Here is a 57,671-nt window from a genome sequence, read left to right as displayed (position 1 = left end):
CGTCATCTTTCGCCACCACCGGCAATGGTGCGCCTTCGTTTTCTTCATCACGCTCTTTACTGCCCAACAGGGTCCGCCACCCGGCCTCTGCCAGAAAACGGGCTTTGGCAATAAACTTGCCCCCAGCGATATCCAGCTCAATCACGCACTTGCGGAACATGGCGTCCGGGCAGAATTGCATCAAATATTGACGCGCAACCAACCCATAAACGTTCATTTCATCCTGACTGAGATTTACTTTACTGGCACGAGCGGTAGGAATAATGGCATGGTGGGCATCCACCTTCTTGTCGTCCCAACAACGGTTACGGCGATCGCTGTCGATCACCGGCTGTGGGTAAAGATCGGGTTGATGAACGCTGATGGCATTTAAGACCGAATGACGTCCGGCGAAATGCTCTTCCGGGAGATAACGACAATCGGAACGTGGGTAGGTGATCAACTTATGGGTTTCATACAAACGCTGACACACATCCAGCACCTGCTGGGCGCTCAGGTTAAAGCGCTTGGAGGCTTCAATCTGTAAGGTCGACAGAGAAAATGGCAACGGCGCAGTATCTGATTCCCGTTTATCATTATAGGACGTAACCAGCGCCGGCTGGCCTTCAATACGTTTGAGCACGTGCTCTGCCAATGGCCGGTGCAGCAAGCGCCCCTCTTCATCCTGATAAGGCTCACAGGATTCACTGGGTTGCCAAAGAGCGACAAAGCGCTCCTCTTTTGGCGTCACTATGTGCGCTTTAACTTCGAAGAAGTCTTTCGACACAAAGTTTTCAATCTCTTCATCACGCCGTACCACTAGCCCCAGCACCGGCGTTTGCACGCGGCCAACAGACAACACGCCATCATAACCGGCATTGCGTCCCAGAATAGTGTAGGCACGGGTCATATTGATGCCATACAGCCAATCAGCACGCGAGCGAGCCAATGCGGAAACGCATAGAGGGATAAAGTCGCGGTTATCACGCAGCCGTTCAATCGCGCGCTCTACCGCTTGCGGGTTGAGATCGTTAATCAGGCAACGGCGGACACTTTGACGTTTTTCCGGCGTCAGTGACAAATAGTCCAGCACTTCGTCCACCAGCAATTGGCCCTCGCGATCGGGGTCACCAGCATGCACGACTTCATCGGCGTCCTGTAACAGCTTTTTAATGGCATTAAGCTGTTTGCTCACCGAAGGCCGTGGCTGCAATTGCCACTTCTCAGGAATAATCGGCAGATCCGCCAGCGACCAACGCGCATAACGGCTGTCATAGGCATCCGGTTGCGCTTGTTCTAATAAATGGCCCACGCACCAGGTGACCACATCGTTGTTACCGCAAGCGATAAATCCATCGCCACGGCGATGTGGCTTAGGAAGAACGTCGGCAATGGCGCGCGCCAAACTCGGTTTTTCGGCAATAAACAGTCGCATTATTCACCGTTATTCTGGCTGTACGTCATCAGGAAATCTCTTACTTCAGCATAATTCCCGCGGAACACAATTCGTTGGGATTTTTTTTCCAATTGATAGTGATACATCGGATCGTAGTAGTGCTGCAACAGAGACACCAGCCACTCCTGATGCCCGTCACTATTCCCGCTGGCATGCTGGCACTGTAATGCCCATTCCAGGCGCTGTGTCAGCAGTTGGAAACGTTCCATTCCCAAGCGGCGGCGAATGGCAAACAGACCGTGATGCAGATACTCACCGTATTTCTGCCAACCCAGCTCTGGGCCATAAGCCTGTTCAAATTCGAGGCGCATACGGTCAATGTATTCGTGCTGCAACCGTGCCAATCGCACGTCAAAGGGATCGTCTATCACCGCCACTGGGGCTTGCTGCATGCGATTGAAGATGGGTAATGGCACATTATTGCTGCCAATAATACGCCCTTCATCTTCCAGCACCCAACGGCGGCAGCCACCATGCTGTTTTTTCAGCAACAACACAGCCAGACGATTCTCAAAATCAATCTGAGCGCTTTGATCCACGAGCGTTCGGCCAAAAGATGAACCGCGGTGATGAGCAGCCCCTTCCAGATCGACCCCATCGGCCAGTTCATTGATTAACTGCGTTTTACCGCTGCCGGTATTGCCGCCGATTAACACCATCGGTAATTCGGCGCTCTGTTCCAACGTGGTGAGCAAGAAATGCCGCAATGCTTTGTAGCCACCGATAATGCGTGGGTAGTCAACACCGACCTCACGCAGCCACTGCTGCACCAACTGTGAACGCAAACCGCCCCGGAAACAGTAAATATATCCTTCTGGCCGTTGAGCGCATTGTGCTACCCATGCTGCTGTCCGTTGCTCACGTAGCCTGCCGTTAACCAGGCGGTAGCCCAATGCAATTGCAGCCTGCTGCCCCTGCTGCTTGTAACAGGTGCCAACCGCCTGCCGTTCTTCATCGTTCATTAGCGGCAGATTGATTGCATTGGCGAACGCGCCCTGCTGAAACTCAACGGGCGCGCGCACATCTATCAGCGGGATATCGTGTAAAAAAATACGGCGATAGTCTTGGGTATCCACCCGCACTGGCGTTACGGACACTACACGACCTCTATCAACGGCTTAGCCGGCACTGCCGCATGCAGTTCACCAATTGCCTGGAGTTGAATGCCATGACGTTCGGCAATGGCCAACACCTGCTGTTCTGCCTCGGGCAGCACAGCCAATAACAAACCACCAGAGGTTTGCGGATCGCACAGTAGCTGTCGTTGCAAATCGGTCATTTCACCGACCAGATGGCCGTAACTGTCAAAGTTACGCCCCGTGCCCCCCGGCACGCACCCTTCGGCAATATAATGCTCGATATCCGGCAACTTCGGCACGTGATCAAACCATACCGTCGCCTGCAGGCCAGAGCCCTGGCAAACCTCGCTCAGGTGGCCCAGCAGGCCGAAACCGGTGACATCCGTCATCGCCGTCACACCCTCAACGTCGGCAAAATCCGCGCCGGGTTTGTTCAACTGGCACATCACTTCGGTTGCCAAACCTGCATGTTCAGGACGCAGTTTGCTTTTCTTCTCGGCCGTGGTCAGCACGCCAATGCCCAGCGGCTTGGTCAGGAATAGTTTGGATCCCGCTTGAGCGGCACTGTTTTTTTTCACCCGTTCAGTATTCACTATACCGGTGACCGCCAGGCCAAAAATGGGCTCAGGGGCATCAATAGAATGGCCGCCAGCCAGCGCAATACCCGCCTGTTGGCAAGCATAACGCCCACCGTCGATCACCTGTTGTGCCACTTCCGGCGGCAGCGTAGCAATCGGCCAGCCAAGAATAGCAATCGCCATGATGGGTTTACCGCCCATAGCATAGACGTCGCTGATCGCATTCGTCGCGGCGATACGGCCAAAATCAAACGGGCTATCGACGATTGGCATAAAAAAGTCGGTGGTGCTGATAATGCCGACACCGTTACCAATGTCATACACCGCTGCATCGTCACGAGTTTCATTGCCAACCAACAAACTCGGATCGACAAATTTCTCCCGCTCACTGTGCAGAATAGTTTCGAGAACTTTCGGTGAGATTTTACAACCACAGCCAGCGCCATGGCTGTACTGGGTTAAACGGATCGCTGGCGATGACATATACCACTCCCTTCGGTTAACGGCATTCAAGATATCATAGGGTAGCGCTTGCCGACGGGATTGGTAAGAGCAGGTTGTCGATAACCGAACAGCCTGCTCAGAAACAACACAGAATGGCGGGATTTAGTGCATTTTTTCCGCAGTCCGTACGGGGCTCAGAAATAGCTGACGAACGGGGTGCTGTCTGGGGCGACCACTTTGGTGGACGCTTTTAGCTGAGGAGTGCCTAAATACAGGAAACCGACAATTTCGTCCTGTTCGCGGCAACCAAAGGCGTCACGAACCAAAGGATGTTCAGTCCAGGCACCGGTGCGCCAGATCCCGTTAAAACCTTGGGCCAATGCGGCCATTTGCATAGCCTGGACCGCACAACCGGCGGAGACAACCTGCTCCCAACGCGGAACCTTGGTTTCTTCGGTACAATGCGCTACCACGGTAATGATCAGAGGAGCGCGGAACGGCGCCTTAGTCGCTTTCTCTATGGCCGCATCATCCATTTCATCCTGTTTTGCAGCAGCTTGTAACAATTGGCTAAAGCGCTCCAGCCCCTGGTCTTCGATCATCACAAAACGCCAGGGTTGCAAAGCACCGTGGTCAGGCGCCCGCAGGCCCGCGTTGATGATATTCTGACGAACCTCACCGGCAGGCGCAGGGGCCGCAAGGCGCGACGCAGAACGGCGATTCAGTAAAAGATCCAGTGCATCCATCGTAAACTCCTGATAACAATTTTCATTACGATCACGTTAACATAGCTAAACGGCGAGTGACAGTCTCGGCATTCCCCTCTGTGACCCACGATTTAAAGCTGACATTTCCTCGCCCGCTCATTAGGATAGCGGAACATTCTCGACTCTTGTTGGAGAGCACATGCGCACATTGTGGCAAATCATTGCCGGCGTTTTTAGGTGGACATGGCGTCTGCTGAACTTTATCAGGGAACTTATCCTCAATCTGTTCCTGGTGTTACTGATCTTGGTGGGGGTGGGCATTTATTTGTCGTTCCAAAGCTCAACCACGTCAACAGTCCCTACTCGCGGGGCATTACTGGTGGATCTGAGCGGCGTGGTCGTTGACCAACCCTCAATGAACAATAAAGTGCGCCAATGGGGCCGCGAACTGCTGGGCGCCTCAAGCAACCGCCTGCAGGAAAACTCCCTGTTTGACGTGGTTGATAGCATCCGTAAAGCCAAAGACGATAAAAACATTACCGGCATGGTATTGCAGTTGAATGACTTTGCCGGCGCCGATCAGCCTTCGCTGCAGTACATTGGCAAAGCGCTGCGTGAGTTCCGTGACAGCGGCAAACCGATCTTTGCCATCGGTGACAGCTATAACCAGACACAATATTATCTGGCCAGCTACGCCAACAAAGTTTACCTGTCGCCGCAGGGTGCGGTCGATCTGCACGGTTTTGCAACCAACAACCTTTACTACAAGTCGTTGCTGGAAAAACTCAAGGTCACAACCAACATCTTCCGCGTTGGGACGTATAAATCCGCCGTTGAGCCTTTGATCCGTGATGACATGTCACCGGCAGCTCGAGAAGCTGACAGCCGGTGGATTGGTGGCCTATGGCAAAACTATCTGGAGACAGTAGCGGCTAACCGTCAGATCACGGCGCAACAGCTGTTCCCAGGCGCTGCGGGCGTATTAAGTGGATTGCAGGCTGCCGGGGGGGACACCGCCAAGTATGCGCTGGACAACAAACTGGTTGATGAACTGGCATCACGAACCGTCATCGAAAATCAACTGATCAAGACCTTCGGTTGGGACAAACAGGCGAATGATTTCAACGCCACCAGCATCTATGACTATCAGCCGAAGCCTACGCCAGATCAGGGCGGCAAAATTGCCGTGATCTTTGCCAATGGCGCAATCATGGATGGCCCACAAACCCCGGGCTCCGTTGGGGGCGATACCACCGCCGCAGAACTGCGTCAGGCACGACTGGATCCGGCAATCAAAGCCGTGATTTTCCGCGTCAATAGCCCAGGTGGCAGTGTCAGTGCGTCTGAAGTTATTCGTTCCGAATTGGCTGCTGTGCGTGCCGCTGGCAAACCTGTCGTGGTCTCCATGGGCGGCATGGCAGCCTCAGGCGGCTATTGGGTCTCTACACCGGCGGACTACATCATCGCCAGTCCGAGCACCCTCACCGGCTCCATTGGCATCTTCGGGGTGATTAACACCTACGAGCAGACGTTGGACAGTATCGGCGTACATACCGACGGCGTGGCAACCTCCCCGCTGGCCGATCTGGCCGTCACCAAGGCGCTGCCGCCTGAGTTCTCGCAGATGATGCAATTGAACATCGAAAAAGGTTATCAAAACTTTATCGATCTGGTCGCCAAGTCCCGCAAAATGACACCGCAGCAGGTTGATCAGATTGCTCAGGGTCACGTGTGGCTGGGCAGCGATGCCAAGGCCAATGGCCTGGTCGATCAGTTGGGCGACTTCGACGACGCAGTGAAGAAAGCCGCCGAGTTGGCGCAATTGAAACAGTGGCAGCTTAACTGGTTTGTTGATACCCCAAGCCTGACCGATATGGTCCTCAGCCAGTTTGGTGTGTCTATTCACGCCATGCTGCCGGCGGCTATCCAGTCAATGCTACCCGCCCCGCTGGCGTCAGTCGCCATGGCGGTCAAAGAACAACCAGGTTTGTTCAATAATCTGAACGATCCGCAAAATCGCTATGCTATCTGTTTGACCTGCGGAGAAGTCCGCTAACAAATTAATCCTCAGCCCGGCACCCGCTGGGCTTTTTTTCTGCGCTTATCCCCCTATAATTCAGCCCATCTAATTTCTGTTAAAACCAAGACTATGCAAAAGAAATCGATTTACGTCGCCTACACCGGTGGCACCATCGGCATGCAACGTTCTGAACATGGCTACATCCCGGTTTCCGGCCACCTACAGCGCCAACTGGCCCTGATGCCAGAATTCCACCGGCCTGAAATGCCGGACTTCACCATTCATGAATACGCGCCGCTGATAGACTCCTCCGATATGACGCCTGAAGACTGGCAGCATATCGCCGATGACATCAAAATGAATTACGACCGTTATGATGGCTTCGTCATCCTGCACGGCACCGACACCATGGCCTTCACCGCATCGGCCCTGTCGTTCATGTTGGAAAACCTGGCCAAGCCGGTGATTGTGACCGGCTCCCAAATCCCGCTGGCGGAACTGCGTTCAGATGGCCAAACCAATCTTTTGAACGCGCTTTATCTGGCGGCTAACCACCCGGTAAATGAAGTCAGCTTGTTCTTCAACAACAAGCTCTTTCGGGGCAACCGCACGACCAAAGCACATGCAGACGGTTTCGATGCCTTTGCCTCGCCCAACCTGCCGCCATTATTGGAAGCCGGTATCCATATTCGTCGCCAAAACGGCATCGATAGCCCGGCCTGCAACGGTGACCTCAAAGTACACGACATCACACCCCAGCCGATCGGCGTAGTGACGATTTACCCAGGGATTTCCGGCGCCGTAGTGCGCAACTTCCTGCTGCAACCGGTGAAGGCATTGATACTTCGCTCTTACGGCGTGGGTAACGCACCACAAAAAGCAGAGTTGGTTGATGAGCTGCGCGATGCGTCTGAACGCGGCATCGTGGTAGTGAATCTGACGCAGTGCATCTCCGGGCGGGTAAACATGGAAGGTTATGCCACCGGTAATGCCTTGGCCCATGCCGGGGTCATCAGTGGATTCGACATGACCGTTGAGGCCGCCTTGACCAAACTGCATTATCTGCTGAGCCAACCACTAACACCGGAACAAATCCGCAGCCAGATGCAGCAGGATCTGCGTGGTGAGCTGAGCATTAGTGGTTAACCATTCCGCACCACGGAGTAGAAATGAAAACAGCCCTGTTGCTTATTGATTTGCAAAACGACTTTTGTCCCGGTGGCGCACTGGCGGTGACAGAAGGCGATGCCGTGCTCGCGGTCGCCAATCAGGCCATGACGGCCTGTAGCGCACGCGGTGAGCCGGTAGTCGCCAGCCAGGATTGGCACCCCGCCAATCATCGTAGCTTCGCGGTCAACGCCAATGCAGAGGTGGGAACCCTGGGTGAGCTTGACGGTTTACCTCAGGTCTGGTGGCCGGTGCACTGCGTGCAGCAAAGCCAGGGTGCCGAGTTTCACCCACAGCTAGAGCAACAGCGCATCAACGCCGTGTTCCGTAAAGGCCAAAGTACAGATATCGACAGCTACAGTGCTTTTTTCGACAACGGCCACCGTTCACACACTGAACTGGACGCGTGGTTGAAAGCACAGAATGTCACTCACCTTGCCATCATGGGATTAGCAACTGACTACTGTGTGAAATTTAGCGTACTGGATGCATTAGCGCTGGGGTATCAAACATCGGTAATTATCGACGGTTGCCGCGGTGTCAATTTGCAGCCAGACGACAGCCAGAAAGCCCTTCAGGCCATGCAACAGGCTGGCGCTCAAATCGTGACACTGTCACAGTTTATTGCACAATGATATAAACGGGCGTGAAACACGCCCATCTCCACTCCGCTAGAAACCTCGACACCGCTCACATTCCAACCATTCTCATGTGATTACATCTTGTTCGTATCCAGCGCATTTGCTGTTATGACCACTGATGCATTGCATCAATGAGTTATACGCATCCGGGGCCCTTTGAGCCCGGCTTTATGTTACCGCCTCAGGCGGTTTCGGTCGGCCTTGTCGACCAAAGGAGATTACATGGCTTTAACCCGTAAACTGCTGCCTTTACTGGTAGCGGTACAGCTTGGTATGGCTGGAACCAGCATGGCTCACGCGGCCTCTTATCTGTCCGTTGGTTATTTCAACGGTGGGGGTGACGTTACCGCCGGCCCTGGCGGCGATATCAATAAGCTGGACGTCACACAAATCACCCACCTCAATTACTCTTTCGGCCTGATCTATAACGACGAGAAGCAGGAAACCCATCCGGCACTAAAAGACCCTGCTCGTCTGCACCAAATTTATCTGTCACCCAAGGTGATGGCCGATCTGCAATTGCTGCCCGTTCTGCGTAAGCAAAACCCTGAACTGAAAGTGCTGCTGTCCGTTGGTGGCTGGGGCGCTCGCGGGTTCTCCGGTGCCGCAGCAACACCTGAAAGCCGCGCCGTTTTTATCCGTTCGGTGCAACAGGTCATTAAACAGTACCAACTGGACGGCATCGATCTCGACTGGGAATACCCGGTTAACGGTGCCTGGGGACTGGTCGAAAGCCAGCCGGCGGATCGCGCTAATTTTACCCTGTTGTTAGGGGAGCTGCGTAAGGCGCTGGATAACGGCAAATTGCTGACCATCGCCGTCGGCGCCAATGTGAAAAGCCCACAGGAGTGGGTCGATGTTAAGGGCATTGCACCCTATCTCGACTATATCAACCTGATGACCTATGACATGGCGTACGGCACTCAATACTTCAACGCCAACCTGTATGATTCCAAACAGTGGCCAACCGTCGCGGCTGCCGATCGTTACAGCGCCAATTTTGTCGTGGATAACTATTTGGCAGCAGGGTTGAAGCCCGCGCAATTAAACCTGGGGATTGGTTTCTATGGCCGGGTGCCAAAACGGGCGACCGAACCGGGTATAGATTGGGACAAACCAGACGCAGCTAAAAACCCTGTCACCCAGCCCTATTTCACTGCACGTGAAACTGCCGTGTTCAAATCCATGGGATTGGACCTCACCAAGGACAGTTACTTTAAATACAACGATATCGTCAGCAAACTGTTAAACGATCCGCAGCGGCGCTTCACCGCCCATTGGGACAGCGACGCTCAGGTACCTTATCTGACGATGAAATCTGCCGAAGGCAAGCCGCTGTTTGCCATTTCGTATGAGAACCCACGCTCGGTTGAGCTCAAAGCGGACTACATCAAAAGCAAAGGACTCGGTGGCGCCATGTTCTGGGAATACGGCGCGGATGACAATAACCGGTTGGCGCATCAATTGGCGGAATCACTGGGGATTAACAACGGGAAACGCTAAATCAACGGGGCGATGGCAGCATCGCCCCGTCGTCAGATTCACTGTGGTTTTAACTTCACCAGCGGTTCAGCAATGAACTGCTGTTTCAGTTCTTGCTTACTCTTCATCACTATCTGGCCATCAGTGCCGATGCTCATATGCTGAGGATCCGTATTGTGCAATGACTGCCACAGCATCACCGCCTGCAGGCTATTTTCTTTTTGTTCCGGGGTCAACGCGACGCCATCCGGCCATTTACCTAACTCAACAGCCAATACCAGGCGTTGATAGATTTCCGGCGTCATGGCGGCAATCAGGTCTTTCACGTCCATCAGAGCATTTCCTCACTCGTGGAAGAATAATTAGCTGAATCGATTTTTCTAACGGAATAATCGTTAGCCTGCCGTTTTTTCGCCGTTCTCGCCGTCAGTAAAGCTCAGCGACGCGGAATTAACGCAAAAACGCTCGCCGGTCGGTTGCGGGCCATCCGGGAAAACATGCCCTAAATGTGCGTCGCAGTGACCACAGCGAATTTCAACACGGTGCATATTGTGCGTATTATCATCAAGATAACGAATAGCATCGTCAGATACTGGCTCATAGAAGCTTGGCCAGCCACAACCGGAGTCATACTTGCTGTCGGAGTAGAACAGCGGTTGGTTACAGCACAGACAATGGTACACGCCCTCGCGTTTGTTGTGCAGTAATTTACCGGAATACGGAGCCTCGGTACCACGCTCTTGCGTCACATAACGTTGGATTTCATTCAGTTCCGTGCCCGGATGGTCAGGGGTTGTCTCTTTAGCCATTTGTGCGATTCTCTGAATGTGGATAATGTCAACGAAAACAATGAGTAATAATAACAAAAAATTAACAACACTGCAGCGATTTTTGGCCTAAACTGTAGGCCATAAAGGCCATGTCACGGCAATATGTGATGCCGATCACACATCTTAAACGGACTGACTTTATACTTGGCGGTTTGACCCCATATAACGGATGAGGCCGAACGCAAACGGAATGTGCAATAAGCACTCAAACCAACGTCTCAGGTTTGATTTGCAGCAAGAATTGACACGATTCCGCTTGACGCTTGGTAAGGTTTTTGTAATTTTACAAGCAACCTTTTATTCACTAACAAATAGCTGGTGGAATATATGACTATCAAAGTAGGTATCAACGGTTTTGGCCGTATCGGTCGCATTGTTTTTCGTGCTGCTCAAGAACGTTCTGACATCGAAATCGTTGCAATCAACGACCTGTTAGACGCAGAGTACATGGCTTACATGCTGAAATATGACTCTACTCACGGCCGCTTCAACGGCACTGTAGAAGTTAAAGACGGCCACCTGGTTGTTAACGGCAAAACCATCCGTTGTACCTCAGAAAGAGATCCGGCTAACCTGAAGTGGAACGAAGTCAACGTTGACGTCGTTGCTGAAGCAACTGGCCTGTTCCTGACTGACGAAACTGCACGTAAACACATCGCTGCAGGCGCTAAGAAAGTTGTTCTGACTGGCCCATCCAAAGACGACACCCCAATGTTCGTTATGGGTGTGAACCACAAATCCTATGCAGGTCAGGAAATCGTTTCTAACGCTTCTTGTACCACCAACTGCCTGGCACCACTGGCTAAAGTTATCAACGACAAGTTCGGCATCGTTGAAGCGCTGATGACCACTGTGCATGCAACTACCGCAACTCAGAAAACTGTTGATGGCCCGTCTCACAAAGACTGGCGCGGCGGCCGCGGCGCATCCCAGAACATCATCCCTTCTTCTACCGGTGCAGCTAAAGCTGTAGGTAAAGTTATCCCAGAACTGAACGGCAAACTGACCGGTATGGCGTTCCGCGTTCCAACTCCGAACGTGTCTGTGGTTGACCTGACTGCTCGTCTGGCAAAACCAGCGTCTTACAAAGAAATCTGTGCTGCTATCAAAGCGGCTTCTGAAGGCGAGCTGAAAGGCGTTCTGGGTTACACCGAAGACGAAGTAGTTTCTACCGATTTCAACGGTGAAACTCTGACTTCCGTATTCGATGCCAAAGCCGGTATCGCACTGAGCGACACCTTCGTGAAACTGGTTTCTTGGTACGACAACGAAACTGGCTATTCCAACAAGGTTCTGGATCTGATCGCTCACATCTCCAAATAATGGATTGATGTTAAGTGATGATGAGGGCGACATTTGTGTCGCCCTTTTTTGTTTCTACGGCGAACAAAAGGCAATCTGATGAACGAAAAGATTTTCACCCTACCCGTTACCGAACAAATTTCACCTTACATCAGCCAACGTCAACTCGACGAACTGCCTGTGGTGGTCGTTTCCCACCCCAAAGTACGCGCAGCAATCTCGTTGCAAGGCGCACATCTGTTGGCCTGGCAACCTAGCGGTGAAAAACCGGCTATTTGGCTGAGCAACAACACGCCGTTTAAAAAAGGCAATGCCATCCGCGGTGGCGTGCCTATTTGCTGGCCCTGGTTTGGCCCGGTGGCAAAACCCTCACACGGCTTCGCCCGCAATCAGCCGTGGAGCCTGACGGCGCATGACGAAGACGAGAACGGCGTCATACTGACATTCACGCTGAAAGACAATGAGCAAACTCGTAGCCTGTGGCCTCATGCCTTTACGCTGATTGCTCGCTTTAAGCTGGGTGAAGAATGCGAGATAGAACTGGAGTCACATGGTGACTATCAGGCAACCGCTGCGCTGCACACGTATTTCCAGATCGGTGATATTGCACAAGTTAACGTTGCCGGTCTCGGTGAGACTTATATCGATAAGGTCGCTGGCGGTTCAGAAGCACGCCAGGTGGGCGATGTGACCTTCGTGGGGCAAACTGACCGGGTTTACACCAAGCCAGATGCATACAGTCTGATTAAGGACGCATCGCTGCGGCGCACCATTGAGGTTCATCATCACCATATGAGTGATGTGATTGCCTGGAATCCAGGGGTGGAATTGTCTTGCAGCATGGCAGATATGCCAAACGACGGTTATAAAACCATGGTTTGCGTGGAAACAGGTCGCGTCAGCAAGCCTCTGGTGGCCGCAGGTGAACAACCGGCACGTTTGGCTGTGACCTTCCGCATCCGTAGCAACGCGTAGTCTTTCTTAGTGCGGTCAATAAGACCGCCTTCCGTTACTGCACCAAGAATGTGCAAAAGGGGCGTAAACGCCCCTTTTTGATGCACATGTTGCACGCTATTTGTGCGCAGCTGGATTAGAAGCTGTATTTCACGCCTGTCATCAACAGCCCGGTGTAAGATTTATCCACCATTGGGCTATCTTTCACTTCGTCAGACAGTTTGACATAGCGACCGACAAAGAAGGCATCCCAATCCTTGTTGATCTTGTAGTTAGCGCTCAGCTCAACATAAGGTGCCCAGCTATCGCTCGGCGTGTAGCTGTCAAGACCACTGCGGCGAGACTCGTCTTCACTCACGCCAAAGTAGTATTTGTTCTGGTTTTTGCTGCTCCACATCACACCCACTCCGGGTACCAAGGTAAAGGCGTCCAGATCAAATTTGTACAGATAGGCCAGATCACCGACGATACCATTGCTGTAATTCAGCGTATCACCTGTCAACGTCGTCCGCAGGATGCCCCACTCGGCAAAATGCGAATAAGCCAGGCCGGCCATCAGCGTGCCGCGACGTTTGTTCAACTGCTTCATGCGATCGTCGTCGCTGTCACCTGGGCGGTAACCCAACGGCGAGTAGTAGCCCATCAGGCTCAGTTGATTTTCCTGATCTTTCCACAGGTAATAACCGGCAGTCAGCGTCCGGAAGTAGAAGTCGTCACCTTCATAATTAATAACGGGTACCGGGTACACGCGGTCCTGATAACCACGATACGGGTCCGGACTAACCAGTGCGGAAGCACCGAGTGACCAAGTTCCTGCCTGAACACTTTGCGCACAAACCATTGCGGAAGCGATAATTGCTAGCGTTTTGAGTTGAAAAATCTTCACTGGTTCTTTTTCCATAAATAACAGAGTTAATTGCGGACATAGTTTATGTGAAAAATTCGTTACGCGCTGAATCTTTACAATGGAAAACGACTAAGATCGAATAACTTAGAACAGAAATATGAATTAATCATGGCAGAACAGTGACGTTTTTTGCCGCAGGCCGCGCCAGACAAGGCATTTGATACGCCTGTAATAACTGAGTCATTGATATGACTTAAAAAAAGCTTTTTATGACGCAGGAAATTTTCCGGTATGCAAACTAAGCTTAAATCAGAAGGTGAATGAATCCTGAGCCAGTGGCAATACAGCGCAACTCGCGATTATAAGCGCACCAAGTTGGCATACGGGTTGCTGTACTCAGGGATAACTTCTTCTTTCGGGGGCCACAAGACTATCACTAGCTCCCTTTAACCTGTGCTAATAACGAAAGGACGGGCATCGCCATGAACATATTTGACCACTATCGCCAGCGCTACGAAGCTGCCAAGGACGAAGAGTTCACACTGCAGGACTTTCTTACCATTTGCCGGCAAGATCGCAGTGCATATGCCAATGCGGCCGAACGTCTGCTGATGGCTATCGGTGAACCAGTTATGGTCGACACCGCGCTTGAGTCGCGCATGTCTCGCCTGTTCTCCAACCGCGTGATCGCACGCTACCCGGCATTCGAAGAGTTCTACGGCATGGAAGAAGCTATCGAACAGATAGTCTCTTATCTGAAGCATGCCGCGCAGGGCCTCGAAGAGAAAAAACAAATTCTTTACCTGTTGGGCCCTGTGGGCGGCGGGAAATCATCGTTGGCGGAACGCCTGAAGGCGCTGATGCAACTCGTACCGATTTACACACTGAGTGCCAACGGAGAACGCAGCCCGGTCAACGATCATCCGCTGTGCCTGTTCAATCCGCAGGAAGATGCCAATATTCTGGAAAAAGAATATAACATTCCTAATCGCTATCTCGGTACCATCATGTCCCCGTGGGCGGCTAAACGCCTGCATGAATTTGGCGGAGACATCACCAAATTCAAAGTGGTGAAAGTGCGCCCTTCCATCCTGGAACAGATCGCCATCGCCAAAACAGAACCGGGTGATGAGAACAACCAGGATATTTCTGCGCTGGTAGGTAAAGTGGATATCCGCAAGCTGGAAAACCACGCGCAGAACGATCCGGATGCCTATGGCTATTCCGGCGCCCTTTGCCGTGCCAACCAAGGGATCATGGAGTTCGTAGAGATGTTCAAGGCACCGATCAAGGTGCTGCACCCTCTGCTGACTGCCACCCAGGAAGGTAACTACAACGGTACCGAGGGGATTTCTGCCCTGCCGTTCAGCGGCATTATTCTGGCCCACTCCAACGAATCCGAATGGGTGACCTTCCGTAACAACAAAAACAACGAGGCATTCCTGGACCGTGTTTATATCGTTAAGGTCCCGTACTGCCTGCGGGTGTCGGAAGAGATAAAAATCTACGACAAACTGCTGGATCACAGCGAACTGACCCATGCCCCATGCGCCCCTGGCACACTGGAAACGCTGGCTCGCTTTACCGTGCTTTCACGCATGAAAGAGCCTGAAAACTCGAGCATCTACTCTAAGATGCGCGTCTATGATGGCGAAAGCCTCAAGGATACCGATCCGAAAGCCAAGTCGTATCAGGAATACCGCGACTATGCAGGGGTTGATGAAGGCATGAACGGCCTGTCCACCCGTTTTGCATTTAAAATCCTCTCAAGGGTGTTCAACTTTGATCACGCTGAGGTCGCTGCTAACCCGGTACACCTGTTCTACGTACTGGAACAGCAGATCGAACGCGAGCAATTCCCACAGGATTTGTCAGAGAAATACCTGGAACACCTGAAAGGCTATCTGATCCCGAAATACGCCGAGTTTATCGGTAAAGAGATCCAAACGGCCTATCTGGAATCCTACTCGGAATACGGCCAGAACATTTTCGACCGCTACGTGACCTATGCAGATTTCTGGATCCAGGATCAGGAGTACCGTGATCCGGATACTGGGCAACTGTTCGATCGCGAGTCCCTGAATGCTGAACTGGAGAAAATCGAAAAACCCGCTGGCATCAGTAATCCGAAAGACTTCCGCAACGAAATAGTCAACTTCGTGCTGCGTGCCCGGGCTAATAATAGCGGTCGTAACCCTAACTGGACCAGCTATGAGAAGCTGCGTACCGTGATCGAGAAGAAAATGTTCTCGAACACCGAAGAGTTACTGCCAGTGATTTCGTTTAACGCTAAAACCTCAACGGATGAGCAGAAGAAACACGACGACTTCGTCGACCGTATGATGGAAAAAGGCTACACCCGCAAACAAGTGCGTCTGTTGTGTGAATGGTATCTGCGGGTCAGGAAGTCTTCATAACGACTATATCCAAAGTCGTTGGCGGTTGTATCGACGGCAACTGAGCCTATCCCCGGGTGCGTACAAAGAGTACGTGGCCTGGGGTAAGCCGGGAAACCAACCAAAATACAGCCTCAAGTATGGCGGATATAATGAGAATTAGCGTCATGGAGATGGCATAGCAAGTTGGCAACGTCGTTTGGGGGATGTATGGCGTATTTTATTGACCGACGGCTTAATGGCAAAAACAAGAGCATGGTTAACCGCCAACGTTTCTTGCGCCGTTACAAGTCGCAAATCAAACAGTCGATTGCCGAAGCCATCAACAAGCGTTCGGTCACCGACGTAAACAGTGGAGAATCCATCTCGATCCCCACTGGTGATATCAACGAACCAATGTTTCATCAGGGTCGCGGTGGCACACGCCATCGCGTTCATCCAGGTAACGATCATTTCGTGCAGAATGACCGTGTCGAACGCCCTCAGGGTGGCGGGGGCGGTGGCAGCGGTCAAGGTAACGCCAGCCAAGACGGTGAAGGCGAGGATGAATTCGTCTTCCAAATTTCCAAGGACGAATATCTTGACCTGCTGTTTGAAGATCTGGCGCTGCCGAATCTGAAAAAGAACCAGTATAAGCAGCTTACAGAATACAAAACCCATCGGGCTGGTTACACCGCCAACGGCGTACCGGCCAATATTAGCGTGGTCCGTTCGCTACAAAATTCGCTGGCGCGACGTACTGCGATGACCGCCGGCAAACGACGCGCGTTACATGCGTTGGAGGACGAACTCACCCAGATGGAAAACACCGAACCGGTGCAACTGCTGGAAGAGGAAAGGCTGCGCAAAGAAATTGCTGAATTACGCAAAAAAATCGAAAGCGTGCCCTTTATTGATACGTTTGATTTGCGTTACAAAAACTATGAGCGCAGACCGGAACCTTCAAGCCAGGCAGTCATGTTCTGCCTGATGGACGTTTCCGGCTCAATGGACCAGGCCACCAAGGACATGGCTAAGCGTTTCTATATCCTGCTCTATTTATTCCTGAGCAGAACCTATAAAAACGTAGATGTCGTCTATATCCGTCACCATACTCAGGCAAAAGAAGTGGATGAACAGGAGTTCTTCTATTCGCAAGAAACCGGTGGGACTATCGTTTCCAGCGCGCTGAAACTGATGAACGAAGTGGTTGAAGAGCGTTACGACCCTGCGCAATGGAACATCTATGCTGCACAGGCGTCAGATGGTGACAACTGGGCCGATGACTCACCGTTGTGTCATGAGTTGTTGGCAAAACAGCTGCTGCCCATGGTGCGTTATTACAGCTACATCGAAATCACGCGTCGCGCCCACCAGACGCTGTGGCGGGAGTATGAAGACTTGCAGGCGAAATTCGAAAACTTTGCCATGCAGCATATCCGCGAACCGGATGATATCTACCCCGTATTCCGCGAACTATTCCACAAGCAGACCGTGTAATTAACATTGTGAATCGCAGCCGGCTAATCTCATTAGCCGGCTGTTTTTTTGCAGGATAAGCACGTTCTTTCAGCACCAACCCTGACGCTTATCTACAGCCCCACTATCCTCTTCTCTGCAACACATTCCGTGATCTCGGCGGGATGAATACGTCGCAATTTTGTTGAGGATATTCTGATACCTGCGTCATTTCGTCTTTTCCCCTTGTCGCTTAAAGTTAGCTGCGGTACTGTCGCCATCTGGACACACACCACACCAAAATCAGAATAGAATCCAGTTTGTCGCTATCATCCCTTAATCCCGCCGCTGTGCGGGATTTTTTTGATATCAGCCTTGGCAAGACAATGAGATAGCACGTCACAAACCCTACTGACAGAAATTGGCAGTGGCAGCCTTTAAGCTTGGTACTCCTGCGTGGGGTAACGCCTCGCTCCACGCCAACAAATGCAGGGAAAGACGCACCAATGAAACGCGCTATCACCGTTATTACTGACAACTTTTCCGATTGGGAAACGGCTTTAATCAACTCAACTTGCCGCGGTTATTATGGTTTTGATATCCGCTTTGCGGCCCCAAATGGTGACCCGGTCATCTCCTCCAGCGGTATGTTTGTGACGCCGCAATTGTCGATCGAAGCCATCCCGTTGGACGACATTGATTTGTTAATCATTTGCGGTGGTACGGCATGGCAGACAAAAGAAGCGCCTGATATCAATGGCCTGGTGGCTGAGGCATACAGCAAGAATATCGTTGTCGCAGGAATTTGCGACGGAACCCGGGTTCTGGCACAGGCGGGCGTGCTTGATAACTGCCGTCATACCTCTAATTCGGCAGAAAACCTGTCGTCAGTACCGGGCTATCGGGGAGGTGCGCACTATCAAGACGTGCCTTATGCCGTGACCGATCAACGTATTGTGACAGCGCCGGGGAGTGCCCCCGTCAGCTTTATGGCAGAAATTTTAGCGACGCTGGGGATCAGAGACCGCAACATTCAGGCTTATCTGGCAATGCACGCGGCTGAACACAGTAAGCCGGTTTAATCCGCTTGCGCAATGACCGCCGCAACGGCCCATAAGTCACTACAGTGAAACGAGCTGCCCAGCATACAGAACTGGCCCTGTAGGCTGTCCAGTGGGGGATCCACCCGCAGGTTCCAGGCTGATGGCGATAGTCATTCCTTTGGACAACTGAATCTGATCCAGAGTCAGCCTGGTCACGTCTCTCGCCGCAACCACACCAAGCGACACCGGTTTTTCCCCGGCGGGTATCGCCCACAGTTGCAGACTGTTTGTCGCAGCAATTTGTTGTGGATTAACTGGGGTGAGTTGCAGATGTTTTACCGCTTTGTCGAGACTGACAATCCACTGCTCGCTACCGCGTTGCTCGCTACTCAGCACCAACGCGGGGGTAAACTCCGGCGGTTGTGCGATAAAACGCGGCACCAGTACCACCGCGGCCAAACCCGCGGCGAGTGCCCAGGCGAGATAATCCCAGCGCCACTGGCGTTGGCGTGACAGCGGTGGCAGGCTAAGTTGGATTTTCTTCCATACCCGTTCCGGCGGCGTTATCGGGATCAACGCGTGATCAAGAGGCGCTAATAACTGCTGCCAACGTGCCACCAATGCGGCCAGCTCTGGCTCGTGGCGAATTCGCTGTTCCAGTTTGAATCTCGCCGGGCCGCGCAGCGTGCCTAACGCATACTCCGCAGCCAGGGCTGAGTCATACTCCCCCCGGTTTTTCATAATCCCACGCAGTCTTTTAGATGGTCGAGAGCTCGGCGGATCCAGCTTTTAACCGTGCCAAGCGGTTGTTGAAGATAAACGGAAACTTCACCGTGCGACATTCCCTGATAATATGCAAGCACGATACTTTGTCGTTGATCGGTGGGCAAATGATCCAAACACGCCGTGAGCTTTTCTCCCTCTTGCGAGCGTTGCAACGCCTCGGCTGGTTCAGCGAAACTGTCACCGTCACCATCAAAATCAACCAGCTCATCCTCGCGTTCTGCCGCCTTTCCGCCCGCACTTCGTAACCAGTCAATAGCGCGGTTGCGCACAATGTGTGTCAACCAGGTCAGTGGAGAACTGAGCAGCGGATCGTAACTGGCTGCTCGATTCCATACGCTGATGAAGCTCTCATGCAGCACGTCTTCTGCCCAAGATTGCCGCCTGAGGATACGCAAGGCAACGGAATACAAACGCGGTGACGTTTGGCGATAGAGTTGTTCAAAAGCCTGGCGATCGCCACGTCCAATGGCTTTCATCATCGCCACATCATGTTCTGGTAAGGGTTCAGTCATGTCCCATCCTGATTAAGGTGCGGGGGCTGTCGCTCAGACCACCCGCACCAAGTATAGACCCAATTTATTTAGGCATCAGGACAGTATCAATAACATCGATCACCCCATTATTCTGGAACACATCATAGGTGCTGATATTCGCAATATTACCCTTTCCATCTTTAAGCTGAATATTGTGTGGCCCATTGTTCATGATCCACAAAGGTTGCCCATTCACCGTTTTCAATTCTGCTGTTCCCTTGCCGTCATGGATTTTTTTCTCCAGTTGTTTCATGTCATACCTGCCTGCTACAACGTGATAGGTCAGCACGCTGGTGAGCAACGCCTTGTTTTCCGGCTTCAGTAAATTATCGACGGTACCCGCCGGTAATTTGGCAAAGGCAGCATTGGTGGGCGCAAAGACAGTAAATGGCCCTTTCCCCTGCAGAGTATCCACTAACCCAGCAGCCTTAACCGCAGCCACCAGGGTTGAATGGTCTTTGGAGTTAACCGCATTTTCGATGATATTTTTACTCGGATACATGGCTGCACCACCGACCATAACCTGATCACCCATCATGGCAGCAGCAGACACACCGCTGAACAAGACTGATGCACATAAAACGCCAGTAATAAGCTTTTTCATGACCATTTCCTCGAAGGTAAGGGAGGTAAAGTTTTGCCTCACATTCTGATATACGTACGAGGAGATGCTTTTGGATGCAGCTGGAGAGAAATTATTTAAGCAGTCAATCTCTATAAATGAAAAACCCCACGGCAGTGGGGCCTTGAAGCAAACAACCTTTACGAAGCCTTCGCTGCTTCATCAATTAAAGCCGCCACTTCCTGAGGGTGCGAAGCGAGAGAGGCATGACTGGCATTCAAGGTAATGACTTTTTTCGCTTTTAACCGCGCTGACATTCGCTGTTGATTCTCTGGCGCAATCATCCGGTCATTACGGGAGATTTGATACCATGATGGTTTGTGCTTCCACGCAGGCTCAGTAATAGCATTACCGAAGGTACTGGCCAACGGCGCCTTTTGCGTCACAGCCATCACCAGAGCTTCATCGGCAGCAAGATCCTGACAGAAGCTTTCGTGAAATTTATCCGCTTTGATCCATAAATAACCGTCACTGTCCGGCATTAGGTTCACTGCCGCAACGGGAGGATGTTCTTGCGTAATTCCACCCGCGCTTTCACCCGCGTCCGGTGCAAACGCGGCGATATACACCAACCCGACGACGTTCGGTAGATTACCCATTTCACTAATAACTGCACCGCCATAAGAATGTCCGACCAAGAGCACCGGGCCGCCCTGCTGTGCGACCATCTTACGCGTGCGTTCAGCATCATCAGCCAACGATGTCAGCGGCAGTTCTACGGCGTGAATGGAGTCATATCCCTTACGCGACAATTCGGTAATGACGTTGCTCCAGTGCGCTGCACCGCCCCAAAATCCATGAACCAGGACAACTGTGGGTTTTGTCTTCATTACTGATTCCCTCTTTAACGTGGAGGCGCTACGTCAAACTCGTTCATTGAGTGCTGTGATCCTCTCAGCATCCTCTGCCCTGAATCAAAACGCCTTATATGCCCTGTTGTATATAGTGCACACCTATCGTTTTCAGCAATAGCTCCGAATAGTTAACTTATGGGGCATCCCTCCTCGCACTCCATTCGGTACGTGTTATTTCCCAGATTTCCGTAAGCATGCGGCCACCCACATAGTCATTTTCTTTTGTTGCGACCACACGCATACCGCTCTGCATAGAAATAGATCGTGACGCCAGGTTATCCTTTGCCTTGGGCACCCTCAACACAGTTTGCTCCAGCACATTGAACCAGTAATCTGTCACGATCTGACTGGCTTCCGTCATCAATCCCTGACGTTGCCATTCTTGGGCAAGCCAGAAACCCCGGTTGCTGCCACCGTCAAGACTCAGGTTAATCACACCGATCAAATGCCGTTCATCCTCTTGGCGCCGGATAGACCAAAACCAGCCAGTCCCTGCCGCCATCGCCGGTAATGCCACATGATTGATAAATTCAAGCGCGGCACCATCAGGGTATGGCCAGGGTATTTGGCATGTCATATGACGTACGATTTCCCATCGTGGAAACAAACGCTGAATATCTCCAGCATCGGCGCGTTCCAATGGGCGTAATACCAATCTACCGCTGACTAATACAGGAATATCCAAGGGAAAGTCTCCAATACTTAGGGCTGGTCTGGCGGCAAAGCACTCCTTCGCTGACATTAAAACTAGGATTTATACCCATTACGATCTAAAATCTCATGTAAAAACAATAAGAAGTAATTTCACCAAAATCGAAAGGGAAGTTTTACATGAAGGAAATGATCTCTATCCTTTTTATCGCAGGCCTTTTGGCCATGCTGTTTTCATGGCTGTTTGTCTATGGCCTCAACATCCATTAGGGTTCCATAAAATAAAAAACCCCGGCATGTACAAACGCCAGGGCTTATTGTGCTACACGACATTCACGGATGCATTTCCATTGAAAACACCGGGAAATTAGACAGTTATTGCTTCGTCTGGATCCAGAATGCGTGGATCAACCCTGGGAAGTAGCCCAATAAGGTTAAGATGATATTGAGGATAAACGCCCCACCGATGCCTTTATCAAGCAATACACCCAGTGGCGGCAGGATGATGGTAAATACGATTCTCCAAAAGCTCATAATTGCACCTCATGTTGTTCTACATGACACCAACATATTACATTATCTTAACATTTTCAAATCATCTCATTACTGAATACTCTGAAAACCCAGCGACACGGACATATATCCACATATTTTGTGGTTATATATAACAAATTGAACAAACAATTAATAAGCATTGATTATGTAGAATTAAGCTCCTAGAATTCACAGCTTAAAAATACATCTGGGATCGGTTTCATGTCGTCGCTGTGGGTTGCAACACAATACTTTTATTTAATTGGCCTGTTAGTCTCTATGATTTTTACCTACCTGGTCAGTCGGGACACGATTAAGATTCGTTTTATCAGTGCATTAACGATTGGTTTGACCTGGCCTCTGAGCTTGCCTGTAGTGTTGATGTTCTCCTTGTTCTAACGCTATAGAAACCGCCCCGCCAAACATCGACGGGGCGATATTACCCTTTCTTTAGAAGTCGTATCCGACCGTTGCCACCAGGGTACGCTCCGCTCCCCAGTAACAATAACCGGTGCCGTAACACGCAGCGACGTACTCTCTGTCCGTCAGGTTATTCACGTTCAATTGCACATAGGCACCTTTCAACGACGGATTAACGCGGTCTAAATTCATTCGTACCGAGGCATCGAGTAGCGTCACGGAAGGAATACGCAGCGTATTTTCATTGTCCGCCCACTGTTTACCGATGTAACGCGCCCCAGCACCCACCTCAACACCGTAAGCCGTCGCGTATTTTCCCCACAGTGACGCCATTTGTTCTGGCACCAAATACGGTGTATTGCCGTCGTTGCCATCAATTGCGTCTTTGAACTTCACTTTGTTATAGGTATAGCCAGCAATCAGATCGAAACGATCGGTGATCTTGCTGCGAGCCTCGAGTTCAACACCTTGAGAATGCACCTTACCGGCAGGCAGATAATAACTTTGCTGTACAACGCGGTTGGCTACATCTTTCTGCGTCAAGTCATAAAGCGCCACGCTGTAGATTGATGAACTGCCTGGCGGCTGGTATTTCAAACCCACCTCATATTGCTCGCTGGTGCTCGGTTTCAACATATGTCCGTTCTGATCGGGCAGCGCCTCCGGCGTCACCGCCGTGCTATAACTGGCATAAGGTGAAAAACCACTATCAAAATGATAAAGCAACGACGCACGTCCGCTGAAGTTATCATCACTACGCGCATCGCTAGTGCCCGTGTTGAGCACCGTATTTTTTGAATCTATGCGGTCAAAACGGCCGGACAGATTCAGATACCAGTTCCGCAGACTGATTTCATCCTGTAGATACACCCCCGTCTGCTCATAGTGACGTCTGGAATCGGTATGCGTAAGATGGGTTAACCCCGCGCCACCGGACACGCCGGTATAGGGATTCAACGTAGAAGCCCCTGCTGACTCATCCCACAGATTGTTACGAAAGCGCTGGTAATCCAGCCCCAGCATCACTTTATGTTCCAGCAACCCGGTAGCAAAATCAGCTTCAAGTTGATTATCGACAGCAAATGCATCCAACGAGGTCGCAGAACCGCTGTAATAGCGGTTCAACAATTGGTGTTCTGGATCCCAGCCAATCTGATATACCTGCTGTAATTCAACATTGGAATGGGTATAGCTGGCATTTTGCCGGAATGACCAAACATCGTTAAAACTGTGTGAGAAAGCGTAGCTGTAGATTTGTTCCCAGCGTTTGAACACATTACGGCTGCTTTCGCCGTCGAAGAACCCTCGGCCCAGTTTGTCTCCTGAGCTTGAGTAAAGGCTCCCATCAGCCGGCACCGCGCTGTGATAGCCGCCAGAAGGATCTTTTTGCAAATAGGCTTTTAACAACAACGAGGTATTTTCGTCCGGCTGCCACAGTAATGACGGTGAAATAGCATAACGTTCTTCGCGCTGGTGGTCATACATGGTTTCACTGCTGCGCGTCATTCCCGTCAAGCGATAAGCCCATTGATCCGATAATGGCCCTGTCACATCAAAGGCACCGCCTTTAGTGCTGTTGTTACCGGCACTGAGATTAACGTGCCCCTGCGTGTCGAACTGCGGCCGCTTGGACGTGAGCGCGACCAACCCACCCGGAATGCTTTGCCCATACATCACCGACGAGGGCCCTTTAATAATATCGATACGCTCCAGGAACCAAGGGTCAACCTGCAAGGCATTGTAAGTGCCGCCGTCACTCAACAAACGTAAACCATCAAGGAAAGTATTATTAACGTCACCACCATGAAAACCACGTAACGCAATGGTGTCATAGCGCGTCGCACCACCGGAAAAATTGGTAAAGACACCCGGTGCATATTTCAACGCATCGTTAACCGTCTGGCTACTCTGATCGGTCATCTGCTTGCGCGTAACCACCGAGACAGACTGCGCCGTCAGGACCAGGGGGGTATCGATTTTAGTGGCTCCCTGGCTGGTAGTGGCCTGGTAGCCTTGTGTTTGTGCCTCTGCCGTGTCTGCGGTTTTTGCCGTGACGACCAACGTATCTTCAGCTAACGACGTCAATGGCAGGAAGATCGCGAATGCACATAAAACACGCGACCTTTTGACAGGAAAAATAATCGACATGCTTGTAATCCCTAGTAAATATCATTAAATCGCACTCTATGAGCCAGCTCGCCCGTTACAACGAGTAATGCGTCCACAGAGGCTTACAAAATGTAAATACTAATGATAATCACTCTCTTTATCCATAATGATTTACACTATACGTTGGCTTTTTATGAACCTCCGAAGTGACTCAGCCCACAGGTGCCCCATAGTCAGAATGGACATATCTTATTGAAAATAAAAAAAGTGCCAGCTCAAGGCTGGCCATAGAATGGGAGTAAATGTGACAGGTACGTACCGGATTGGGTGGCGCATAAGGGATATCCCTTCTCACCCTTTTCAGCCAAAAATGATAACGATTATCATTATATTTTGAAAAGTGCTTAGTATCTACAACTTTTACAGCATTGGGTACTGACCTTCAACGAGGTCTGGTGAACCGGGCATACAAACGCCCTATCGCAAACAGCGTTCCCCAAACCAGAACATTCAACCCACCCCATACGACGAATACGTATATAAAGGTTTGATAAATGGGAATGCCCCGATCGGCGGAGAATGGATTAAAATGCCAAAATCGAATAATGACGAAAGGGTTTAAGTTAAACCACTTAAAAAAGAAAGCGACCAGCATTGGCGGAAGCAAAAAATAAAGACCCAGCGTAAAAATCAACAGATACGCTGCGAAGCGGCTATTTTTATAATCTTTCATATCAATGAATTACCATTAGAATTCAACTATTAACGCCAAAGCTCGTATTGTTCGATACAGACCTGACATACCTTGATTAGTTCCCATTCGGGGCCAAAATAAAGCCTGTTTGGCGTTTCAAATTCATTTAGTTTTTGGGTGCTATAACGCTAGTCAGCTCAGGAGGCTTCAATGATACCGGACTATTGCCCTATACCACCAACCCCCAAAAAACTCAAAGTCATCTATGGCTGGTATATATATACCGTCTATGCACAGTTGATCTTTAATGTTTACCTGGCGGTATATAACGGCTGTGTCAGGCACCCGATTGAAGCGCCGTTGATCTCAGTGTGCCACAGCCTGTTCATCGCATTTATTCTCTATCAGGTGTTGAAAAAACGCACGCATTTCGCTTGGGTTATGTTGGCCTATTACATTCTGATGCGACTGTATTACGCCAATGTACTGCATATTGAATTCAATGCATGGAGCCGTGGGCTGGTATTTATTTTTCTGACGCTGCTGCTTACGGGCACCGTCGCCGTAGGGCAACTGGCAACGCCACCCCTGCGTCAAGATTGGTTGGCACGCCTGGGCTGGCGGCAATGGATAACACTGGCTAGTTTGGCAGGCATATTGACGCCGTTGATTACCATCGATTATTTGGGCTGAGCGCCGGTCATTGTCTTGGGATGTGAGGCTCGGAGATATCTACCAGACGGCACACTTTGGTGTAGTTGTTAGACTTTTCACATATTTTATCAGTGACAAAAACGCCAAGGTAGCTCAATACCAGCAGATAACCGACCATACACAAAATGAAAATAAACGTTCTCACCGATAGAACCAACCCGACAACAGAACCCTGAGTATCATACCTCGGTTACCCTGCCTTAGACTATTTCAAAGTATTCTTTAAATCCGCCGGTCATTTCAGACATACAGGCCTGACGGCGCATCCTCGCCCGGTTTGTAGTAAGATTATGCACGACCTCACTTAGCCGGGAGCCCCAATGCACCATCTCATGTTAGACATTGAAACGCTGGACATAAAGCCAAGCGCGGTGATTCTGGTCGTTGCCGCTGTCTTTTTCGATCCCCAAACCGGCCAACTGGGCGCCGAGTTTGAAAACGCCGTGAGTAGCCAAAAAGATCAACCCGGCAGGACCATCAGCCTGGATACCGTCGCCTGGTGGGCGAAACAATCAGATGGAGCCCGTAAGCTGGCTTTCGGTGGCACTGAGACACTTAAACGAACGCTGACCAACCTGAGCCGGTTTATCCATATGAACAGCACCGACCCGGTAAAAGTCTGGGGTAACGGTAAAGAATTCGACTGCGCCATCCTCGAACATGCCTTTCAGCAGCTTGAAATGCCGTGCCCCTGGAAGTTTTGGGATACGCAAGACGTTCGTACCGTGATCACGCTGGCCGAACTGCTGGGTTTCAATCCCAAGAAGGAACGGGCATTCGAGGGCACGCCTCATCGCGCCTTGGATGACGCCAAACATCAGGCGCGCTACGTGGCAGATACGATCTCAGCACTTTACTATCGTAAAAACTCTGCACTGTAAGCGGAGCAGACAGGCGAAGCGATAACCAGCCTATGTTTTGCCCCTTTCTATTTAACGCCAGAGTCTCTACTCTAGCCCTCTTTGTCACTCGGACGTGCTGTTTTTGTTATGCAAAAATTTCTGTTTCTGCTTCTTAGCCTGGTACTTCTCGGCCCGCTGGGCATCGATCTTTATTTGCCGACTATCCCCGCGATCGCTCTCGGCCTTAACAGCAGCGAAGCGCTGATTCAGTCCACTATTTCGTTGTTCATTCTGGTATTGGGCCTTGGGCAGATTATCGCCGGCCCGTTAGTGGATAACTACGGTCGCAAGCCGGTGGCGTTGGCAGGTATTGTTATTTATATGCTTGGCGCGGCCATGGCGGCGTTGGCAACCACGCCAACGGTGTTTGTTGCCTCGCGACTGCTGCAAGGTGTCGCGGTTTGTTGCACTGCGGTAGTGGCATTCAGCGGTGTGCGTGACCGAATGAACGGTGACGATGCGGCGCGCGCCTTTGGTTTTCTCAACGGCACGCTGAATATTATCCCTGCACTGGCACCGCTGCTCGGCGGTCTGCTAGCTGAAGCCTTTGGCTGGCGCGCACCGTTCTGGTTCCTGGTGTGTTACGCCCTGGCTGTCTTGATACTGATCGCCCTGCGGCTGCCAGAGACTCGCCCGGCGGATACTGTGCGTGTCAAAGGATTACCGGTGCGACAATATGCCCGAATTCTTAGCGACCGCCGCTTTTTGTCCTTCGCCGTAGTTAACTCTGGGGCGATGGGGATGGCGCTGACGTATGTTTCACTAGCGCCTAACGTGTTGATGGGAACCGCCGGCCTAACCCCGTTGCAATTCTCACTGGTGTTTGGCGCTAACGGCTTTTGGATCATGCTGGTGAGTTTTTTCGCCAATCGGATTATTCACAAGGTCGGGCGGCCAGTATGCCTTGCGACCGGCGGGCTGTTGATGGGCATCGGCTGTGTTGGATTGCTGCTTGGCGTGTTCTTGCTGCCAGGCCCGGCGCAAACTCACTGGCTGGCTTATATGCTGCCTGTCGCCTGTGCCTGCGCAGGGCTTGCCTTTATGATGGGGCCGGCAACCAGCTACGCGCTGGAGCCGTACTCTAACGAGGCTGGAGTTGCCTCTGCCCTGGTGGGATTTGTACAGATGGCCGGTGGTGCGGGGCTAGGCTTATTGACAATGGCACTGCCGTTGCAACCCAAGCTGTCACTCGCACTGGTGATGCTGGTGGGTTGCCTGCTGGCGCTGCACGCGCGGCAGCGCAGCAAGCAAATTAAAGGTCAATTGAAGAAAGTCGCCTGAGGCTTTTAAGCCTCAGTGGTCACGGGTACCCTGGCGGCCAACGCCGTCAGTAATTCATAGCCCAACGTGCCTGCCGCGGCAGCAACATCGTCAACCGGCAGGCGTCGTCCCCAAAGCTCTACTTCCGCCCCAATTTGGGCATTTGGGCATGGCGTCAAGTCAACCACCAGCATATCCATTGAAACCGTACCCAACGTCCGCGTCAGCACACCGTCTACCCAGACAGGTGTCCCGGTCTGCGCATGGCGCGGATAACCGTCTGCATAGCCACAAGCAACTACGCCAATACGCTGCGCACCTTCGGCACGGTAGCGCCAACCATAGCCAACCTGATCGCCGCGTTTCAACGTTTGAATCCCTATGATCTCGCTGCTCAGCGTCATGGTGGGCTGCAAACCGCTCTCCGCAATGTCACGCCATTGCCCGCTGGGCGAAGCGCCATAGAGCACAATACCTGGCCGCACCCAGCTACCATGGGTTTCTGGGTGCCACAACGTGGCGGCAGAGTTAGCTAAACAACGCGGCAAAGGGATAGACGACGCCGCGTCTTCAACAACCCTCATTTGCTCTACCACTCCCTGAGGGCCATCAGCAGTGGCGAAATGACTCATCACCGTCATGTTCGCAATATTGCTTATCTCCCTCGCTTTCAACCAAACCGCGTGCAAACGTTCCGGTGCAAATCCCAGACGATTCATACCGCTGTTCACTTTCAGGTAAACATCCAGTGGCGCCGACAGTTTAGCTTCAGCTATCGCCGACAATTGCCAATCACTGTGCACCGATGTGGTCAAACGATAGCGATCGAGCAAGGCCAAATCTTGCGGCTTGAAAAAACCTTCCAGTAAAAGAATCGGCCCCTGCCAGCCAGACTCTCTCAAGGTAATGGCTTCAGCGAGATCCAACAGAGCAAAACCGTCGGTCTGTGCCAAACTGCGCCAAATATGTTTAATACCATGACCATAGGCATTGGCCTTTACGACCGACCAGACTTTAGCGCTGGGGGCAAAACGCCGAACAACCTGCAGGTTATTTTCAAATGCGCCAAGGTGCAACGTGGCGGAAATCGGGCGAGGCATGGGCACTCCTACGGGCCTGCGAATGCCGTCACGGGACAACGCCCGTGACGACAACATCAATAAATTGGGTTCTTAACGCGCGGGATGCACATCATTTAAAGGGCCGGCGTAGCGGTTATGAAATCCAGCGCTGTATCGCGCCACCCCCAGGTCCTCCGAAGGAATAGCCGGCGTGATACCGGAAATGAGATCAGAAAGTAGCTGCCCAGAACCGCAGGCCATTGTCCACCCCAGTGTGCCGTGTCCGGTGTTCAGGAACAGGTTTTTCAGCGACGTTTTACCGACAATCGGCGTGCCGTCCGGCGTCATCGGGCGCAGACCTGTCCAGAACGTCGCATCTTCCACCCGCCCACCGTTAGGGTAAAGATCGCGTACTACCATCTCCAGCGTCTCGCGCCGTTTTTGCTCAAGCTGGGTATTAAAACCGACAATTTCCGCCATGCCACCGACGCGAATACGCTGGTCGAAACGGGTGATGGCGATTTTGTAGGTTTCATCCAGTACGGTCGAGAATGGGGCAGCAGCCTCATCCGTGATCGGGATGGTCAGTGAATAGCCTTTCAGCGGGTATACCGGGATCGACACGAGGTCGCGCAACAGCGCTGTGGAATAGGACCCGAAAGCAACCACGTAACTGTCAGCCTTGAAGATTTCGCCGCCGCACTGTACGCCACTGATTTTATCGCCTTCAACCAGCAAGCGATCAACGCTGCGGTTATACAAAAAGGTGACTCCTGCTTGTTGTGCCAGTTTAGCCAGTTGCTGGGTAAACAGTTGGCAATCACCGGTTTCGTCGTTTGGCAGTTGAAGCCCGCCGGTCAGCTTGTGCGCGACCTGGGCCAATGCGGGCTCAACGCTGGCCAGTTGGTTCGCTTCCAACAGCTTGTAAGGCACGCCGGCATCTTCCAGAACAGCAATATCCTTCGCTGCACTTTCAAACTGTTGCTGCGTTCTGAACAGTTGCAGCGTACCGCCTTGGCGGCCTTCATACTGGATGCCGGTTTCCTGGCGCAATGCTTTGATACAGTCGCGACTGTATTCTGCCAACCGCACCATCCGCCCTTTATTGGTCATATAGTGTTCAGTATTGCAGTTTTTTAGCATCTGCCACATCCAGCTTAACTGGAAACTGCTGCCATCAAGACGAACAGCGAGCGGCGCGTGGCGCTGGAACATCCACTTGATCGCCTTCAGCGGCACACCCGGCGCCGCCCACGGAGCCGCATAGCCCGGTGAGATTTGCCCGGCATTCGCTGCGCTGGTTTCCATCGCCGGACCAGGCTGACGATCAATCACGGTGACCTCATGCCCCGCCTTCGCCAAATACCAGGCGCTCGCAACACCCACAACTCCACTACCTAAAATTACCACTCGCATCGCTGACTCCAGCTCAAGGCATCACAAAGCATAATCTTCTGCTCACAGGAAATTAACTCAGTGGAAAAATCCGTCCAACATCTTAGTCATCAAACGTGACAACATTCACAATTAATTTATCGTTCATGGCCGGTTCTTTTGCAATAGCTACCTATAAATAGCGATAAGATGTTGTGAAAGCCCGATTTTAGAGCGAAACAATGACCCATATGCTATCAATGACAGCATTGATAGCATAGAAAAAAACCCTAGTACGCAACATGGATTTAACAGAACATAAAAATGAAACACCCGCACATAAACAGAATAAAAAACCATAAAAATGACATTAAACTGCCATAACCTTTTGTAAGCCTTCAGCCCCCCTACAGCAGAAAAAACTCACTATAAAAGCCCTCAGGTACATCATTATTGGGAATCGGCGAGACAGATCGTTGAATTTTTAAGCTTTATATCATTATTCCCTCTGCCCAGATTGAGCTACGATTGATCTAGGGTTTGCCGTTTGAGCAAGGTCCGTAATAACGAGGGTGCGCTGATGACTACTTCAACACATGACAAGGTCAAGGAAGATAAACGTCTGAGTGATGGACCGGACTGGTCGTTCGAGCTGCTGCAGGTGTACCTGGAGCACATCGATCGCGTGGCCAAACATTACAAGCTAGACACCTATCCGCATCAGATTGAGGTCATCACCTCTGAGCAGATGATGGACGCTTATTCGAGCGTCGGCATGCCGATTAACTATACCCATTGGTCATTCGGTAAAAAATTCATTGAGACCGAGCAGCGTTATAAACATGGGCAGCAAGGCCTGGCCTATGAAATTGTGATTAACTCTAACCCCTGCATCGCGTATCTGATGGAAGAAAACACCATCACCATGCAGGCATTGGTTATGGCGCATGCCTGCTACGGGCACAACTCCTTTTTCAAGAATAACTATTTGTTCCGCAGTTGGACCGATGCCAGTTCTATTGTCGATTATCTGTTGTTCGCCCGTCACTACATCAGCCAGTGCGAAGAACGCTACGGGGTTGAAGAGGTAGAGAAGCTGCTTGATTCCTGCCATGCCTTGATGAATTACGGCGTTGATCGTTACAAACGACCGCAGAAGATTTCATTGGTTGAAGAAAAAGCTCGCCAGAAAAGCCGCGAAGAGTACCTGCAAAGCCAGGTAAATACGCTATGGAAAACCCTGCCGCGTGTCGAGCGTGAAGAGGCCCCTGAGCAAGCTCGCCGTTATCCAAGTGAACCTCAGGAAAATATCCTCTATTTCATGGAGAAGAATGCACCGCTGTTGGAACCGTGGCAGCGCGAGGTTCTGCGCATTGTGCGTAAAGTGAGCCAGTATTTTTATCCGCAGAAGCAAACGCAGGTGATGAACGAAGGCTGGGCGACATTCTGGCACTACACCATCCTTAATCATCTGTACGATGAAGGCCGGGTCACCGAACGTTTTATGCTGGAGTTTTTACACAGCCATACTAACGTGGTGTATCAACCGCCTTACAACAGCCCTTATTACAACGGTATTAACCCGTATGCACTGGGCTTTGCCATGTTCCAGGACATCAAACGCATCTGCCAATCGCCAACCGAGGAAGACCGCTATTGGTTCCCGGACATCGCTGGTAAAGATTGGTTGGAAACGCTGCACTTCGCCATGCGTGACTTCAAGGATGAAAGTTTTATCAGCCAGTTCCTGTCACCGAAGATCATGCGCGACTTCCGGCTGTTCACCGTGCTGGATGACGATCGTAATAACTATCTGGAAATTGCGGCAATCCATAATGAAGCGGGTTACCGGGCAATCCGAGAAGAGCTTTCAGCGCAATATAACCTGAGTGACCACGAGCCAAACATTCAGATCTGGAATGTGGATTTACGTGGCGATCGCTCATTAACGCTGCGCTATATCCCGCAGGACCGTGCGCCACTGGACAAGAGCCGGCGTGAAGTGATGAAACACTTACACCGTTTGTGGGGGTTCGACATTATTTTGGAACAGCAAAACGAAGACGGTAGCGTCGAGCTACTGGAGCGTTGTCCGCCGAGGCCCACACCGTTATAGCCTTACAACCATAACAAAAGGGGCGCCATTGGCGCCCCTTTTACATCATGCGGGAATGTTGGTTAACGACGCGCTTCGGTCAGATCACTCGGCATGGTGCCTTGCATGCTCTGCCAGATAGCACCGCTGTCTTTACCGTAGTTACGCACGCAATCCATTACCTGATCGTACGACTTCTCATGACACAGCGTTGACAGCTTGCTGTAGAAGGTCAACGCCAGTTTGCGCGATTCAGGGTTTGAGAAATAGTAGCGGCCAACGCGGGTATATAGCCCTTTCAAGCCGTTAAAAATCAGGCCGTAAATCGGGTTACCGGAGGCAAACGCCAAACCACGGAAAATTTCGTAGTCCAGCAGATTGAAAGCATCAGCTTGATCTTCCACCTGGGTGGCTTTCGCTAACACTTCCTGAGCGGCCTCTGGATGATTACGCACCGCTGCGCGAATAAAGATCGCCGCAATATTGGTGCGAACAGACAGCAGGTTGTCGATCAGTTGCGGGACGCTTTGGTGATCAAGGCGTGCCACTGTCTCAAGAATATTAAGGCCTGAGGTTTCCCAGAAATTATTTACTTTGGTCGGTTTGCCATGCTGAATGGTCAGCCAGCCATCACGGGCCAGGCGTTGTAAAACTTCGCGTAACGTGGTGCGTGTAACACCAATCAACTCTGAAAGCTCACGCTCCGCGGGCAAAATAGAGCCAGGGGGGAAGCGATTATTCCAGATACTCTCGATAATGTATTCTTCCGCGAAACCGGCAGGACTCTGCGCCTTTATGACCATGTGTTTGACGTTCCGTAGCGACGATAATGAGTAATAGTAGTCGGCTGATCATACCAGATCGCCAAAGCATGACATAGCGTGAGCGAAAAACATTAAACGAAACTGTGCATAAAGTGGCAAAAATTGTGCAAAAACACCGCGTCAGAGAAATTTCACGTCGTAAAGCAAGCCCAGGTTGCAACTGCCCCGGCAGCATTGTTAGGGTATTATGCGATAACTTATTTTCAGGACGTATAACGCATAATGGAAACGACCTTACGCAGTGCCCTGGTGAAAAACTTCCTTGGGCAATCACCTGACTGGTACAAACTGGCCATTCTTATTTTCTTGGTGGTCAACCCGCTGGTTTTCTTTTTCGTCGACCCGTTCATTGCCGGTTGGCTGTTTGTCGTCGAATTTATTTTCACCCTGGCTATGGCGCTGAAGTGCTACCCCCTATTACCAGGTGGTTTGCTGGCGATTGAGGCCGTGCTAATCGGCATGACCAGCCCCGACCGTGTAAGCGAGGAAATTGCTCATAACCTGGACGTCCTGCTGTTGCTGGTATTTATGGTGGCAGGCATTTACTTTATGAAGCAGTTGCTGCTGTTCGTCTTCACCAAGCTACTGCTGAACATTCGTTCTAAAATGCTGCTTTCTTTGGCATTCTGTTTTGCGGCCGCGTTATTGTCAGCGTTCCTCGATGCACTGACGGTCGTCGCGGTGGTTATCAGCGTCGCAACCGGATTTTATTCGATCTACCACAACGTGGTGTCGAACCCGTCCGGCGGCAATGCCGACGTCAATGATGACAGTGGGCTGATAAACGACGATAACAAACAGACGCTGGAACAGTTCCGTGCCTTTTTACGCAGCCTATTAATGCACGCAGGTGTCGGTACCGCGCTGGGTGGCGTAATGACCATGGTGGGTGAACCACAAAACCTGATCATTGCCAAAAGCGCCGACTGGGGGTTTGTCGACTTTTTCCTGCGCATGTCACCCGTGACTCTGCCGGTACTGGTCTGCGGCCTGTTGGTCTGCCTGCTGCTTGAGCGTTTCTGCATATTCGGCTACGGGGCAAAACTGCCGGATCGCGTACGCGAAGTGTTGACAGAGTTTGACCGCCAGGCGACTGCCGGGCGCAGCAAACAAGAACAGGTTAAGTTAGCGGTCCAGGCACTTATCGGCGTTTGGTTGGTTGTCGCGTTGGCCTTTCACCTTGCGGAAGTGGGCCTGATTGGCCTGTCGGTGATTATTCTCGCCACTTCCCTGTGTGGTGTCACCGATGAGCACGCCATCGGCAAAGCCTTCCAGGAAGCCCTGCCCTTCACCGCTCTACTGACGGTATTTTTCACCGTGGTGGCCGTGATCATTGAGCAACACCTGTTTACCCCAGTGATTCAATTTGTTCTGCAGGCAGAGCCTTCTTCTCAACTTTCGCTGTTTTACCTGTTCAATGGCCTGCTGTCTTCAGTCTCTGACAATGTGTTCGTCGGTACGGTTTACATTAATGAAGCACGCGCCGCGTTTGAAAATGGTGCCATTTCTCTGAAACAGTTCGAAATGCTGGCGGTCGCTATTAACACCGGGACCAATTTACCGTCGGTCGCCACGCCAAATGGGCAGGCCGCCTTCCTGTTCTTGCTGACCTCCGCCCTGGCACCACTGGTACGTTTATCCTATGGGCGAATGGTATGGATGGCGTTGCCCTATACTGTGGTGTTAACGCTGGTCGGGCTGCTGTGCGTACAGTTTACTTTGGCGCCCGTGACCGATCTGCTCACCCAGTGGCATTGGTTGACGTTGCCGTCCATCGACGCCGCTGTACGCTGATCCTGTAAACCTTCTCCGCTGTCAGCGACTATTTTTGTGCTGAATACGCCTCAGGTGGCTGGCAGCAGGGTTGAATTGGTTTACACTGCCGGTTCAATTGCTTACTGCATGGAAGAATAAATATATGTTGCAATTCTTTAACCGTTGCTCGCAGGGGCGCGGTGCTTGGCTGTTGATGGCCCTGACTGCATTGGTACTGGAATTAGTTGCACTCTACTTTCAGCACGTAATGCTGCTGCAACCCTGTGTGATGTGCATTTACGAACGCTGCGCATTGTTTGGTATTCTGGGCGCCTCGCTGCTCGGAGCCATTGCACCCAAAACGCCGCTGCGCTATGTCGCTATCCTGCTGTGGATTTACAGTGCCTGGGAAGGCCTGCAACTGGCGTGGAAACACACCATGATCCAACTGCATCCTTCGCCGTTTAATACCTGCGATTTCTTCGTCAGCTTCCCTTCTTGGCTGCCACTGGATAAATGGCTACCGGCGGTGTTTCATGCGTCGGGCGATTGCTCCGTGCGCCAATGGGAGTTCCTGACGCTGGAAATGCCACAGTGGCTGGTCGGCATCTTCACTGCGTATCTGCTGTTCGCCATTATCGTGCTGCTCGCACAATTTGTTCGTCCGCGACGTCGCGACCTGTTTGGCCGCTAAGCGCGAAAGAATAAAAAACGGCGCCCCAGGGCGCCGTTTTTTATCGAGTTACTGATGATCTTCAGAGGTAAATCGGTATTAAGTATGTGTAAGGTAATAAACAAGCACAATCAGTGCACCAGCCACGGCAAACAGACGTATCATTTTCATTGTTTTACTCTCGGAACTTAGCGTGAGAGCGGTCAAACTACCTAACCTTATGTATAAAAAGAAGCATCCGAACGGGATCCAGTGCGTAATTTACATAACATTAAGTTAGGAGCGAGAAAAGCCGTATGCGAGGGCGAGCAAATTACGCGATCAGGATTAACAGCCTGAACGTTTGAGGCGTTGAAAATCTAAACCCATCTGCTTCATACAAAAAAACTCATCATAGTGATGCATTATTGCATCAATATTTTGATGAAGTTTTGCCGAAAAATCCTTATAGTATCTGCAAGTTAGTATCACCGATTTCCCTGGTGTTGTTGTGTGTCTTGCCCCTCATCTTTGCAGGGGCTTTTTTCCCTCTCTTGCATACCGTTTTTTTTGATCACGTCCAATTCTGAAGATTCACCCGCTATACACCGCTCCGAGCAATACAACGCGTTAACCAACCGTAAATCCATTGAATTTCAGCGTATTAACGAGCCCAGTCAGGTTTGTTCAGAATGTGATCTTGCCAGTCCACCACTTCGCTTTCGCGTACAGCAATATGGCGCACCGTAATACGTTCACCGTGCATCGCCGCTTTGGAACCGCTAACCAGCGGATGCCATGAGAATAAAGGTTTACCTTCACCAATCAAGCGGTATGCACACGTCGGCGGCAACCAGTCAAACGTCGTAAGATTTTCCCGCGTCAACTTGATGCAATCCTCTTCCAGTTCAAAGCGGCGCTCATAATTGCGGCACTGGCACGATTTAATATTCAGCTGGTTGCAGGCTACGTTGGTGAAATAAATCTCGTCGGTATCTTCGTCGATCAGCTTATTCAGACAGCATTGCCCACAACCGTCGCACAGCGACTCCCACTCTTGTTCTGACATTTCAGCCAGCGTTTTTTGTTGCCAAAAAGGGGTTTGTGACATGTTCGCGTCCGGTATAGGTAAATGAATAGATAACCTGCGTACAGGTTTTGAGGGTGCACTATATAGATATCCCTGCCAGATAGGAAGGCTGAAAACACAATATAATCATAGCGATAAAAAAACATCGCTTAAAAAAAACGCTATTTAAAACAACGGTATTTAATATTAAACGGCATCACTGCCAGACGATTACGCCATGTCTTCGGTGGGTGAACACAACGTGCCTATCGTTCAATTATACGTACAAATCGCAGGTCCATCACCCTTTCGTTTTCCTCAGACGCTTAACAACCCACAGGATAAGATTCCTCTCATAAAGCACGTTACGCCGCCCCAATCAGCATAATCCTGCTATGGTTAATGTTCGCCTTTATACGAAGATAGGGAGCCAAGTATGTTTGGGAAAGCAGAAGATAAAGTGAATGAAGCTGCCGGTGCCGTGCAGGAAGCCTTTGGTAAAGCAACAGATTCGCCGGAACATCAGGTTAAAGGCGCCGCCCGTAAATACGCCTCACAGGCTAGCTACGCAGCTCGTGATGCGGCCGATACGGTGCGGACCCAAGTAGAATCCAACCCACTGGCAGGTGTGGCTATCGCCGCGGCGGTTGGCATTGTTTTCGGTTTCTTGTTGGGCCGTAAGTAACCTTTCACTCAGCTCTGACCGAAAAAAAGGCCCTGCGGGGCCTTTTTACGTTGTTTCAGTGTGGTTTCAAATCACACGCGTCGTTAACGATTTACCGTTGAGAGTGATTTTCAGCATGTCGCCCGAGCTCATTGGGCCAACACCTTGCGGTGTACCGGTAAGAATAATGTCGCCAGCACGCAGAGTGAAGAAACGGCTCATGTAACTGATCAGCGGCAGGATCGGCGTGATCATGTCACGGGTATTGCCCTGCTGACGCACTTGGTCATTCACTGTCAGAGACAATTCTGCGTTTTGCGGATCACCAAACTCTGCAACGGGAATGAAGCCGGAGATCGGACAGGAACCGTCAAATCCCTTGGCTTTTTCCCACGGTTGCCCCGCTTTCTTAAAGCCGGCTTGCAGTTCACGCAGCGTCAGATCAAGCGCCACGCCGTAACCGGCAATAGCGCGGGCCACACGATCTTCATTCGCTTGCTTTAACGGCGTGCCGATCAGCACCGCAAGCTCCACTTCATGATGCACCGAACCGAACTCTTTGGGGATCGCCACTGGCTGACGGATATCACAGAGCGCCGTTTCAGGCTTAATAAACACTACCGGTTCTGCAGAGGTTGCACTGCCCATTTCCTTGATGTGGTCAGCATAATTACTGCCGACACAGACCACTTTATTCACCGGGAAATCAAGTAATGAACCCTGCCAGTCTCTATGTTGATACATACTACCTCTCCCTACAATCATGTAGGGGCTTAGCATGCTAAGCCCGTTATTCCACGCTCTGGTGGAGGCACCGTGGTCTTTATCTATTGCCCGATGCCGTCAGCCATCATACCCACACCGATCGCAAAATAGTAAGAGCGATTCCAGTGCATAATTGTGCGGAAGTTATCATAAACCAGGAATGCACGGCCTTGCATGTCATCGGGCGTGATCACCCAACCACGTAAGGTAGAATGCGGCAGAGCTGAACCGTCAGGGCGGCGCACACCACGCTTTTGCCATTCATTCACGCTGTGCGCCTGACTGTCTTTCAACCCTGCATTATCGGCGTTGAAACCGGCAGGCAGTTTCACCTCTCGGCCCCAGCCAACACCGGGTTTCCAGCCTTCACTCGACAGATAATGAGCCGTCGAAGCAAACACATCGTCAACGTTGTTCCAAATATCAATACGGCCGTCCCCATCGCCGTCAACCGCATAGTGAAGGAACGAGGTCGGCATAAATTGACACTGTCCCATCGCACCAGCCCAGGAGCCTTTCAGCTGTTCACGGCTAACATGCCCCTGCTCAAGGATTTGCAACGCCGCCATCAACTGCTGGCTGAAGAAGGCCTCACGACGGCCTTCAAATGCCAAGGTGGCAAGCGCGGATATCACATCCTCGCGCCCCTGAATCTTGCCAAAGGCACTTTCCATCCCCCACAGTGCAACCACATAACGTCCCGGAACACCATAACGTGCAGTGATGTGCGACAGTTGCGGCTGATACTGCCGGTACAAGGTTCGCCCTTGTGCAATCTTGGCTGCAGGCAACACCCGCTTAAGATAATCATCCAGCGTAATTTTCTTTTCTGGCTGACTGCGGTCTGCCTTTATGACCCGATCAACAAAATGCACATTGGCAAAAGCACTTTCAACGACGGCAGAGCTGATACCTTTCGCCAATGCCTGGCGCTTTAGCTGCTCAACATAAGCTGGGAACTGCACGGGATCACGGCCGGTTTCGGCAAGCGTACTCTGCGCCGGAGGCTTGGTCCCCCCCGCTAAAGCAGCTTGCGGCGGAGTAACAACCTGCGCCTCGGCACGCTGGCCAACACATCCCAGCGTCAGCAGAGTCAACACCGTCGTTATCGCCGACAATCTCATTACACAGCTCCTTTGTCAGTTTAGGGTCACTGATCCAGCGTAGCTCCTGTGCACCAACGACGGTTATTTTTTATCGTTAGACAAATGCAGGTTTAATAAATTTTCCAGCGGCGGTGGAACCTGCAGATAAAACCCTTCTTCTTTCAGGGCTTCCTTCACTTTTTCAATATCCGCCGAGGCTAACTTTTCCCGACCTTCAAGAGAAAGCGTCATGGCCAATTGCGGCGTACCGAAACTTTTCATCAGATCTTCGGGCACGCGAGAGAAATCGTCTTTTTTTTCGACATAAAGATAAGTTTGATCGCGTTTCGAGCTTCTATAGATCACACAAAGCATGTTTTTAACTCTATTTAATTGGGGCAGCGTCTTGCCTGGATATAACTCTGACTATAACATGCTTATAGTACTTCGGAATATCGCACCCCGATTGGTATTCCGGGGATTTAAAGTTGCTGAGACTGAGTCAGGATAGATGTCACAATCGCCAATTGAGCTAAAAGGCAGCAGTTTTACCCTATCGGTTGTTCATTTGTATAATTCGGAACCCGAGGTAATACGTCAGGCATTACTAGAAAAGGTGGAGCAAGCGCCTGCCTTTTTGAAAAATGCCCCTGTTGTTATCAACGTTGCAACGCTAAACGGCGACGCAAACTGGAAAGAACTTCAACAGGCTGTCACGGCAGCAGGACTGCGCGTTGTAGGTATCAGCGGTTGCAGAGATGAGCGGCAAAAACGCGCGATAGCCCGTGCTGGACTGCCATTATTGAACGAAGGCAAAGGCCAAAAGATGGCTGCCCAGGAACCGGTGCCCGCACCAGTCCCCGTGGTGGATCCCAACGCCCCCGCCAAGACGCGCATCATCAGTGCTCCTGTCCGTTCCGGCCAACAGATTTATGCCCGCAATAGCGATCTGATTGTGACCAGCAGCGTCAGCGCCGGCGCCGAATTAATTGCCGATGGCAACATTCACGTCTACGGCATGATGCGCGGTCGTGCGCTGGCCGGTGCATCAGGTGATACACAGTGCCAGATTTTTTGCACGCACCTGGGTGCTGAGCTAGTCTCTATCGCAGGGCAGTACTGGTTGAGCGACCAAATCCCGTCCGATTATGTCGGGCAGGCCGTACGACTCAGCCTGTTGGATAACGCTTTAACCATACAACCTTTAAATTAAGCCCTTTTGACAAGGAATCCATTTCATGGCACGCATTATTGTTGTTACATCGGGTAAAGGGGGCGTTGGCAAGACCACTTCAAGCGCGGCCATCGCTACCGGCTTAGCCCAAAAAGGGAAGAAAACCGTTGTCATCGATTTCGATATCGGTCTGCGGAATCTTGACCTGATCATGGGCTGTGAACGCCGGGTTGTTTACGATTTCGTCAATGTGATTCAGGGGGATGCCACACTGAATCAAGCGCTAATCAAAGACAAACGCACGGAAAACCTCTTTATCCTGCCAGCATCGCAAACACGTGATAAAGACGCGCTGACCCGCGATGGCGTCGAGAAGATCCTCAACGATTTGGGCGAGATGGATTTTGACTTTGTAGTCTGTGACTCTCCGGCCGGGATCGAAACGGGTGCGCTGATGGCCCTGTACTTCGCTGACGAAGCCATCATTACCACCAACCCGGAAGTCTCCTCGGTACGTGACTCTGACCGCATCTTGGGCATTTTGTCTTCCAAATCCCGTCGTGCTGAGCGTGGCGAGTCCGCCATCAAAGAACACTTGCTGTTGACCCGTTATAACCCAGGCCGCGTTAGCCGTGGCGACATGCTGAGCATGGAAGACGTGCTGGAAATCCTGCGCATTCCACTGGTCGGCGTTATCCCGGAAGATCAGTCCGTACTGCGGGCATCTAACCAGGGTGAGCCGGTGATTCTTGATGCTGAGTCAGATGCCGGTAAAGCCTATGACGATACCGTTAGCCGCTTGTTAGGGGAAGAACGCCCCTTCCGCTTCATTGAAGAAGAGAAGAAGGGTTTCCTGAAACGCCTTTTTGGGGGATAAACCATGGCATTACTAGACTTCTTTCTGTCCCGCAAAAAGCAGACAGCCAATATAGCCAAGGAACGGCTGCAGATTATCGTCGCAGAGCGCCGACGCGGGGACAGTGAGCCCCCGTATCTGCCTGATTTAAAACGCGATATTCTGGCGGTAATTTGCAAATACATCCAAATCGACCCTGAGATGCTTCACGTACAGTTTGAGCAGAAAGGGGATGATATTTCGGTACTTGAACTCAACGTGACATTACCGGAATCGGAAGAAGTAACTAAATGAGTGTGACGCATTAATTACCCCCTGTATATTTTCTTGCAGGGGGTAACTGTATGCATAACCAGTTATTGAGATAAAAAAGACCCCATTATCATTTTACCCTTTGGGATTAATCTCAATTAATCTTGCGTCACTGTTGTTTAGAGTAAATGCTGGTAGTAAGAGTCAGTACTTCTATTATCCCTAATAAATAATCAGAGCAGTGTTTCCTTACCCTGCCCTGACTTTTTAAAATCCGATTAATAATCCTTCAGAATGTCCTGAAGCGGCGTCGATAATAAATCACCTCGCCAGCCGCTGACTAATTCTGGCAAGTTGTCGCCACCTTTCAATTTCCAATGCCAATTCAGCAACTGATTAATCTGTCGACGTGATGCCAGCAATTCGCTGCTCAGCCCACTTTGCTCACTGACAATGACGATCGCCGCTTTGATTTCCTTGAACACCTTCTTATAACCGGGCTGATCGACCAGGTTCGACAACGGCTCAGGCAAGACGGATTCATCCAGCTCGGCGGCTTCTGCAACCAAGGCCAATAGCGTTTTACCGTGATAGCGAATTTCCGGGCCGCTTAGCCCAAGTGAGTCCAGTTCTCCCAAAGACGTCGGCATATGACGCGCCACCTGCCAGAGATTCTCTTCACGCACCACGAAATTCACTGCCAGATCACGTTCACGCGCCTGGCGCAGACGCCATTCCGCCAGTTTTTGTAAACACCCCAACTGACGCGGACGTAATTGCCAGGCATTGGTGATTTCACGGTAGGCCAATTCCGGCGCCAGTGTCTCGCTACGGCGTTGACACAACAACAGGCATTCATTGCTTGCTGCTGCCGTCCAACCGGCCTCCTCCGTCTCCTGCACGAGCCGTTTGGCCATCGGCAGCAGATAGAACACATCCGCAGCGGCGTAGACACATTGTTTTTCTGTCAGTGGACGAGCGAGCCAATCGGTACGGGCTTCGCTTTTATCCAGATCCACCTGCATATATTCCGACACTAGCGTCGCAAAGCCGCACGATAATGGTCGACCGGTAAAGGCAGCCAGAATCTGGGTATCCACCATCGGCGTCGGCAACGTTTTGAACGCATTGAGGAACACTTCCAAATCCTCACTGCCGGCATGCAGGAACTTCACTATCTGAGTGTCACTGAGCAACTCGATAAATGGCTGCCATTGCTTGATTGGCAAAGGATCAATCAGGGAGAGTTGTTCACCGTCGTATAACTGAATCAGACCTAACTGAGGATAGTAGGTGCGCGTTCTGACAAATTCGGTGTCCAGCGCAATCTGGGCATGCTTTTTCGCCTGCTCGCAGACCTGCTGCAATCCGGCATCGGTAGTGATCAACTGATAGTTCAAAACATCATTCTCTTGGTCGCTTTCATGATTCAAACACAACAACGCCGGCATTCACCGGCGTTGTTGATCTGTAAGGCGTGGATGCTGACCTAGGCGGCATTGGCCGCCGCAGGTTTTTTCTGCTCATCACGCAGTTCTCGCCGCAAAATTTTACCGACGTTAGACTTCGGCAACTCGTCACGGAACTCAACAATTTTAGGCACTTTATACCCGGTAAGCTGCCGACGGCAATGTGTCAACAGCTCTTCTTTGGTCAGAGAGGCGTCTTTCTTCACCACGCAGATCTTGACCGTTTCACCGGAAACCTCGTTCGGCACGCCAATCGCCGCACATTCCAATACTTTCGGATGCTGACTGACCACGTCTTCGATCTCGTTCGGGTAGACGTTAAACCCGGACACCAGAATCATGTCTTTCTTACGATCAACGACGCGCACAAAGCCCATGTCATCCACTGTAACGATATCACCGGTCGCGAGCCAGCCATCTTTTAATACTTCATCCGTCGCGTCCGGCCGTTGCCAGTAGCCTAACATAACTTGCGGCCCTTTGACCCACAGTTCACCCGGCTCACCGACAGGAACATCATTGCCATTATCATCCACCAACCGAATATCCGTAGAAGATACTGGCAGACCGATGCTGCCGCTATAGTGCTTCAAATCGTGCGGGTTGCAGGTGACCAAGGGTGCACACTCTGTCAGACCATAGCCTTCCAGCAAGTGCTTACCGGTCGTTTCTTCCCATCTGTCCGCCACCGCTTTCTGCACCGACATGCCCCCGCCTACCGAAAAACGTAGCGTCGAGAAATCCAATTGATGGAAGTCGCTGTTATTCAGCAATGCATTGAACAAGGTATTCACCCCGCTTAGCGCGGTAAACGGATAACGGCCCAGTTCCTTGACCAACCCCGGAATATCACGCGGGTTAGTGATCAGGAGGTTGCGGCCGCCTAGCTCGATAAACAACAGGCAATTCACCGTTAATGCAAAGATGTGGTAAAGCGGTAATGCGGTGACAATCAGCTCCTGACCGTCACGGAACAGTGGCTCGTAGGCGGCTTTGGCCTGCGCTACGTTCGCTTGCATATTACGGTGTGTCAACATCGCGCCTTTCGCCACACCGGTAGTCCCCCCGGTATATTGCAAGAACGCCAGGTCGGAATTGATGATATCAGGTTTAACATACTGCTGGCGGCGCCCGCGTTGCAGTGCGCTGCGGAAAGATATCGCGGCAGGCAGGTGATATTTTGGGACCAGCCGTTTGATGTATTTCACCACGAAGTTAACCAAGGTGCCTTTCGCAGTAGAAAGCTGGTCGCCCATACGTGTCAGGATCACATGTTTGACTTGGGTGTTGAACACCACTTTTTCCAGCGTATGAGCAAAGTTGGAGACAATCACGATGGCAGTGGCACCACTGTCGTTCAGTTGGTGCTCCAACTCACGTGGCGTATAAAGCGGGTTAACGTTTACCACCACCATACCGGCACGCAAAATACCAAACAGCGCGATCGGATACTGCAAAAGATTCGGCATCATCAAAGCGACACGATCGCCTTTCTGCAGGCCCAGCTCATTTTGCAAGTACGCTGCGAAAGCGCGACTGCGCTCTTCCAGCTTACGATAGGTCATCACTTCGCCCATGTTAATGAAAGCCGGTTGATCCGCATAACGCTTAACCGCATTCTCAAACATTTCGACCAAAGATGAATAACGATCGGCATCGATCTCTGCTGGAACATCTGCCGGGTAACGTTTTAACCAAACCTTATCCAAGGTATTACTCCTGAAATCATTACTCATTATCATCGCAGCCCCTAACCCGCAGCCAAACCATAACAATATTTTAACTCAGCGGACCAGTTTGGGTTTTAAACATTATTCAGGTTGCGATGTACGTCACTAATTGGCGCTAATTCCCTGCGCCAAAAGAAAAAGGCGGCCGGAGCCGCCCTAATAAAATCGTTAACAACAAGCGAGCACTACTCGGTGACGATGGTTTGCACCTGCACCGGGCCAGGATTATACCAGCCGTAACCGACGCCCCAACCTGGGCCCCAGGTACCGCCACGCCAGCCCCACGGCCCCATCGGCGCAGGTGGCATCATCACCTGTTGAGTCAGGTGCCAACGTTTGTAGCCGGTGGCGTTCATGGTGACAAACTTGTAGGGTGTCATTCCAATCTTGCCGTCTCTTACACCCGTGATCGGGCCAACAACGGTAACCAACTGGCCTTTGAAATCAACAGGCTCCAGGAAACCGTTCACCGACGCCAGTAGCCTCCCCTGCGACGGTTCGCCCAGGATCGGCCGTGCGCCTGAATCGAGCGGAACCGTAGCGATTTCCAATACGGTCTTTCCCTGCTCGTTCGCAACATTCACCACGGTACCGCCAAAACGGGCTTCAGCCCCCACAAACAGGTTCGGCGCATTCTGAACCGAAGTGAGCTGCTGGACCGGCGTTGCCGTGCTGCCTTTGATCGCATCAGGTACAGAGACACAACCCGACAAAGCGAGCGCACCGCAGGCAATAGCCAGCAGCGACATTTTTTTACTTACAGTGTGAGTTAACATCGTCGCAATCTCCTGAAATAGCTGTAACTTTGACATCAATACACAAAGCAAGTTGCAGACCATTCATTTCCTGGCATCAACCAAAGCACAATAGGCGACGGCTATTCGCGACCGGGCAGTTTTTTCCAGGTAACTTCATTGCGCAGATAAGTTGGCTCGGCATTTTCTACCTGTACCGCCAGCCCGTGTTGCCAGGCTTGCACCGCTAATGGCAGCATATCTTCCGCATGCGGCAGCAATATTTGGCCATCGCGCAGACTTAATGCCGTGCCAGCGACCAGGTCTGGGTAGGTTTGCCAGCCGGTGCCAACATGTGCCCAATCGCCTTGCAGACCTTGCGCTCGCGCCAACGCCTGCGGCGGAGAAAGCACCGCCTCACCTTCGCTCTCCAGCCAGTTACCGTCTTGCTGACGCTCAAACTGGCCCCAGTAAACCTCACCCATGCGTGCATCTATCGCAGCAAGAACGCGATTTGCACCAGTCACGCGCCAAGCCCCTTGCGCCATAGTTTGCAACGTAGAAATGCCCAGTAATGGCAACCCGGCACCCAAAGCCAACCCCTGCGCAATACCAATGCCAATACGCACGCCGGTAAAGCTGCCAGGCCCACGGCCAAAAGCCAGGGCATCGAGCTGATTAAGGGTTACACCGGATTCCGCCAGCACGTGCTGCACCATCGGTAAAATGCGTTGCGTATGCTCACGTGGGCACAGCTCAAACAGGGCGTGGATCTCGCCTTGATTCCAGAGCGCAACGGAACAGGCTTCCGTCGCTGTATCGATCGCTAAAATTCGCGTGGACATGCCAACCTCAGACGGGAATAAAACAGGGTTTTTCATACAGGGCGCGCATTGTAGCACAGCCCTGCTGTCACGCCTATCCGCTAGCGCTCTGCCTGCAAGAAGGCAATCGCTTGAGCGATATCGCGGGTGCGTGGCGTCGGCGGTAAACTGTTGAGGAACACTTCGCCATAGGGTCGCATCACCAAGCGGTTATCACAGATCACCAGCACGCCGCGATCGTCAGTATCGCGAATCAGGCGCCCAACGCCCTGTTTCAGGGTGATGACCGCATCCGGCAGCTGCACGTCGTTAAACGGATCGCCACCACGTAGCCGGCAGTCTTCAATGCGCGCTTTCAACAAGGGATCGTCGGGCGAGGTAAACGGCAGCTTGTCGATGATCACGCATGACAAGGCATCGCCACGCACGTCCACCCCTTCCCAGAAGCTGCTGGTCGCCACCAACAGCGCGTTGCCAGCCTCGACAAACTGCGCCAGCAATTGCCCTTTACTGGTTTCCCCCTGAAGCAGTACCGGCAACGTCATGGTCGCACGGAACTCTTCCGCCAGTTCACGCATCATCTGGTGGGAAGTACAAAGGAAGAAACAGCGGCCGTTATTGGCCTCAATCAACGGGCGTAGCATGCGCGCCAGTTGCCGAGCACCTCCGGGCTGATTGGGAGATGGAAGAAAGCGCGGCACACACAATAAGGCTTGTTTTGCATAGTCGAATGGGCTGGCCAGCAACAACGTTTTGGCTTTGTTCAGACCCAAACGATCGGTGAAATGCCCCATTTGCTCATTCACCGACAACGTTGCCGAGGTGAAAATCCAACTGCCTGGTTTTTCATCCAACAATTCACGGAAACGGTCAGCCACCGTCAGCGGCGTTAACGCCAGCACGAAATGGCGTGAGTTGCACTCATACCAGTAGCTGAACCCCGGCTCGTTGACCTCTTTCAAGCGTTTGAGACGTGCACGGTACAGTGTGGCCCGTTCGAAAGCAGCATCCAGCAGAGCCGAGCGCCCCAGAGACAGTTTGACGACGTCGTAACACAACTCCAGAGCGTCATCGAGCAGCAGCAAAGCGCGCTGTACGTTTGGCTGACTCAGTACCTCACGCAGGTTCCCTCGAAACCCCGGTTCGCCCAGCATCAAACGGAAGTCCTGGGTACTTTGGCTGAGCCGGTCTGCACTTTTTTGGAGCTGAGCGGCGTCGCGAACTTCGGTTCGGTAGGCAATGGAAATGTCTTTGGCCAGATCCAGCAATTGGCGGCTGGTCAACTGTTTACCGAAGTACTGACTGGCGATGTCCGGGATCTGATGCGCCTCATCAAAGATCATCACGTCTGCTTCCGGGATCAATTCAGCAAAGCCGCCTTCTTTCACTACCATATCTGCCAGGAATAAATGATGATTCACAACCACCACATCTGCATCCATCGCACGGCGACGCGCCTTAACCACAAAGCAATCTTTATACAGCGGGCAGTCACTGCCCAGACAGTTATCGTTAGTGCTGGTCACTAACGGCCAGACGAAGCTGTCTTCCGCGACGTCACTGCAGCTACTGATATCGCCTTCTTTGGTCATTGACGACCATTTGCGCAGATGAACCAGATCGATCAACGCCTGCCCAGCCAGCTCCCCGCCCGCCATCGACTGCTGCTCCAGACGCTCCAGGCACAGGTAGTTTGACCGCCCTTTCAGTAACGCCATCTTTCCCTTGTACTTCAGCGCCTTGGCGACATTAGGCAAATCGCGCGCGTAAAGCTGGTCCTGCAGCGCTTTCGAACCGGTAGAGATGATCACTTTACGATCGGCCCGCAGTGCCGGTACCAGGTAGGCGTAGGTTTTACCGGTGCCGGTGCCCGCTTCGACCACCAGCTCCTGCTTGAAGTTAATGGCCTCTGTGACTGCTTCCGCCATCTGCCGCTGTGCTTCACGCGGTTTGAAACCCTTGATTGCCTGCGCCAGGGCGCCGTCTGTTGCGAAATCGTCTGTCACGCTATCTCTCTGCCGATGTAATTCAGCGTTGATTATGCCAATCCTGCTGCACGGCTACCACCGACTTTCTCATCAAGCATTTATGTCGATGGCTGTGATACCCTTAAGGCGATGATGATATGGAGATAAATGAATGAATATCGAACGAATTGATCCGGACAAGCGCTGGTCAGAAGCAGTTGTTCATAACGACACAATCTATTACACCAGCGTGCCGGAAAATCTGGATGACGACGCCACCGCGCAGACCGCCAACGCCCTGGCGGCGATCGATGTGATTCTGGCCCGTGTTGGCTCAGACAAGAGCCGGGTTCTGGATGCCACCATTTTTCTGGCTGACGGCGCAGACTTTGCTGCCATGAACGCCGCCTGGGATGCCTGGGTCGTTGCTGGTAGCGCCCCTGTGCGCTGCACGGTAGAGGCTAAATTGATGAACCCGAAGTACAAGGTTGAAATCAAAATCATTGCCGCACTGTAAAAAAAAACCGCAGACGGTAACGCCTGCGGTTTTTTTCTTGTTGTCTGCCGATTAAGCCAGTTTGATAATGACCATCCCCGCCAGCAACAAGGCCAGGCCGATCCAACCTTTGGCATTCAATCGCTGACCGAACAAGATCCAACCGGCTGCGATAGTCGCGGCAATACCAAATCCGCCCCACAGTGCATAAGCCACCGACAGATCAATCCCCTTCACCGCCTGTGCCAGGGCACTGAATGCCCCCAGTACCGACAGCAAAGACAACAGACCTAACCAAATTTTACGGAAACCGTCTGACATCTTCAGGAAGATGTTGGCGACAATTTCCAGCACAATCGCCAGTCCCAAAAACCCAATGTGGTACAACTCAAGCTGTTGCATGGTTGTCACCTCGCGGGCTGGCCTGTTTTCGTGATTTGCGGGTACCCGACTTCACCAACAGGATGCCGGCAATCAATGTCACCAGACCCAGGACTTTCAGTACCGAGATAGGCTCATCAAACCACAGCACGCTGAACAAGGTAATGAACAGGATACCGATACCTTCCCACAATGCATAAGCGACACCTAAGGCAACACGCTTTATCGCTAATGACAGCATCACGTACGACGCTGTGATCATGATATACATCACGATATGCCCCGTCATGCCACCACTGATGCTGGCGTATTTCATTGACAAGGTACCGATAATTTCGGCCACGATGGCCAAACCTAAAAAGATCCAATAAATCATAATTTCTCTCCCAAACGGCGAATAACGCACGCTAAGGCATATTTATCCCGATTTATCTCGTCAGACAGGCGCAACAAGGCGCTGACGACGCAGAGATCCCTGGGGATAAACTGACCCAAACGTAATAAAGAAGTTTGCCCGGCTACGCGGAATGACGAAGGACTGAGCCTGTCACCAGCACCGGTTAAGGGAGAAAGACGCTATAGCTCGCTGCACCAGTGATGCTCACTGGCAAGGATGGCAGATAGGAAAAGCTGGCAAGTAGAGGTTCTGAGGGTAATTCCATTAGTTGTCATCATAAGTATTCTCTATTCTCAGCCGCACATTATCTTGTTACACGGAGTGCGATTTGCCCAATATCCTCATCAAGTAAAATTTTCAACTGTGATAGTTGTACCACAGCAAAAATTATAAAGCAAACCCCCGTTTTCGCAAAAACCATATAAAAAAAGTTTAAAAATAATAAAGTTAAGTAATTTAAAAATAAAAAAAGGCTCAACATTGTGTTGAACCTTCACTTGGAACGGGTCGGCCAATAAATCGACAAACCCAGGCTCGGCGCGGGTTACGCCGTGGCACCACTGACGGCGGTACGCGCCAGTTCGGTGATGCGTGCGTAATCGCCCTTTTCCAACGCATCGGCTGGCACTAACCAAGAGCCGCCAATACACAGCACACTTTTCAGCGCCAGATAATCACGGTAGTTATTCGGCGTTATGCCGCCCGTCGGACAGAAGCGCACCTGTGGGAATGGCCCACCGATTGCCTGTAACGCTTTCACCCCCCCATTAGCTTCCGCCGGGAAGAATTTGAACTCGCTCAGGCCGTGATCCATCCCCAGCATCAGCTCTGAAACAGTGCTAATGCCAGGAATTAACGGAATGGGACCTGACGTTGCCGCCTTCAGCAGCGCCTCTGTCAGGCCCGGGCTAATGGCGAATTGCGCCCCCGCATCGGTCACTGCCTGCAATTGCTGTGGGTTAATCACCGTACCGGCACCAATAATCGCGTCCGGCACCTCCGACGCGATAGCACGAATCGCCTCCATGGCGCAGGCGGTCCGCAATGTAACCTCCAGTACGCGCACGCCACCGGCTACCAACGCCTTGGCCAACGGCACCGCATGTTCCAACTTATTGATCACAATCACAGGAACGACCGGGCCTGCGGTCAGGATTTGTTCTGCGCTGGTTTTCCAGTTTTTCATTGTTACTTCTCCATGACTTACGGGTTATCAATGGCACGCCCCTGCCACAGGGCTCCGCGAATTCACGCAGGCGTCCGGCCGTACCCCAAGTGATGTTGCGCCCCGGTATTGCGGGCAAAAAAATGCCGGCAGATAAACTGCCGGCAGAGTCATTACTCGAACTCGTTCCAGGAACGGCCGTCGCGAGTGATCATCGCGACTGAGGCTACCGGCCCCCAGGTGCCGGATTGATACGGTTTCGGCGCTTCGTTATCGGCTTTCCACGCATCCATGATGGAGTCAACCCACTTCCATGCCTCTTCCACCTCGTCGCGACGCACAAACAACGCTTGAATGCCGCGCATGGTTTCCAGCAACAGGCGCTCGTAAGCATCCGCGACGTGCTCCTGGTTGAAGGTTTCGGAGAAGCTCAGATCCAGCTTGGTGGTTTGCAGACGATGCTTGTGATCCAGACCAGGCACCTTGTTCAACACCTGAATCTCGATACCCTCATCCGGCTGCAAACGAATGGTCAGTTTGTTCTGCGGCAGTTGCTGGTAAGAATCGCTGAACAGATTCAATGGCGGGTTTTTGAAGTAAACCACCACTTCGGAACATTTGGTCGGCAGACGTTTACCTGTACGCAGGTAGAACGGCACACCCGCCCATTGCCAGTTATCAATATCCACACGAATGGAGACGAAGGTTTCGGTATTGCTGCTTTTGTTCGCCCCTTCCTCTTCCAGATAACCTGGCACTTTTTTACCCTGCACGAAACCGGCAGTGTACTGGCCACGCACCGTGGTTTCACGAACATTGGTCTGATCGATACGACGCAATGAACGCAGCACTTTCACCTTCTCGTCACGAATACGGTCGGTGGTCAGATCCGCAGGGGGTGACATGGCAATCATGGTCAGAATTTGCAATAGGTGATTCTGGATCATGTCACGCATTTGGCCGGCCTGGTCAAAATAGCCCCAGCGCCCTTCAATGCCCACTTCTTCCGCCACGGTGATCTGCACGGAGTCGATAGTACGGTTGTCCCAGTTGGACGCGAACAGCGAGTTAGCAAAACGCAATGCCAACAGGTTCAGCACGGTCTCTTTACCGAGATAGTGGTCAATACGGTAAACCTGGGATTCGTTAAAGTATTCCGCAACCTGATCGTTGATCACGCGTGACGACGCAAGATCGGTGCCAAGCGGCTTTTCCATTACAACACGGGCCGGCTCGTGGTTCAGCTTGGCTTCGCCCAAGCCTTTGCAGATCGCGCCGAAGGTGCTTGGCGGCATTGCAAAGTAGTTTATGGTGGTACGATGTTTCTGATCCAGCATTTTACCCAATGTGGCAAAATTCTTGCTGTCGTTCACATCCAGGTTGCAGAAGTCCAGGCGCGCGCTCAGCGTGGCCCAGAGTTCGTCATCCAATTTTTCTTTCATAAAGGTGCCAAGCGCTTCCTTGACCACCTTGATATAGGCTTCTTTATCCCACTCGGCACGGCCGACGCCAATAATACGGGTATCCGGGTGGATATGACCGGCTTTCTCTAACTGGTACAGGGAAGGCAACAGCTTACGACGCGCCAAATCGCCTTTCGCGCCGAAAATAACCAGGTCACACGCCTGGGCTGTAGAGGTTACCGCCATGTTCATCTCCTCGTTGCAGGATATTTGTAATTTTCTTACATTACTAATGTACTCTCTTTAACTACGGCCAGTAAACCCGGATCAAAAGTAGAAAAAAAGCCCTAGAAATTGCAGTGTTAAGCGTTATCGGGCATAAATGCCGCTGACCAAACGAAAAACTGTAATTTTCTGTCTTTTTTGACACTCTTTTACCATTATGAAAGTTAGACACAGGTCATGTTCTGATGAAAAAAGACTGCATACCCTCTGTCTACACTGCCAACGGTCTCCAGCACGTAGTATATTTTCACTAAACCGGCATTGATTTCTCCTTTGATTGAAATCGACATACCCTATGAGTGACTCTCGTTATATGAATACGCTGGAAAAAATCCAGAGCCATCTGGAGCTACTGAGCAAATCTGAACGGAAAGTCGCAGAGGTGATCCTCGCCTCTCCACAGACCGCCATTCACTCCAGCATTGCGACGCTGGCCAGGATGGCGGACGTCAGCGAGCCTACCGTCAACCGTTTTTGCCGCCGTCTTGATACCAAAGGCTTCCCTGATTTTAAACTGCATCTGGCACAAAGTCTGGCCAATGGCACACCTTACGTAAACCGTAACGTGGAGGAAGATGACAGCGTCGCGTCCTATACCGGTAAAATTTTCGAATCCGTCATGGCGAGTCTGGATACAGTAAAGGCAAATTTAGATATTGCAGCAATCAATCGTGCTGTTGATCTGCTTACCCAGGCAAAAAAAATCTCTTTCTTTGGTTTAGGTGCCTCGGCAGCCGTCGCCCATGACGCCATGAACAAGTTTTTCCGCTTCAACATTCCGGTAGTCTACTTCGATGACATCGTCATGCAACGTATGGGGTGCATGAACTCCAGCGAAGGTGATGTGGTGGTATTAATCTCCCACACCGGTCGCACCAAAAATCTGGTGGAAATGGCGCAGCTGGCGCGAGAAAACGACGCCACGGTGATCGCCATTACCTCACGCGACACCCCTTTGGCACACGAAGCAACGTTAGCCTTGCTGCTCGATGTCCCCGAAGACACCGACGTTTATATGCCCATGGTGTCTCGAATTGCACAATTAACGCTCATCGACGTTCTCGCCACCGGATTTACCTTGCGTAGAGGGGCCAAATTCAGAGATAACTTGAAGCGGGTCAAGGAAGCGTTGAAAGAATCGCGCTTTGATAAGGGTGTCGTTATCCCCAACAATTTCGACTCGTAACCGATGTGAAAAAAACTGTCGGTCAGGATAACCTGAACGGCAGCATTAGAGGCAGTACCCTGTTAAAACGCTCATGCGGGTAACCCGAGTGAAACATCAGTGTAGTAAAATTACATTTCACTCCTGGTTTCGTTATCCGACGTTATCGCAACACCAATAATTTGCTTCACCAGTCAACGGAGTAATACATGTCCAGACGGCTCAGAAGAACCAAAATTGTTACCACCCTGGGTCCGGCTACTGACCGCGACAATAATCTGGAAAAGATCATTGCCGCTGGCGCTAACGTAGTTCGGCTAAACTTTTCCCACGGCAGTGCTGAAGATCACCAAGCTCGCGCGGACAAAGTGCGCGAAATTGCTGCCAAGTTGGGACGTCACGTCGCTATTCTGGGTGACCTGCAAGGGCCGAAGATTCGTGTTTCCACCTTTAAGGAAGGCAAAATTTTCCTTAACATCGGTGATAAATTCCTGCTCGATGCCAACATGTCCAAGGGCGAAGGCGATAAAGAAAAAGTCGGTATCGACTATAAAGGCCTGCCTGCCGATGTTGTGCCGGGCGATGTGCTGCTGCTGGATGACGGCCGCGTACAATTGAAAGTGCTCGAAGTTCAGGGCATGAAAGTCTTTACCGAAGTCACCGTTGGCGGCCCACTGTCCAACAACAAGGGTATCAACAAACTCGGTGGCGGTCTGTCCGCAGAAGCCCTGACTGAAAAAGACAAAGCCGATATCGTCACTGCGGCAAAAATCGGCGTTGACTACCTGGCGGTTTCCTTCCCACGTACCGGCGAAGATCTGAACTACGCACGCCGTCTGGCACGCGACGCAGGCTGCAATGCCAAGATCGTATCCAAAGTTGAACGCGCTGAAGCCGTGTGCAGCGATGAAGCTATGGACGACATCATCCTAGCGTCTGACGTGGTCATGGTGGCACGTGGCGATCTGGGCGTCGAAATCGGCGATCCTGAGCTGGTCGGCATCCAGAAAAAACTGATCCGCCGTGCCCGTACGCTGAACCGCGCCGTGATTACCGCAACCCAGATGATGGAGTCGATGATCACCAACCCGATGCCAACCCGCGCCGAAGTCATGGACGTGGCGAACGCCGTGCTGGATGGTACCGACGCCGTTATGCTGTCGGCTGAAACCGCAGCCGGTCAGTATCCGGCAGAAACCGTAGCGGCAATGGCGCGTGTTTGTCTGGGCGCTGAGAAGATCCCAAGCATCAATGTCTCCAAACACCGCCTGGACGTGCAATTTGACAACATTGAAGAGGCTATCGCCATGTCTTCAATGTACGCGGCAAACCACCTGAAAGGTGTTACCGCACTGATCGCCATGACCGAATCGGGGCGCACGGCTCTGATGATGTCACGCATCAGTTCCGGCCTGCCGATCTTCGCCATGTCACGTCATGAGCACACGCTGAATCTGACTGCACTTTACCGCGGCGTTACGCCGGTGTATTTCGACAGCCATAACGACGGCGTCATCGCCGCCAATGACGCAGTTAACCGCCTGCGTGATAAAGGCTTCCTGGTGTCCGGCGATCTGGTCATCGTCACCCAGGGTGACGTGATGGAAACCGTGGGCACCACCAACACCAGCCGTATCCTGCGCGTCGAGTAATCACTGCTGCTGCCGGCCGTTAACTCGGCCGGCATTTTTCCCCACTCTGCCCTTTCCCCTGTTAAACTCCCCTCCAGTCGCCGCTCGGCAAACGGAGAGCCATTGATGCTTCATCAACACCCACAGCAAAACTGCAGCCTAAACGCGCTGAATTTGGACAGCCAGGGGCTGGAACATTTGGATGATGCCTGCCTGCAAGGCAACGCATTGCTGAAAATCAGTTTATACAACAACCGACTCCGTCAGCTCCCCGCGCAAATGTTCAAACACACCGATCTGCAGGTGTTGAATATTTCCTGCAATCAACTTTGTGAACTGCCGATCGGCATTGGCCAACTGCAACATCTTGCGATGCTGGATTGCGGCCACAACCAAGCCACTCACGTCCCTGCAGAAATCGGTGAGTTGCACAATTTGACCTATTTATATCTGAGTGATAATGCCTTTAGCGATCTGCCCATTGAGTTGGGTCAACTACGCAAATTGCGCTATCTGAATGTGACGGATAACCAGCTGACTCAGTTGCCGGCCGCTATCGCTCAGCTCAGCGCCTTGCAAGAACTCCGGTTGTACAACAACCAAATTGCTGCATTGCCTGGCTCTGTTGGTCAGTTAACGGCACTGCGAGAACTGCATCTGATGAACAATCGCCTGACGGCATTGCCGAATGAGCTCTCTCAGCTGTCCGAGCTGGCGGTGCTGGACGTTGAAAATAACGCCATCGGTCTGCTGCCAGACGCATTTTGTCACCTCAGCAACCTGACTGACCTCAACCTCCGGGCCAATCAGTTACAACAGTTGCCCGCCGATTTGGGCCAATTAACCGCACTGACCACGCTTGACCTGCGCGCTAACCGTTTAAGTACTCTGCCGGACAGTATGGTGAGCTTGACCCGTTTACGACGCTTGGATCTACGCTGGAACAGCTTTGCCCATATGCCTGCCGTGTTGGAACCCCTGATTGCTCAAGGCTGCATGGTGCATATTTAAGCCCCGTAACAAAAAGGGCCAGACCCCCGAAGATGTCTGGCCCTTGGCCGTCAGCAAAAACTGGATTTAGCGATATAAATCGTCACGTGAATAGGGTTCAATTTCCCCTTCTTTACGCGTTTTCAACAGTTTTAGGATCCAGGTGTACTGTTCTGGGTTTGGCCCTACCAGATTCTCAACCTCTTCATTCATTCGCCGTGCAATATAGTGATCATCAGCCGTGGCCAAGTCATCCATCGGCGGGCGAATATGAATATCCAACATGCTGGTTTTGCCATCATAGACCGGGAACAGCGGGACAATAGCTGCGCGACAAACCTTCATCAAACGCCCAACGGCCGGCAATGTGGCCTTATAGGTCGCAAAGAAGTCGACGAACTCGCTGTGTTCTGCACCGTGATCTTGATCGGGCAGATAATAACCCCAGTAACCCTGGCGCACGGAGCTGATGAACGGCTTGATGCCGTCATTCCGGGCATGCATTCTGCCGCCAAACTTGCGACGCACCTTATTCCACAGATAATCGACTAGAGGATTGCGTTGGTTATGGAACATCGCCGCCATCGGCTGGCCGCGAGCAGCCATCAGCATTGCCGGTACATCTACTGCCCAGCCATGCGGTACCAGAAAGATCACGTTACGACCTTCTTCACGGATTTTATCCAGCACCTCTTCACCGTGCCACCGAACGCGCTTCAACACCTTTTCCGGTTTAGTGCAGGCCAGTTCCGCCATCAGGATCATCGATTGTGGCGCTGTGGCGAACATCTCATCAATGATGTGCTCACGATCGCTTTCCGACACCTCTGGCAAGCAATACAACAAGTTGATACGAGCACGACGCCTTGCGCCTTTAGCAACCTTGCCTGCCAGTTTACCAATCGCACCAAGCACCGGATCGCGCAGGCGCGCAGGCACCAGCGAAATACCGGCCATCAGCCCTGTT

General features: G+C 51.7%; 56 protein-coding genes (1 of these 56 running past the window's edge). 24 read left to right on the top strand and 32 right to left on the bottom strand.

The features are described from left to right. The 4 genes from AC2FC2_RS24775 to AC2FC2_RS24760 form a co-directional block, all read right to left on the bottom strand. Positions 1-1,414, bottom strand: the 5' portion of a protein-coding gene (locus AC2FC2_RS24775) for a DNA topoisomerase III (protein WP_490660060.1). It extends 512 nt beyond the left edge of the window; 1,414 of the gene's 1,926 nt are visible here — the first part of the coding sequence; the start codon lies at positions 1,412-1,414; its stop codon lies off the left edge, out of view. Continuing rightward, complete coding sequence (gene mnmH / locus AC2FC2_RS24770; RefSeq protein WP_209633911.1) at positions 1,414-2,532, bottom strand: tRNA 2-selenouridine(34) synthase MnmH; 1,119 nt, start codon at positions 2,530-2,532, stop codon at positions 1,414-1,416. Before mnmH ends, AC2FC2_RS24775 begins: the two co-directional genes overlap by 1 nt. Then, positions 2,532-3,575, bottom strand: a complete 1,044-nt coding sequence (selD, locus tag AC2FC2_RS24765) for a selenide, water dikinase SelD (protein ID WP_209633913.1) — start codon at positions 3,573-3,575, stop codon at positions 2,532-2,534. Before selD ends, mnmH begins: the two co-directional genes overlap by 1 nt. Before the next feature lie 155 nt (positions 3,576-3,730). Next, entirely contained in the window at positions 3,731-4,282 is a 552-nt protein-coding gene (locus AC2FC2_RS24760; protein WP_209633916.1) for an NAD(P)H nitroreductase, read from the bottom strand. A gap of 160 nt (positions 4,283-4,442) precedes the next feature. On the opposite strand from AC2FC2_RS24760, the gene sppA reads away from it, so the two are divergent. From sppA to chiD, 4 genes are all read left to right on the top strand, one after another. After that, entirely contained in the window at positions 4,443-6,299 is a 1,857-nt protein-coding gene (sppA, locus tag AC2FC2_RS24755) for a signal peptide peptidase SppA (protein ID WP_209633918.1), read from the top strand. Positions 6,300-6,392: 93 nt separating this feature from the next. Next, positions 6,393-7,409 (top strand): asparaginase, encoded by a 1,017-nt coding sequence (ansA, locus tag AC2FC2_RS24750; RefSeq protein WP_209633921.1) that lies wholly within the window; start codon positions 6,393-6,395, stop codon positions 7,407-7,409. 23 nt (positions 7,410-7,432) lie between these two features. Further along, a complete protein-coding gene (pncA, locus tag AC2FC2_RS24745; RefSeq protein WP_490660059.1) occupies positions 7,433-8,065 on the top strand; it encodes a bifunctional nicotinamidase/pyrazinamidase in 633 nt (210 codons plus the stop codon). A gap of 228 nt (positions 8,066-8,293) precedes the next feature. After that, positions 8,294-9,574, top strand: a complete 1,281-nt coding sequence (chiD, locus tag AC2FC2_RS24740; protein WP_490660058.1) for a chitinase ChiD — start codon at positions 8,294-8,296, stop codon at positions 9,572-9,574. A gap of 38 nt (positions 9,575-9,612) precedes the next feature. On the opposite strand, the gene AC2FC2_RS24735 is transcribed toward chiD, so the two are convergent. Both AC2FC2_RS24735 and msrB read right to left on the bottom strand, forming a co-directional pair. Beyond that, entirely contained in the window at positions 9,613-9,885 is a 273-nt protein-coding gene (locus AC2FC2_RS24735) for a YeaC family protein (protein WP_037419701.1), read from the bottom strand. A gap of 63 nt (positions 9,886-9,948) precedes the next feature. Continuing rightward, positions 9,949-10,362 (bottom strand): peptide-methionine (R)-S-oxide reductase MsrB, encoded by a 414-nt coding sequence (gene msrB, locus AC2FC2_RS24730; RefSeq protein WP_037419703.1) that lies wholly within the window; start codon positions 10,360-10,362, stop codon positions 9,949-9,951. A 348-nt stretch (positions 10,363-10,710) separates the two neighbouring features. On the opposite strand from msrB, the gene gapA reads away from it, so the two are divergent. Both gapA and AC2FC2_RS24720 read left to right on the top strand, forming a co-directional pair. Continuing rightward, the gene (gene gapA / locus AC2FC2_RS24725; protein ID WP_012145453.1) at positions 10,711-11,706 is read left to right on the top strand and encodes a glyceraldehyde-3-phosphate dehydrogenase; all 996 of its coding nucleotides are present in this window, start codon (positions 10,711-10,713) and stop codon (positions 11,704-11,706) included. Between the two features lie 78 nt (positions 11,707-11,784). Then, positions 11,785-12,660, top strand: a complete 876-nt coding sequence (locus AC2FC2_RS24720) for a D-hexose-6-phosphate mutarotase (RefSeq protein ID WP_490660057.1) — start codon at positions 11,785-11,787, stop codon at positions 12,658-12,660. Between the two features lie 115 nt (positions 12,661-12,775). On the opposite strand, the gene AC2FC2_RS24715 is transcribed toward AC2FC2_RS24720, so the two are convergent. Continuing rightward, positions 12,776-13,540: a MipA/OmpV family protein gene (locus AC2FC2_RS24715; RefSeq protein ID WP_265553586.1), complete on the bottom strand. Its 765-nt coding sequence runs from the start codon at positions 13,538-13,540 to the stop codon at positions 12,776-12,778. 428 nt (positions 13,541-13,968) lie between these two features. On the opposite strand from AC2FC2_RS24715, the gene yeaG reads away from it, so the two are divergent. From yeaG to AC2FC2_RS24700, 3 genes are all read left to right on the top strand, one after another. Further along, complete coding sequence (gene yeaG / locus AC2FC2_RS24710) at positions 13,969-15,903, top strand: protein kinase YeaG (protein ID WP_209633930.1); 1,935 nt, start codon at positions 13,969-13,971, stop codon at positions 15,901-15,903. A 189-nt stretch (positions 15,904-16,092) separates the two neighbouring features. Further along, entirely contained in the window at positions 16,093-17,361 is a 1,269-nt protein-coding gene (locus AC2FC2_RS24705; RefSeq protein ID WP_209633931.1) for a YeaH/YhbH family protein, read from the top strand. 464 nt (positions 17,362-17,825) lie between these two features. Beyond that, entirely contained in the window at positions 17,826-18,401 is a 576-nt protein-coding gene (locus AC2FC2_RS24700; RefSeq protein WP_490660056.1) for a type 1 glutamine amidotransferase family protein, read from the top strand. A gap of 39 nt (positions 18,402-18,440) precedes the next feature. On the opposite strand, the gene AC2FC2_RS24695 is transcribed toward AC2FC2_RS24700, so the two are convergent. From AC2FC2_RS24695 to AC2FC2_RS24670, 6 genes are all read right to left on the bottom strand, one after another. Next, positions 18,441-19,103, bottom strand: coding sequence for an anti-sigma factor (locus AC2FC2_RS24695; RefSeq protein ID WP_209633933.1), 663 nt, complete (start codon positions 19,101-19,103; stop codon positions 18,441-18,443). Beyond that, entirely contained in the window at positions 19,100-19,660 is a 561-nt protein-coding gene (locus AC2FC2_RS24690; protein ID WP_490660055.1) for an RNA polymerase sigma factor, read from the bottom strand. Before AC2FC2_RS24690 ends, AC2FC2_RS24695 begins: the two co-directional genes overlap by 4 nt. A gap of 64 nt (positions 19,661-19,724) precedes the next feature. Beyond that, on the bottom strand, positions 19,725-20,285 hold the full coding sequence (locus AC2FC2_RS24685) for a fasciclin domain-containing protein (protein WP_209633935.1): 561 nt from the start codon (positions 20,283-20,285) through the stop codon (positions 19,725-19,727). 158 nt (positions 20,286-20,443) lie between these two features. Then, positions 20,444-21,133 (bottom strand): alpha/beta hydrolase, encoded by a 690-nt coding sequence (locus AC2FC2_RS24680; RefSeq protein ID WP_404759430.1) that lies wholly within the window; start codon positions 21,131-21,133, stop codon positions 20,444-20,446. A gap of 157 nt (positions 21,134-21,290) precedes the next feature. Next, positions 21,291-21,842 carry a GNAT family N-acetyltransferase gene (locus tag AC2FC2_RS24675; protein ID WP_404759429.1) on the bottom strand — a complete coding sequence of 184 codons (552 nt, stop codon included), beginning with the start codon at positions 21,840-21,842 and terminating at the stop codon, positions 21,291-21,293. Between the two features lie 341 nt (positions 21,843-22,183). After that, positions 22,184-22,342 (bottom strand): YqaE/Pmp3 family membrane protein, encoded by a 159-nt coding sequence (locus AC2FC2_RS24670; RefSeq protein WP_006322621.1) that lies wholly within the window; start codon positions 22,340-22,342, stop codon positions 22,184-22,186. A 222-nt stretch (positions 22,343-22,564) separates the two neighbouring features. Here AC2FC2_RS24670 and AC2FC2_RS24665 point away from each other — a divergent pair, with 222 nt between their 5' ends. Further along, on the top strand, positions 22,565-22,741 hold the full coding sequence (locus AC2FC2_RS24665; protein ID WP_012145459.1) for a GhoT/OrtT family toxin: 177 nt from the start codon (positions 22,565-22,567) through the stop codon (positions 22,739-22,741). 51 nt (positions 22,742-22,792) lie between these two features. Here AC2FC2_RS24665 and AC2FC2_RS24660 read toward each other — a convergent pair whose 3' ends face one another. After that, the gene (locus AC2FC2_RS24660; RefSeq protein WP_490660054.1) at positions 22,793-24,910 is read right to left on the bottom strand and encodes a TonB-dependent siderophore receptor; all 2,118 of its coding nucleotides are present in this window, start codon (positions 24,908-24,910) and stop codon (positions 22,793-22,795) included. A 403-nt stretch (positions 24,911-25,313) separates the two neighbouring features. After that, on the bottom strand, positions 25,314-25,604 hold the full coding sequence (locus AC2FC2_RS24655) for a hypothetical protein (protein WP_209633939.1): 291 nt from the start codon (positions 25,602-25,604) through the stop codon (positions 25,314-25,316). Between the two features lie 171 nt (positions 25,605-25,775). On the opposite strand from AC2FC2_RS24655, the gene AC2FC2_RS24650 reads away from it, so the two are divergent. From AC2FC2_RS24650 to AC2FC2_RS24640, 3 genes are all read left to right on the top strand, one after another. Continuing rightward, positions 25,776-26,258: a hypothetical protein gene (locus AC2FC2_RS24650; RefSeq protein ID WP_265553607.1), complete on the top strand. Its 483-nt coding sequence runs from the start codon at positions 25,776-25,778 to the stop codon at positions 26,256-26,258. 341 nt (positions 26,259-26,599) lie between these two features. Beyond that, positions 26,600-27,160: a 3'-5' exonuclease gene (locus tag AC2FC2_RS24645; protein ID WP_209633943.1), complete on the top strand. Its 561-nt coding sequence runs from the start codon at positions 26,600-26,602 to the stop codon at positions 27,158-27,160. 108 nt (positions 27,161-27,268) lie between these two features. After that, positions 27,269-28,462, top strand: a complete 1,194-nt coding sequence (locus AC2FC2_RS24640) for a multidrug effflux MFS transporter (protein WP_490660053.1) — start codon at positions 27,269-27,271, stop codon at positions 28,460-28,462. 5 nt (positions 28,463-28,467) lie between these two features. Here the strand turns inward: AC2FC2_RS24640 and dadX are convergent, their stop codons facing one another. Continuing rightward, the gene (dadX, locus tag AC2FC2_RS24635; protein WP_209633946.1) at positions 28,468-29,541 is read right to left on the bottom strand and encodes a catabolic alanine racemase DadX; all 1,074 of its coding nucleotides are present in this window, start codon (positions 29,539-29,541) and stop codon (positions 28,468-28,470) included. A gap of 72 nt (positions 29,542-29,613) precedes the next feature. Then, on the bottom strand, positions 29,614-30,918 hold the full coding sequence (locus AC2FC2_RS24630) for a D-amino acid dehydrogenase (protein ID WP_265553613.1): 1,305 nt from the start codon (positions 30,916-30,918) through the stop codon (positions 29,614-29,616). A 538-nt stretch (positions 30,919-31,456) separates the two neighbouring features. On the opposite strand from AC2FC2_RS24630, the gene AC2FC2_RS24625 reads away from it, so the two are divergent. Further along, on the top strand, positions 31,457-32,992 hold the full coding sequence (locus AC2FC2_RS24625; RefSeq protein ID WP_037419977.1) for a SpoVR family protein: 1,536 nt from the start codon (positions 31,457-31,459) through the stop codon (positions 32,990-32,992). Between the two features lie 62 nt (positions 32,993-33,054). Here AC2FC2_RS24625 and fadR read toward each other — a convergent pair whose 3' ends face one another. Further along, positions 33,055-33,774 (bottom strand): fatty acid metabolism transcriptional regulator FadR, encoded by a 720-nt coding sequence (gene fadR, locus AC2FC2_RS24620; protein WP_037419750.1) that lies wholly within the window; start codon positions 33,772-33,774, stop codon positions 33,055-33,057. A gap of 243 nt (positions 33,775-34,017) precedes the next feature. Here fadR and nhaB point away from each other — a divergent pair, with 243 nt between their 5' ends. Further along, complete coding sequence (gene nhaB / locus AC2FC2_RS24615) at positions 34,018-35,589, top strand: sodium/proton antiporter NhaB (RefSeq protein ID WP_490660052.1); 1,572 nt, start codon at positions 34,018-34,020, stop codon at positions 35,587-35,589. A gap of 124 nt (positions 35,590-35,713) precedes the next feature. Further along, positions 35,714-36,244 (top strand): disulfide bond formation protein DsbB, encoded by a 531-nt coding sequence (dsbB, locus tag AC2FC2_RS24610; RefSeq protein ID WP_037419753.1) that lies wholly within the window; start codon positions 35,714-35,716, stop codon positions 36,242-36,244. Positions 36,245-36,866: 622 nt separating this feature from the next. On the opposite strand, the gene ycgN is transcribed toward dsbB, so the two are convergent. Further along, positions 36,867-37,313: a cysteine cluster protein YcgN gene (ycgN, locus tag AC2FC2_RS24605; protein ID WP_490660051.1), complete on the bottom strand. Its 447-nt coding sequence runs from the start codon at positions 37,311-37,313 to the stop codon at positions 36,867-36,869. 394 nt (positions 37,314-37,707) lie between these two features. Here ycgN and AC2FC2_RS24600 point away from each other — a divergent pair, with 394 nt between their 5' ends. After that, positions 37,708-37,956, top strand: coding sequence for a CsbD family protein (locus AC2FC2_RS24600; protein WP_037419760.1), 249 nt, complete (start codon positions 37,708-37,710; stop codon positions 37,954-37,956). A 66-nt stretch (positions 37,957-38,022) separates the two neighbouring features. Here the strand turns inward: AC2FC2_RS24600 and AC2FC2_RS24595 are convergent, their stop codons facing one another. From AC2FC2_RS24595 to AC2FC2_RS24585, 3 genes are all read right to left on the bottom strand, one after another. Further along, positions 38,023-38,679, bottom strand: coding sequence for a fumarylacetoacetate hydrolase family protein (locus AC2FC2_RS24595; RefSeq protein ID WP_012145477.1), 657 nt, complete (start codon positions 38,677-38,679; stop codon positions 38,023-38,025). An 83-nt stretch (positions 38,680-38,762) separates the two neighbouring features. Then, positions 38,763-39,824, bottom strand: coding sequence for a lytic murein transglycosylase (locus AC2FC2_RS24590; RefSeq protein WP_490660050.1), 1,062 nt, complete (start codon positions 39,822-39,824; stop codon positions 38,763-38,765). Between the two features lie 63 nt (positions 39,825-39,887). Then, positions 39,888-40,160 carry a YcgL domain-containing protein gene (locus AC2FC2_RS24585; RefSeq protein ID WP_209633957.1) on the bottom strand — a complete coding sequence of 91 codons (273 nt, stop codon included), beginning with the start codon at positions 40,158-40,160 and terminating at the stop codon, positions 39,888-39,890. Between the two features lie 136 nt (positions 40,161-40,296). Here AC2FC2_RS24585 and minC point away from each other — a divergent pair, with 136 nt between their 5' ends. Genes minC through minE form a run of 3 tightly spaced genes read left to right on the top strand, consistent with a single transcriptional unit; the run spans position 40,297 to position 42,109 of the window. Then, positions 40,297-40,998 carry a septum site-determining protein MinC gene (minC, locus tag AC2FC2_RS24580; protein WP_209633959.1) on the top strand — a complete coding sequence of 234 codons (702 nt, stop codon included), beginning with the start codon at positions 40,297-40,299 and terminating at the stop codon, positions 40,996-40,998. A 25-nt stretch (positions 40,999-41,023) separates the two neighbouring features. Further along, positions 41,024-41,836: a septum site-determining protein MinD gene (minD, locus tag AC2FC2_RS24575; RefSeq protein WP_037419763.1), complete on the top strand. Its 813-nt coding sequence runs from the start codon at positions 41,024-41,026 to the stop codon at positions 41,834-41,836. Positions 41,837-41,839: 3 nt separating this feature from the next. Beyond that, positions 41,840-42,109 (top strand): cell division topological specificity factor MinE, encoded by a 270-nt coding sequence (gene minE, locus AC2FC2_RS24570; RefSeq protein WP_012145482.1) that lies wholly within the window; start codon positions 41,840-41,842, stop codon positions 42,107-42,109. Positions 42,110-42,345: 236 nt separating this feature from the next. On the opposite strand, the gene rnd is transcribed toward minE, so the two are convergent. The 5 genes from rnd to yoaA all read right to left on the bottom strand — a co-directional run bounded on the left by rnd (position 42,346) and on the right by yoaA (position 48,830). Continuing rightward, positions 42,346-43,467, bottom strand: coding sequence for a ribonuclease D (rnd, locus tag AC2FC2_RS24565; protein ID WP_130381011.1), 1,122 nt, complete (start codon positions 43,465-43,467; stop codon positions 42,346-42,348). Between the two features lie 89 nt (positions 43,468-43,556). After that, a complete protein-coding gene (fadD, locus tag AC2FC2_RS24560) occupies positions 43,557-45,245 on the bottom strand; it encodes a long-chain-fatty-acid--CoA ligase FadD (protein ID WP_209633961.1) in 1,689 nt (562 codons plus the stop codon). Between the two features lie 206 nt (positions 45,246-45,451). Continuing rightward, entirely contained in the window at positions 45,452-46,042 is a 591-nt protein-coding gene (locus AC2FC2_RS24555; protein ID WP_265553632.1) for a Slp family lipoprotein, read from the bottom strand. 101 nt (positions 46,043-46,143) lie between these two features. Then, a complete protein-coding gene (gene tsaB / locus AC2FC2_RS24550; protein WP_490660049.1) occupies positions 46,144-46,845 on the bottom strand; it encodes a tRNA (adenosine(37)-N6)-threonylcarbamoyltransferase complex dimerization subunit type 1 TsaB in 702 nt (233 codons plus the stop codon). Between the two features lie 80 nt (positions 46,846-46,925). Continuing rightward, positions 46,926-48,830, bottom strand: coding sequence for a DNA repair helicase YoaA (gene yoaA / locus AC2FC2_RS24545; protein ID WP_490660048.1), 1,905 nt, complete (start codon positions 48,828-48,830; stop codon positions 46,926-46,928). Positions 48,831-48,963: 133 nt separating this feature from the next. Between yoaA and AC2FC2_RS24540 the strand changes: the two genes are divergently transcribed. Continuing rightward, positions 48,964-49,308 (top strand): RidA family protein, encoded by a 345-nt coding sequence (locus AC2FC2_RS24540; RefSeq protein WP_209633966.1) that lies wholly within the window; start codon positions 48,964-48,966, stop codon positions 49,306-49,308. Between the two features lie 51 nt (positions 49,309-49,359). Here the strand turns inward: AC2FC2_RS24540 and mdtI are convergent, their stop codons facing one another. From mdtI to zwf, 4 genes are all read right to left on the bottom strand, one after another. Further along, a complete protein-coding gene (mdtI, locus tag AC2FC2_RS24535; RefSeq protein ID WP_209633968.1) occupies positions 49,360-49,689 on the bottom strand; it encodes a multidrug/spermidine efflux SMR transporter subunit MdtI in 330 nt (109 codons plus the stop codon). Next, positions 49,676-50,044, bottom strand: coding sequence for a multidrug/spermidine efflux SMR transporter subunit MdtJ (gene mdtJ, locus AC2FC2_RS24530; RefSeq protein ID WP_209633969.1), 369 nt, complete (start codon positions 50,042-50,044; stop codon positions 49,676-49,678). The genes mdtI and mdtJ overlap by 14 nt, the downstream gene beginning before the upstream one ends. Before the next feature lie 565 nt (positions 50,045-50,609). Further along, positions 50,610-51,251, bottom strand: a complete 642-nt coding sequence (locus AC2FC2_RS24525; protein ID WP_490660047.1) for a bifunctional 4-hydroxy-2-oxoglutarate aldolase/2-dehydro-3-deoxy-phosphogluconate aldolase — start codon at positions 51,249-51,251, stop codon at positions 50,610-50,612. Positions 51,252-51,403: 152 nt separating this feature from the next. Then, entirely contained in the window at positions 51,404-52,879 is a 1,476-nt protein-coding gene (zwf, locus tag AC2FC2_RS24520) for a glucose-6-phosphate dehydrogenase (RefSeq protein ID WP_209633973.1), read from the bottom strand. 352 nt (positions 52,880-53,231) lie between these two features. On the opposite strand from zwf, the gene AC2FC2_RS24515 reads away from it, so the two are divergent. The 3 genes from AC2FC2_RS24515 to AC2FC2_RS24505 all read left to right on the top strand — a co-directional run bounded on the left by AC2FC2_RS24515 (position 53,232) and on the right by AC2FC2_RS24505 (position 56,725). Beyond that, a complete protein-coding gene (locus AC2FC2_RS24515) occupies positions 53,232-54,104 on the top strand; it encodes a MurR/RpiR family transcriptional regulator (protein ID WP_037419984.1) in 873 nt (290 codons plus the stop codon). A gap of 188 nt (positions 54,105-54,292) precedes the next feature. Next, on the top strand, positions 54,293-55,735 hold the full coding sequence (gene pyk, locus AC2FC2_RS24510) for a pyruvate kinase (RefSeq protein ID WP_209633975.1): 1,443 nt from the start codon (positions 54,293-54,295) through the stop codon (positions 55,733-55,735). A gap of 105 nt (positions 55,736-55,840) precedes the next feature. Beyond that, a complete protein-coding gene (locus AC2FC2_RS24505) occupies positions 55,841-56,725 on the top strand; it encodes a leucine-rich repeat domain-containing protein (protein WP_490660046.1) in 885 nt (294 codons plus the stop codon). Positions 56,726-56,791: 66 nt separating this feature from the next. On the opposite strand, the gene lpxM is transcribed toward AC2FC2_RS24505, so the two are convergent. Next, positions 56,792-57,671, bottom strand: an 880-nt coding sequence (lpxM, locus tag AC2FC2_RS24500) for a lauroyl-Kdo(2)-lipid IV(A) myristoyltransferase (RefSeq protein WP_490660045.1), incomplete at its 5' end; no start/stop codon positions are given.

The sequence above is a fragment of the Serratia sp. CoH_122_TC_1 genome (assembly GCF_058191755.1).
This window is presented reverse-complemented; position numbering and strand designations above follow the sequence as displayed.

Bases quoted from the DNA above. Each gene is read 5' to 3' on its own strand.
- selD (WP_209633913.1), bottom strand. From the start codon at position 3,575: ATGTCATCGCCAGCGATCCGTTTAACCCAGTACAGCCATGGCGCTGGC.
- AC2FC2_RS24760 (WP_209633916.1), bottom strand. From the start codon at position 4,282: ATGGATGCACTGGATCTTTTACTGAATCGCCGTTCTGCGTCGCGCCTT.
- sppA (WP_209633918.1), top strand. From the start codon at position 4,443: ATGCGCACATTGTGGCAAATCATTGCCGGCGTTTTTAGGTGGACATGG.
- ansA (WP_209633921.1), top strand. From the start codon at position 6,393: ATGCAAAAGAAATCGATTTACGTCGCCTACACCGGTGGCACCATCGGC.
- pncA (WP_490660059.1), top strand. From the start codon at position 7,433: ATGAAAACAGCCCTGTTGCTTATTGATTTGCAAAACGACTTTTGTCCC.
- chiD (WP_490660058.1), top strand. From the start codon at position 8,294: ATGGCTTTAACCCGTAAACTGCTGCCTTTACTGGTAGCGGTACAGCTT.
- AC2FC2_RS24735 (WP_037419701.1), bottom strand. From the start codon at position 9,885: ATGGACGTGAAAGACCTGATTGCCGCCATGACGCCGGAAATCTATCAA.
- msrB (WP_037419703.1), bottom strand. From the start codon at position 10,362: ATGGCTAAAGAGACAACCCCTGACCATCCGGGCACGGAACTGAATGAA.
- gapA (WP_012145453.1), top strand. From the start codon at position 10,711: ATGACTATCAAAGTAGGTATCAACGGTTTTGGCCGTATCGGTCGCATT.
- AC2FC2_RS24720 (WP_490660057.1), top strand. From the start codon at position 11,785: ATGAACGAAAAGATTTTCACCCTACCCGTTACCGAACAAATTTCACCT.
- AC2FC2_RS24715 (WP_265553586.1), bottom strand. From the start codon at position 13,540: ATGGAAAAAGAACCAGTGAAGATTTTTCAACTCAAAACGCTAGCAATT.
- yeaG (WP_209633930.1), top strand. From the start codon at position 13,969: ATGAACATATTTGACCACTATCGCCAGCGCTACGAAGCTGCCAAGGAC.
- AC2FC2_RS24705 (WP_209633931.1), top strand. From the start codon at position 16,093: ATGGCGTATTTTATTGACCGACGGCTTAATGGCAAAAACAAGAGCATG.
- AC2FC2_RS24700 (WP_490660056.1), top strand. From the start codon at position 17,826: ATGAAACGCGCTATCACCGTTATTACTGACAACTTTTCCGATTGGGAA.
- AC2FC2_RS24695 (WP_209633933.1), bottom strand. From the start codon at position 19,103: ATGAAAAACCGGGGGGAGTATGACTCAGCCCTGGCTGCGGAGTATGCG.
- AC2FC2_RS24690 (WP_490660055.1), bottom strand. From the start codon at position 19,660: ATGACTGAACCCTTACCAGAACATGATGTGGCGATGATGAAAGCCATT.
- AC2FC2_RS24685 (WP_209633935.1), bottom strand. From the start codon at position 20,285: ATGAAAAAGCTTATTACTGGCGTTTTATGTGCATCAGTCTTGTTCAGC.
- AC2FC2_RS24680 (WP_404759430.1), bottom strand. From the start codon at position 21,133: ATGAAGACAAAACCCACAGTTGTCCTGGTTCATGGATTTTGGGGCGGT.
- AC2FC2_RS24670 (WP_006322621.1), bottom strand. From the start codon at position 22,342: ATGAGCTTTTGGAGAATCGTATTTACCATCATCCTGCCGCCACTGGGT.
- AC2FC2_RS24665 (WP_012145459.1), top strand. From the start codon at position 22,565: ATGTCGTCGCTGTGGGTTGCAACACAATACTTTTATTTAATTGGCCTG.
- AC2FC2_RS24660 (WP_490660054.1), bottom strand. From the start codon at position 24,910: ATGTCGATTATTTTTCCTGTCAAAAGGTCGCGTGTTTTATGTGCATTC.
- AC2FC2_RS24655 (WP_209633939.1), bottom strand. From the start codon at position 25,604: ATGAAAGATTATAAAAATAGCCGCTTCGCAGCGTATCTGTTGATTTTT.
- AC2FC2_RS24650 (WP_265553607.1), top strand. From the start codon at position 25,776: ATGATACCGGACTATTGCCCTATACCACCAACCCCCAAAAAACTCAAA.
- AC2FC2_RS24645 (WP_209633943.1), top strand. From the start codon at position 26,600: ATGCACCATCTCATGTTAGACATTGAAACGCTGGACATAAAGCCAAGC.
- AC2FC2_RS24640 (WP_490660053.1), top strand. From the start codon at position 27,269: ATGCAAAAATTTCTGTTTCTGCTTCTTAGCCTGGTACTTCTCGGCCCG.
- dadX (WP_209633946.1), bottom strand. From the start codon at position 29,541: ATGCCTCGCCCGATTTCCGCCACGTTGCACCTTGGCGCATTTGAAAAT.
- AC2FC2_RS24630 (WP_265553613.1), bottom strand. From the start codon at position 30,918: ATGCGAGTGGTAATTTTAGGTAGTGGAGTTGTGGGTGTTGCGAGCGCC.
- AC2FC2_RS24625 (WP_037419977.1), top strand. From the start codon at position 31,457: ATGACTACTTCAACACATGACAAGGTCAAGGAAGATAAACGTCTGAGT.
- fadR (WP_037419750.1), bottom strand. From the start codon at position 33,774: ATGGTCATAAAGGCGCAGAGTCCTGCCGGTTTCGCGGAAGAATACATT.
- nhaB (WP_490660052.1), top strand. From the start codon at position 34,018: ATGGAAACGACCTTACGCAGTGCCCTGGTGAAAAACTTCCTTGGGCAA.
- dsbB (WP_037419753.1), top strand. From the start codon at position 35,714: ATGTTGCAATTCTTTAACCGTTGCTCGCAGGGGCGCGGTGCTTGGCTG.
- ycgN (WP_490660051.1), bottom strand. From the start codon at position 37,313: ATGTCACAAACCCCTTTTTGGCAACAAAAAACGCTGGCTGAAATGTCA.
- AC2FC2_RS24600 (WP_037419760.1), top strand. From the start codon at position 37,708: ATGTTTGGGAAAGCAGAAGATAAAGTGAATGAAGCTGCCGGTGCCGTG.
- AC2FC2_RS24595 (WP_012145477.1), bottom strand. From the start codon at position 38,679: ATGTATCAACATAGAGACTGGCAGGGTTCATTACTTGATTTCCCGGTG.
- AC2FC2_RS24590 (WP_490660050.1), bottom strand. From the start codon at position 39,824: ATGAGATTGTCGGCGATAACGACGGTGTTGACTCTGCTGACGCTGGGA.
- AC2FC2_RS24585 (WP_209633957.1), bottom strand. From the start codon at position 40,160: ATGCTTTGTGTGATCTATAGAAGCTCGAAACGCGATCAAACTTATCTT.
- minC (WP_209633959.1), top strand. From the start codon at position 40,297: ATGTCACAATCGCCAATTGAGCTAAAAGGCAGCAGTTTTACCCTATCG.
- minD (WP_037419763.1), top strand. From the start codon at position 41,024: ATGGCACGCATTATTGTTGTTACATCGGGTAAAGGGGGCGTTGGCAAG.
- minE (WP_012145482.1), top strand. From the start codon at position 41,840: ATGGCATTACTAGACTTCTTTCTGTCCCGCAAAAAGCAGACAGCCAAT.
- AC2FC2_RS24555 (WP_265553632.1), bottom strand. From the start codon at position 46,042: ATGTTAACTCACACTGTAAGTAAAAAAATGTCGCTGCTGGCTATTGCC.
- tsaB (WP_490660049.1), bottom strand. From the start codon at position 46,845: ATGTCCACGCGAATTTTAGCGATCGATACAGCGACGGAAGCCTGTTCC.
- AC2FC2_RS24540 (WP_209633966.1), top strand. From the start codon at position 48,964: ATGAATATCGAACGAATTGATCCGGACAAGCGCTGGTCAGAAGCAGTT.
- mdtI (WP_209633968.1), bottom strand. From the start codon at position 49,689: ATGCAACAGCTTGAGTTGTACCACATTGGGTTTTTGGGACTGGCGATT.
- mdtJ (WP_209633969.1), bottom strand. From the start codon at position 50,044: ATGATTTATTGGATCTTTTTAGGTTTGGCCATCGTGGCCGAAATTATC.
- AC2FC2_RS24525 (WP_490660047.1), bottom strand. From the start codon at position 51,251: ATGAAAAACTGGAAAACCAGCGCAGAACAAATCCTGACCGCAGGCCCG.
- zwf (WP_209633973.1), bottom strand. From the start codon at position 52,879: ATGGCGGTAACCTCTACAGCCCAGGCGTGTGACCTGGTTATTTTCGGC.
- AC2FC2_RS24515 (WP_037419984.1), top strand. From the start codon at position 53,232: ATGAATACGCTGGAAAAAATCCAGAGCCATCTGGAGCTACTGAGCAAA.
- pyk (WP_209633975.1), top strand. From the start codon at position 54,293: ATGTCCAGACGGCTCAGAAGAACCAAAATTGTTACCACCCTGGGTCCG.
- AC2FC2_RS24505 (WP_490660046.1), top strand. From the start codon at position 55,841: ATGCTTCATCAACACCCACAGCAAAACTGCAGCCTAAACGCGCTGAAT.